The sequence below is a fragment of the Vibrio pacinii DSM 19139 genome (genome assembly GCF_000711795.1).
In the GTDB taxonomy this organism is placed as follows: Bacteria; Pseudomonadota; Gammaproteobacteria; order Enterobacterales; family Vibrionaceae; genus Vibrio; species Vibrio pacinii.
The window spans coordinates 173,014-230,684 of sequence record NZ_JONH01000001.1; the positions used below are offsets into that span (position 1 = coordinate 173,014).

44 protein-coding genes (2 of these 44 only partly in view) are annotated in these 57,671 nt (G+C 45.6%); 19 read left to right on the forward strand and 25 right to left on the reverse strand.

Annotation, left to right across the window (positions count from 1 at the left end; translation table 11 throughout):
• Positions 1 to 1,574, forward strand: partial view of an aspartate:alanine antiporter gene (locus BS19_RS00785; protein ID WP_038172681.1) — the 3' portion only. The gene continues 109 nt to the left of window position 1, outside the view; only the last 1,574 of its 1,683 coding nucleotides appear in the window; its start codon lies beyond the left edge, outside the window; the stop codon is at positions 1,572 to 1,574.
• A gap of 69 nt (positions 1,575 to 1,643) precedes the next feature.
• Here BS19_RS00785 and BS19_RS00790 read toward each other — a convergent pair whose 3' ends face one another.
• The 4 genes from BS19_RS00790 to BS19_RS00805 all read right to left on the reverse strand — a co-directional run bounded on the left by BS19_RS00790 (position 1,644) and on the right by BS19_RS00805 (position 4,760).
• On the reverse strand, positions 1,644 to 2,321 hold the full coding sequence (locus BS19_RS00790; RefSeq protein ID WP_038172683.1) for an ABC transporter permease: 678 nt from the start codon (positions 2,319 to 2,321) through the stop codon (positions 1,644 to 1,646).
• Positions 2,322 to 2,325: 4 nt separating this feature from the next.
• Positions 2,326 to 3,066, reverse strand: a complete 741-nt coding sequence (locus BS19_RS00795) for an ABC transporter permease (protein WP_038172685.1) — start codon at positions 3,064 to 3,066, stop codon at positions 2,326 to 2,328.
• 86 nt (positions 3,067 to 3,152) lie between these two features.
• Positions 3,153 to 3,923 (reverse strand): ABC transporter substrate-binding protein, encoded by a 771-nt coding sequence (locus BS19_RS00800; protein WP_038172687.1) that lies wholly within the window; start codon positions 3,921 to 3,923, stop codon positions 3,153 to 3,155.
• A 66-nt stretch (positions 3,924 to 3,989) separates the two neighbouring features.
• Positions 3,990 to 4,760: an ABC transporter ATP-binding protein gene (locus BS19_RS00805; protein WP_038172688.1), complete on the reverse strand. Its 771-nt coding sequence runs from the start codon at positions 4,758 to 4,760 to the stop codon at positions 3,990 to 3,992.
• A 694-nt stretch (positions 4,761 to 5,454) separates the two neighbouring features.
• Here BS19_RS00805 and BS19_RS00810 point away from each other — a divergent pair.
• The 3 genes from BS19_RS00810 to BS19_RS00820 all read left to right on the forward strand — a co-directional run bounded on the left by BS19_RS00810 (position 5,455) and on the right by BS19_RS00820 (position 10,781).
• Positions 5,455 to 7,002, forward strand: a complete 1,548-nt coding sequence (locus BS19_RS00810) for a DUF3360 family protein (RefSeq protein WP_038172690.1) — start codon at positions 5,455 to 5,457, stop codon at positions 7,000 to 7,002.
• Positions 7,003 to 7,317: 315 nt separating this feature from the next.
• Positions 7,318 to 9,594, forward strand: a complete 2,277-nt coding sequence (gene pflB, locus BS19_RS00815; protein WP_038172692.1) for a formate C-acetyltransferase — start codon at positions 7,318 to 7,320, stop codon at positions 9,592 to 9,594.
• 179 nt (positions 9,595 to 9,773) lie between these two features.
• Entirely contained in the window at positions 9,774 to 10,781 is a 1,008-nt protein-coding gene (locus BS19_RS00820; RefSeq protein ID WP_038172694.1) for a lipid A deacylase LpxR family protein, read from the forward strand.
• A 6-nt stretch (positions 10,782 to 10,787) separates the two neighbouring features.
• On the opposite strand, the gene BS19_RS00825 is transcribed toward BS19_RS00820, so the two are convergent.
• Positions 10,788 to 12,668, reverse strand: coding sequence for a methyl-accepting chemotaxis protein (locus tag BS19_RS00825; protein ID WP_038172696.1), 1,881 nt, complete (start codon positions 12,666 to 12,668; stop codon positions 10,788 to 10,790).
• A gap of 225 nt (positions 12,669 to 12,893) precedes the next feature.
• On the opposite strand from BS19_RS00825, the gene pflA reads away from it, so the two are divergent.
• The 3 genes from pflA (at position 12,894) to BS19_RS00840 (ending at position 14,989) form a co-directional block, all read left to right on the forward strand.
• Positions 12,894 to 13,634, forward strand: coding sequence for a pyruvate formate lyase 1-activating protein (pflA, locus tag BS19_RS00830; RefSeq protein WP_038172698.1), 741 nt, complete (start codon positions 12,894 to 12,896; stop codon positions 13,632 to 13,634).
• A gap of 63 nt (positions 13,635 to 13,697) precedes the next feature.
• Positions 13,698 to 14,366 (forward strand): energy-coupling factor ABC transporter permease, encoded by a 669-nt coding sequence (locus tag BS19_RS00835; RefSeq protein ID WP_038172700.1) that lies wholly within the window; start codon positions 13,698 to 13,700, stop codon positions 14,364 to 14,366.
• Between the two features lie 122 nt (positions 14,367 to 14,488).
• Positions 14,489 to 14,989 carry a YfbU family protein gene (locus tag BS19_RS00840; RefSeq protein WP_038172702.1) on the forward strand — a complete coding sequence of 167 codons (501 nt, stop codon included), beginning with the start codon at positions 14,489 to 14,491 and terminating at the stop codon, positions 14,987 to 14,989.
• A 99-nt stretch (positions 14,990 to 15,088) separates the two neighbouring features.
• On the opposite strand, the gene BS19_RS00845 is transcribed toward BS19_RS00840, so the two are convergent.
• Positions 15,089 to 16,975 carry a methyl-accepting chemotaxis protein gene (locus tag BS19_RS00845; RefSeq protein ID WP_038172704.1) on the reverse strand — a complete coding sequence of 629 codons (1,887 nt, stop codon included), beginning with the start codon at positions 16,973 to 16,975 and terminating at the stop codon, positions 15,089 to 15,091.
• A gap of 514 nt (positions 16,976 to 17,489) precedes the next feature.
• Between BS19_RS00845 and BS19_RS00850 the strand changes: the two genes are divergently transcribed.
• From BS19_RS00850 to BS19_RS00860, 3 genes are all read left to right on the forward strand, one after another.
• Complete coding sequence (locus BS19_RS00850; RefSeq protein WP_038172706.1) at positions 17,490 to 19,424, forward strand: PrkA family serine protein kinase; 1,935 nt, start codon at positions 17,490 to 17,492, stop codon at positions 19,422 to 19,424.
• 108 nt (positions 19,425 to 19,532) lie between these two features.
• Positions 19,533 to 20,804: a YeaH/YhbH family protein gene (locus BS19_RS00855; RefSeq protein WP_038172708.1), complete on the forward strand. Its 1,272-nt coding sequence runs from the start codon at positions 19,533 to 19,535 to the stop codon at positions 20,802 to 20,804.
• Positions 20,805 to 20,813: 9 nt separating this feature from the next.
• Entirely contained in the window at positions 20,814 to 22,355 is a 1,542-nt protein-coding gene (locus BS19_RS00860) for a SpoVR family protein (protein WP_038172710.1), read from the forward strand.
• A gap of 35 nt (positions 22,356 to 22,390) precedes the next feature.
• Here BS19_RS00860 and kdsB read toward each other — a convergent pair whose 3' ends face one another.
• The 5 genes from kdsB to BS19_RS00885 are packed head-to-tail and all read right to left on the reverse strand — an operon-like array spanning position 22,391 to position 28,002.
• Positions 22,391 to 23,143 (reverse strand): 3-deoxy-manno-octulosonate cytidylyltransferase, encoded by a 753-nt coding sequence (kdsB, locus tag BS19_RS00865; RefSeq protein WP_038172712.1) that lies wholly within the window; start codon positions 23,141 to 23,143, stop codon positions 22,391 to 22,393.
• Entirely contained in the window at positions 23,143 to 23,322 is a 180-nt protein-coding gene (locus BS19_RS00870) for a Trm112 family protein (protein WP_038172714.1), read from the reverse strand. Before BS19_RS00870 ends, kdsB begins: the two co-directional genes overlap by 1 nt.
• On the reverse strand, positions 23,303 to 24,313 hold the full coding sequence (gene lpxK, locus BS19_RS00875) for a tetraacyldisaccharide 4'-kinase (RefSeq protein WP_038172716.1): 1,011 nt from the start codon (positions 24,311 to 24,313) through the stop codon (positions 23,303 to 23,305). The genes BS19_RS00870 and lpxK overlap by 20 nt, the downstream gene beginning before the upstream one ends.
• Before the next feature lie 2 nt (positions 24,314 to 24,315).
• Positions 24,316 to 26,064 carry a lipid A ABC transporter ATP-binding protein/permease MsbA gene (gene msbA, locus BS19_RS00880; protein WP_038172717.1) on the reverse strand — a complete coding sequence of 583 codons (1,749 nt, stop codon included), beginning with the start codon at positions 26,062 to 26,064 and terminating at the stop codon, positions 24,316 to 24,318.
• A gap of 33 nt (positions 26,065 to 26,097) precedes the next feature.
• On the reverse strand, positions 26,098 to 28,002 hold the full coding sequence (locus BS19_RS00885; protein ID WP_245609242.1) for a DNA internalization-related competence protein ComEC/Rec2: 1,905 nt from the start codon (positions 28,000 to 28,002) through the stop codon (positions 26,098 to 26,100).
• Positions 28,003 to 28,346: 344 nt separating this feature from the next.
• Between BS19_RS00885 and BS19_RS00890 the strand changes: the two genes are divergently transcribed.
• A complete protein-coding gene (locus tag BS19_RS00890; protein WP_038172721.1) occupies positions 28,347 to 28,877 on the forward strand; it encodes a DUF2062 domain-containing protein in 531 nt (176 codons plus the stop codon).
• A 100-nt stretch (positions 28,878 to 28,977) separates the two neighbouring features.
• On the opposite strand, the gene lolE is transcribed toward BS19_RS00890, so the two are convergent.
• From lolE to lolC, 3 genes are read right to left on the reverse strand one after another with little or no spacing between them, the layout of a single operon-like run.
• Positions 28,978 to 30,222 carry a lipoprotein-releasing ABC transporter permease subunit LolE gene (lolE, locus tag BS19_RS00895; protein WP_038172724.1) on the reverse strand — a complete coding sequence of 415 codons (1,245 nt, stop codon included), beginning with the start codon at positions 30,220 to 30,222 and terminating at the stop codon, positions 28,978 to 28,980.
• Positions 30,223 to 30,909, reverse strand: coding sequence for a lipoprotein-releasing ABC transporter ATP-binding protein LolD (gene lolD, locus BS19_RS00900; protein ID WP_038172727.1), 687 nt, complete (start codon positions 30,907 to 30,909; stop codon positions 30,223 to 30,225).
• Positions 30,902 to 32,110 carry a lipoprotein-releasing ABC transporter permease subunit LolC gene (gene lolC / locus BS19_RS00905; protein ID WP_038172729.1) on the reverse strand — a complete coding sequence of 403 codons (1,209 nt, stop codon included), beginning with the start codon at positions 32,108 to 32,110 and terminating at the stop codon, positions 30,902 to 30,904. The genes lolD and lolC overlap by 8 nt, the downstream gene beginning before the upstream one ends.
• A gap of 179 nt (positions 32,111 to 32,289) precedes the next feature.
• Between lolC and BS19_RS00910 the strand changes: the two genes are divergently transcribed.
• The 4 genes from BS19_RS00910 to BS19_RS00925 are packed head-to-tail and all read left to right on the forward strand — an operon-like array spanning position 32,290 to position 37,749.
• Positions 32,290 to 32,856 (forward strand): PilZ domain-containing protein, encoded by a 567-nt coding sequence (locus BS19_RS00910; RefSeq protein ID WP_038172731.1) that lies wholly within the window; start codon positions 32,290 to 32,292, stop codon positions 32,854 to 32,856.
• An 8-nt stretch (positions 32,857 to 32,864) separates the two neighbouring features.
• Positions 32,865 to 36,326 carry a transcription-repair coupling factor gene (gene mfd, locus BS19_RS00915; protein ID WP_038172733.1) on the forward strand — a complete coding sequence of 1,154 codons (3,462 nt, stop codon included), beginning with the start codon at positions 32,865 to 32,867 and terminating at the stop codon, positions 36,324 to 36,326.
• A 51-nt stretch (positions 36,327 to 36,377) separates the two neighbouring features.
• Complete coding sequence (locus BS19_RS00920; protein WP_038172735.1) at positions 36,378 to 37,178, forward strand: peptidoglycan binding protein CsiV; 801 nt, start codon at positions 36,378 to 36,380, stop codon at positions 37,176 to 37,178.
• A gap of 31 nt (positions 37,179 to 37,209) precedes the next feature.
• Entirely contained in the window at positions 37,210 to 37,749 is a 540-nt protein-coding gene (locus BS19_RS00925; protein ID WP_038172736.1) for a GNAT family N-acetyltransferase, read from the forward strand.
• Positions 37,750 to 37,810: 61 nt separating this feature from the next.
• Here BS19_RS00925 and BS19_RS00930 read toward each other — a convergent pair whose 3' ends face one another.
• The 9 genes from BS19_RS00930 to hinT all read right to left on the reverse strand — a co-directional run bounded on the left by BS19_RS00930 (position 37,811) and on the right by hinT (position 47,550).
• A complete protein-coding gene (locus tag BS19_RS00930) occupies positions 37,811 to 39,958 on the reverse strand; it encodes a TonB-dependent siderophore receptor (protein ID WP_038172738.1) in 2,148 nt (715 codons plus the stop codon).
• A 200-nt stretch (positions 39,959 to 40,158) separates the two neighbouring features.
• Positions 40,159 to 41,067 (reverse strand): AraC family transcriptional regulator, encoded by a 909-nt coding sequence (locus BS19_RS00935; RefSeq protein ID WP_038173058.1) that lies wholly within the window; start codon positions 41,065 to 41,067, stop codon positions 40,159 to 40,161.
• A gap of 424 nt (positions 41,068 to 41,491) precedes the next feature.
• Complete coding sequence (locus BS19_RS00940; RefSeq protein WP_038172740.1) at positions 41,492 to 42,781, reverse strand: NAD(P)/FAD-dependent oxidoreductase; 1,290 nt, start codon at positions 42,779 to 42,781, stop codon at positions 41,492 to 41,494.
• Positions 42,782 to 43,169: 388 nt separating this feature from the next.
• Positions 43,170 to 43,709: an alpha/beta hydrolase YcfP gene (gene ycfP, locus BS19_RS00945; RefSeq protein ID WP_038172742.1), complete on the reverse strand. Its 540-nt coding sequence runs from the start codon at positions 43,707 to 43,709 to the stop codon at positions 43,170 to 43,172.
• Between the two features lie 100 nt (positions 43,710 to 43,809).
• Positions 43,810 to 44,664 (reverse strand): phosphotransferase, encoded by an 855-nt coding sequence (locus BS19_RS00950; RefSeq protein WP_038172744.1) that lies wholly within the window; start codon positions 44,662 to 44,664, stop codon positions 43,810 to 43,812.
• Positions 44,665 to 44,695: 31 nt separating this feature from the next.
• Positions 44,696 to 45,286 carry a penicillin-binding protein activator LpoB gene (lpoB, locus tag BS19_RS00955; protein WP_038172746.1) on the reverse strand — a complete coding sequence of 197 codons (591 nt, stop codon included), beginning with the start codon at positions 45,284 to 45,286 and terminating at the stop codon, positions 44,696 to 44,698.
• A gap of 29 nt (positions 45,287 to 45,315) precedes the next feature.
• Positions 45,316 to 45,705 (reverse strand): YcfL family putative periplasmic lipoprotein, encoded by a 390-nt coding sequence (locus BS19_RS00960; protein ID WP_038172748.1) that lies wholly within the window; start codon positions 45,703 to 45,705, stop codon positions 45,316 to 45,318.
• Positions 45,702 to 47,096, reverse strand: coding sequence for a COG3014 family protein (locus tag BS19_RS00965; protein WP_038172750.1), 1,395 nt, complete (start codon positions 47,094 to 47,096; stop codon positions 45,702 to 45,704). The genes BS19_RS00960 and BS19_RS00965 overlap by 4 nt, the downstream gene beginning before the upstream one ends.
• Before the next feature lie 103 nt (positions 47,097 to 47,199).
• Positions 47,200 to 47,550, reverse strand: a complete 351-nt coding sequence (gene hinT, locus BS19_RS00970; protein WP_038173059.1) for a purine nucleoside phosphoramidase — start codon at positions 47,548 to 47,550, stop codon at positions 47,200 to 47,202.
• Between the two features lie 225 nt (positions 47,551 to 47,775).
• On the opposite strand from hinT, the gene BS19_RS00975 reads away from it, so the two are divergent.
• Positions 47,776 to 49,767, forward strand: a complete 1,992-nt coding sequence (locus BS19_RS00975; RefSeq protein ID WP_038172752.1) for a methyl-accepting chemotaxis protein — start codon at positions 47,776 to 47,778, stop codon at positions 49,765 to 49,767.
• Positions 49,768 to 49,909: 142 nt separating this feature from the next.
• Positions 49,910 to 51,082, forward strand: a complete 1,173-nt coding sequence (locus BS19_RS00980; RefSeq protein ID WP_038172754.1) for a DUF1887 family protein — start codon at positions 49,910 to 49,912, stop codon at positions 51,080 to 51,082.
• 57 nt (positions 51,083 to 51,139) lie between these two features.
• On the opposite strand, the gene fadR is transcribed toward BS19_RS00980, so the two are convergent.
• Entirely contained in the window at positions 51,140 to 51,979 is an 840-nt protein-coding gene (gene fadR, locus BS19_RS00985; RefSeq protein WP_038172756.1) for a fatty acid metabolism transcriptional regulator FadR, read from the reverse strand.
• Positions 51,980 to 52,646: 667 nt separating this feature from the next.
• On the opposite strand from fadR, the gene nhaB reads away from it, so the two are divergent.
• Entirely contained in the window at positions 52,647 to 54,236 is a 1,590-nt protein-coding gene (nhaB, locus tag BS19_RS00990; RefSeq protein ID WP_038172758.1) for a Na(+)/H(+) antiporter NhaB, read from the forward strand.
• 96 nt (positions 54,237 to 54,332) lie between these two features.
• Positions 54,333 to 54,857 carry a disulfide bond formation protein DsbB gene (dsbB, locus tag BS19_RS00995; RefSeq protein ID WP_038172760.1) on the forward strand — a complete coding sequence of 175 codons (525 nt, stop codon included), beginning with the start codon at positions 54,333 to 54,335 and terminating at the stop codon, positions 54,855 to 54,857.
• A 151-nt stretch (positions 54,858 to 55,008) separates the two neighbouring features.
• On the opposite strand, the gene BS19_RS01000 is transcribed toward dsbB, so the two are convergent.
• A protein-coding gene (locus tag BS19_RS01000) for a DNA translocase FtsK (protein WP_038172762.1) crosses the window boundary here: on the reverse strand, positions 55,009 to 57,671 show its 3' portion. 193 nt of this gene lie beyond the right edge of the window; only the last 2,663 of its 2,856 coding nucleotides appear in the window; the start codon falls outside the window, past its right edge; the stop codon is at positions 55,009 to 55,011.

A 57,671-nucleotide genomic window follows, 5' to 3' on the forward strand; every position in this document is an offset into this window, starting at 1 on the left:
TAGGTAACTCAATCGGAGTCCTAATTACCTCATTAATTATGGGCCACCTTGGCTTCACCTTTAATGCGGACGCTCTCACTATTGGTTTCATGCTATTTATCTACTGTGTAGGCATTGAAGCGGGACCAAACTTCTTTGGTATCTTTTTCCGAGATGGAAAACACTACTTTATTTTAAGCCTGGTGGTACTCGTTACGGCCTTGTCAATTACCTACTTTTCGTCCCACTACCTTGGGCTCGATTTTGGTCTTTCGGCTGGAATGATGGCGGGTGCACTCACCTCAACTCCGGTATTAGTGGGAGCCCAAGATGCACTGAACTCAGGTTTAGCTACAATCCCACGCAATATGGCATTTGAGCAGGTAATTGAAAACCTTTCGGTCGGCTATGCTATGGCCTATCTGATTGGCCTTATCAGTATGATCATGTTTGCGAAGCTACTGCCTAAACTACAAAAACAAAATTTGTCAGATTCTGCGCAGCAAATAGCTAAAGAACGGGGGCTTGGCAGCTCTGGGCAGCGTAAAGTTTACCTCCCCATTATTCGTGCTTATCGCGTCGGACAAGAGCTGATTAACTGGACAGATGGCAAGAACCTACGCGAGCTGGGGATCTATCGTCAGACTGGGTGTTACATCGAGCGTATCCGCCGCAACGGTATTTTAGCCCACCCGGACGGTGACGCAATATTACAAGAGGGCGACGAAATTGCCCTCGTTGGCTTTCCTGATAGCCACGCTCGCCTCGACCCAAGCTTTCGTAATGGTAAAGAAGTGTTTGACCGAAACTTACTTGACCTACGTATCGCAGAAGAAGAGATCGTAGTAAAAAGTGACGCGATTGCTGGAAAGCGCCTCTCTGATCTCAACTTATCAGAGTATGGCTGTTTCCTTAACCGTGTTGTTCGTGCACAAATTGAAATGCCGATGGACCTAGATATCGTGTTGGCCAAAGGGGATGTACTGCAAGTTAGTGGCGAAAAGAGTCGAGTTCATGGTCTCGCTGAGAAGATCGGTTTTATCTCGATTCACAGTCAAATGGCGGATTTACTGGCCTTCTGTAGTTTTTTCATCCTCGGTGTGCTGTTTGGTTTAATTACCATGACATTTGGTCAAATGTCCTTCGGTTTAGGTAATGCTGTCGGCCTACTTCTGTCCGGAATCACACTGGGTTTTTTACGCGCCAATCACCCTACATTTGGCTATGTTCCCCAAGGAGCACTGAACATGGTCAAAGATCTTGGCTTGATGTTCTTTATGGTCGGTATCGGCTTAAGTGCGGGTGGAAAAATGTTTGACCACCTGTCACAAGTTGGCCCACAGGTCATTGGTTTGGCGTTTTTAGTCAGTGTGGTGCCAGTCGTCGTCGCTTACCTAGTTGGCGCTTACCTATTAAAAATGAACCGCGCACTGCTGTTTGGCGCCATCATTGGCGCACGGACTTGCGCTCCTGCGATGGATATCGTCAATGACTATGCGAAATCAACCATTCCGGCGCTTGGTTATGCTGGCACCTACGCCATCGCTAATATACTGATGACCTTAGCCGGTACGATACTGATTATCTTAAGCTGATATTGAGTATTCTCAATTTGGAAAAGTAAAAAGGCTTCCCGCGGGAAGCCTTTTTTGTATTTCGATGACTTAACTTAATGGTCTTAAATAGGCTAGGAAACGTTTTTCTGCTGCTTTAAAACACATCAGAATAATAAATGTCAGTCCCATGTAGAACAGGCCTGCCGTTAAGAAGGATTCAAACGGTGCGTAGTAGCGTGAATTCACCAGACGTGCGGCACCCGTTAGATCGGCAATGGTCACAATCCCTGCAACCGCACTACCATGCAGCATGAAAATCACCTCATTACTGTAAGCAGGTAATGCGCGACGTAACGCACTTGGCAAAATAACACGACGGTACGTCATAAACGCACTCATGCCATAAGCTTTGGCAGCTTCCACTTCACCTTTTGGTAAACCGTTGATTGCACCACGAATGATCTCTGCGGTATAAGCGGAAGTATTAAGCACAAAAGCCACTAAGGCACAGAACCAAGCATGCTCCCACAAGGTACCTTTGACCGCAATAAACTGGTCCATACCGTAATAGATCAAATAAAGCTGGACTAAAAGTGGCGTGCCGCGGAAAAAGTATATAAACGCCCAGCTAGGCCCATTAAGCAGATAGTTATCACTGTTACGGGCAACGCCCAAAGGAATCGCAACAAAAAGACCAATCACCAGTGCCAGTGACACGAGCCAAACGGTGGTCCAAAGACCCTCTAAATAGATTGGTAAACTTTCAACAATTAACGAAAAGTCCATCCTTTTACCTCGCGTGAATACTGAATTTGCGTTCGATGATCTTCAAAAAGCCAGTTGAAACACTGGTAAAGAACAGAAAAATAATCGCAACGGCCATGTAGAAGGTAAACGGCATCTTGGTTGAACCTGCAGCAAGGGAGCTCACCCGTACCATATCTTCAAGACCGATGATGGAGACAAGCGCTGTTGTCTTGAGCAAAACAAGCCAGTTGTTACCAAAACCAGGCAATGCGTGGCGAACCATTTGCGGTAACAAAATACGTCTAAACGCCATTACCGAGCTCATGCCGTATGCTTTGGCGGCTTCGAGTTCACCTTTGTCTACTGCCATAATTGCACCACGGAAGGTTTCTGCCATGTAGGCACCAAAGATAAAACCTATGGTGAGAACACCTGCAATAAATGGGCTCACGTCGATGTAATCAGGTAAATATGCCGTCCATTCATGACTAGGATCGCTAGACGCAAACCACTCATTCAGAGTTTCATTAATTGCATATAAACTATTGTTAAGCAGGATTTGTCCGCCGAAGAAAATCAGCATCATAAGAACTAAATCGGGAATACCACGAATCACTGTGGTATAGAGTGTCGCAATGGCTCTGGCCCAGCGATACGGAGCCATCTTGGCTAACGCACCAAGCATGCCTAAAATCATCGCGAGTATTAATGATAATAACGCGACTTCAATGGTGACTACGGCCCCTTTTAAAATCGAGGCTTCATATCCTTGTAGATCCAGCATAGGTAAGTTCCTGATCCCTAAACTTTATAAAATCGGTCGTTGACTACTACTCCTCGGAACAAGAGCCAACGACCGCTTAACAACGCTTACTGGCCGTAAACGTCGTATTTAAAGTATTTCGCTGCGATTTCTTGGTAAACACCTTTCTCACGCAGAGAAACGATAGCTGCATCTAGCTTTTGAGTTAGGTCTTTGTCTTGCTTACGTACAGCAATACCCATACCTTCGCCAAACCACTTCGGATCCATCAGTGCAGGGCCAACAAACTCATAACCTTCACCACCGTCTTTATTCAGTACGCCTTCTTCTAACGCAGAAGCATCACCCAAAACAGCGACAACACGACCGTTTGCAAGATCTAGGTAAGCTTCATCGAAAGAGCCGTAACGAACGATTTCTACTTTATCGCCGTAGTTATCAGTCAGGTATTTGTCGTGCGTAGTGGCACGTTGAACCGCAATTTTTTGACCGTCTAAGTTGTCAAAATCAAGGCCAGCGCCTTTTTTAGCGATGAATTTGTTAGGGATCTGAGCATACTTACCAGTGAAGTCGACTTTTTTCTTGCGCTCTTCAGTGATAGACATTGCTGCGATGATCGCATCGTACTTGCGCGCAAGAAGTGAAGGGATAATGCCATCCCAGTCTTGTGGGACGATCTTACATTCCACTTTCATTTCCTGACACAAAGCGTTCGCCATATCAACATCGAAGCCTTTCAAAGAGCCGTCGGCCTCTGTCCAGCTAAACGGAGGATATGCACCTTCAATACCAAAGCGAACTGTTTTCCATTCTTTCGCTTGAGCGACACCTGATGCAGCTGTTGCCGCCAAAGTTGCTGCTAATAACCACTTTTTCATTTCCATACTCCTGTGATTGGGATTTTTTATTTTAGCTTAGTTGTTGTGTTTGCCGCACTGCGGCGATTAATAAATCGAAGAGATAAACTGTTGCAAGCGCTCTGAATCAGGGTTAGTAAATAGTTTCGCAGGATCACCTTGCTCTTCTACTAATCCTTGATGCAAAAACATTACATGGTTTGAGACGTCACGAGCAAACGCCATTTCATGGGTAACCACAAGCATGGTGCGTCCTTCTTCTGCTAGATCGCGCATAACGCCTAACACCTCACCCACGAGTTCGGGGTCAAGGGCAGAGGTTGGTTCATCAAATAACATCACTTCAGGGTCGACAGCGAGTGCGCGAGCGATAGCAGCACGCTGCTGTTGCCCGCCAGAAAGGTGGCCTGGGTAGTAGTCTTTACGCTCATACAAGCCGACTTTTTTCAGCAATACTTCGGCGTTTTCTATAGCTTGGGCTTTCGGCACACCAAGAACGTGTACTGGTGCTTCGATGACGTTTTCTAGCACCGTCATGTGCGACCAAAGATTAAAACCTTGGAATACCATCGCCAAACGAGAACGGATGCGTTGTACTTGCTTTTCATTGGCAGGAACGGCTTCGCCTTGGCGATTGTTTTTCATTTGAATCAATTCACCATCGACCCAAATTTCTCCAGCGGTTGGCGTTTCGAGTAGATTAATACATCTTAGAAAAGTGCTTTTACCAGAACCGGATGAACCGATAATGGAAATTACGTCCCCTTTGTGGGCTTCTAATGAGATGCCCTTTAAAACTTCATTTTGTCCAAATGTTTTATGCAGTTCTTTTATGTCCAGCGCTGGTACATCTTTCATGCGCTATTACTCCCTGTCTTTATTATGCCCAATCACTCGCATATACCGATTGGTTTCTGTTGGGTTCCACCCACATTGCGATACAAATTAGCACTCCACCGCCCAACATGCAACAAATTATTAACCTATAAATCAGCAATATATAGCCAATTAATATGAGTAATAATGCATTAAACAGTCAAAAAAGCTCCATATCTCGCATAAAACCTTTTTAACAGCAAATTATCCCCCCAACCTCTGTATTAACATTTTTATAAAAACAAGATCTCACTCAATCAAGGTAGTCACTACCTAACAATTGCCGAGGTAACACATTGAATATCGCTAATTAAATAAACAATTTGAAAATTAGTTTCACCGGATATCGCCTTGTTTAACCTGTAAATAGATTGTTGTGTAGTTTTCTTTCACAACCTTTCATAAAGTGATCTAAATCAATCACTCCTTAGGGTTAGCACGTTAAACTCGGCCAAGAGATAAAAGCCTCAATAGCCTCTCTTTTTGTCTTTCAATCCTCTATGCTTTAGCACATGGACATTGCGCTACAAAAGGGTAAGGTAAGGCTAATCAAGGCAGACCAAGAGTCAACTGCTGGAAGCGATACTAGGACCAGGTTTTTACTGAATGACCGACACACAATAACAATCGGGTCGTTCTTTGATGAATTATTAACATTTTTGAATATGAGGAATCTATGTCAGACGCAGTAAAACAACCGCACTCTGATTCGGATATCGAAAACAAGAGCTATCAAGAGCTTCACCGCCCAGCTTCTGAGTTTGCAAACCGTTCAGACTATCTAGACCACGAACTACAAATCATGAAGCCACGTCGCTTCGGATTGAACCTACCAGGTCGTGACTTCCGTTTTGAGCTTGAAGATCTCGTGCCAGCACTGGCGGGTACCATTGGTATTATCGCCATGTACTCGGCGGTCATGATGTCTTGGGCAGATGGGCTCACTGCAGCATGGGACCACGTTAACTTAGGCAAAGAATTCGCTATCGAAGTCGCACGAGTAGAAATGCTAATCCCAGCATTGCTATTCTGTATCCTTGCTTCAGGATTTATTAACCCGCGAGCAAACCTTGCTGGTAACCACGGTCCAATGATTCCGCTTATCGGCTCTATCGCACTTGCAGGCGCCCACCCTTTAGCTCTAGCCATTTTGCTCGGTGTGTTTGGTTTGTTGTTAAGCTACTTCAAAGGTGGTTCCAAACTCGTTAATCTTACGTCTCAAGGTACCGCTGGCGGCTTATTGATCTTCTTAGGTTTTACTGGGACGATGAGCCAGATTGGTTCAATTCAAGATTGGGCAGTAGGCTTGCAGTCAACCGAAGTTGCCGCCGGTAGTATGGGTTATGTTGGCCTCGTGGTATTGGGCATCAACATCGCCGTATATGCTTACTTAGCCAAAGTGAATAAGCGTTGGCTGGCGATTCCGGTCTGTGCGATCACGGGTCTTATTCTTGCGCTTGGCCTAGGTGCTGGTTTTGACCTCACCTTTGAAACCGAAATGGGGCTTCCAAACCTTAACCCTGTTTATTGGTGGGGTAGCACAGAGCAAGGCTGGATGCTTGGTCTTCCAAATCTGCAGCACTTTATTGCCTCTTTACCATTTGCTATTCTGGCAGTTGCAATGTGGTCTCCAGACTTCCTTGGTCACCGTATTTTCCAAGAGCTGAACTACCCACGTAAGACTGAAAAAGTTCTGATGGATGTCGATGACACCATGACCATGTGTTCTATTCGTCAAATGGTCGGTACTGCTGTAGGTGGTGGTAACATCACTTCTTCTTGGGGGACCTACATGATCCCTGCAGCGATCGCGAAACGACCTATTCCTGCGGGCGCGATTTTGCTTGGTTCACTGTGTATCATCGTGGCTATTTTAGGCTTCCCAATGGATGTAGCGGTGTGGCCTCCTGTAATGCGTGTCGCTCTTCTGGTCGGTGTCTTCTTACCGCTGCTTGAAGCTGGTATGCAGATGGTCAAAGAAACAAGAGATTCACAGGCAGCTGGTATTTGTATCTTTGCATCCGTTGTAGCTAACCCTGTACTTGCATGGGCGCTTACTATGTTCCTAGACAACAATGGCCTAATTGGCGACAAAGAACGCGCTTCACGCCTATCTTTCGCAGATAAAATCATTATTCCAGTCGGTGTATTTGTTATCTGTTTAGTAGCAATGCTTGCGGTGGGTATGCTTGAAGGTCAATACGGCATTCCAGCCTTCCTATAAGTGACTCAAGAAAGTTGAGGATCGCTTTGGTCCTCAACTTTTTTTTAGTATCAAGGGATTTATTTCAAAAAATTTTAGCAAAAAGCGCATTTATTGATTTAGTTTAAGGTTTATAAAAATTTTTTAGTTTACTCTGTTATCTAAGCTAATAAACACAGTCACAATATTTATAGTTTGTTCTCACTATCGATAACCGAAATTAAAGACTATACATATTGTTATTCATAAGAGTGTACCGCCTCAATTTTCGAGGGTCTAACTAACTCAACGGTTTGATTAGGTACGTGTTTTTTCTACTAAAAAGGTAGGTATGTCATGGCAGAGCAATTTGCTAAAGCTTGGGAAGGTTTTGCTGAAGGTGATTGGCAAAACGAAGTAAACGTTCGTGATTTCATTCAAAAGAACTATACGCCATATGAAGGCGATGAATCTTTCCTAGTTTCTGAAGGCACTGAAGCAACTAACGTGCTTTGGGCTAAGGTAATGGAAGGTATCAAACAGGAAAACGCGACTAAAGCACCTGTAGATTTTGATACTGATGTTATCTCTACCATCACTGCTCACGATGCAGGCTACATTGAGAAAGATCTAGAAACCATCGTAGGTCTTCAAACTGAGAAACCACTTAAGCGCGCTATCATCCCTAATGGTGGTATCCGTATGGTTGAAGGTTCATGTAAAGCATACAACCGTGAACTCGATCCAAGCATCTCTAAAATCTACACTGAATATCGTAAAACTCATAACGCTGGCGTATTCGATATCTACACGCCTGATATCTTGAAATGTCGTAAATCTGGTGTTCTGACTGGTCTTCCTGATGCGTATGGCCGTGGCCGTATTATCGGTGACTACCGTCGTGTTGCACTGTACGGTATTGATTACCTAATGAAGGACAAGCTGGCTCAGTTCACTTCTCTTCAAGAGCGTTTCGAAAATGGTGAAGACCTAACGGCAACGATGCAACTTCGCGAAGAAATCGCAGAGCAACATCGTGCACTTGGTCAAATCAAACAAATGGCCGCTAAATACGGTTTTGACATCTCTGAGCCTGCTCAAACTGCTCAAGAAGCGATCCAATGGACTTACTTCGGCTACCTTGCTGCTGTTAAGTCACAAAATGGTGCCGCTATGTCTCTAGGTCGTACTTCTACGTTCCTAGATATCTTCATCGAGCGTGATATTGCTGCAGGTAAGATCACCGAAGTTGAAGCGCAAGAAATGATTGACCATTTCGTCATGAAGCTACGTATGGTTCGTTTCCTACGTACTCCTGAATATGACGAGCTTTTCTCTGGCGACCCAATTTGGGCAACAGAGTCAATGGGTGGTATGGGTGTTGACGGTCGTACATTAGTATCACGTACTAACTTCCGTTTCCTAAACAGCCTATACACTATGGGACCGTCTCCAGAGCCAAACATTACCGTGCTTTGGTCTGAACAGCTTCCTGAAGGCTTTAAGAAGTTCTGTGCGAAAGTGTCTATCGATACTTCTTCTATCCAGTACGAAAATGACGACCTAATGCGTCCTGATCTACAATCTGATGACTACGCAATCGCATGTTGTGTATCTCCAATGATTGTCGGTAAGCAAATGCAGTTCTTTGGCGCTCGTGCGAACCTTGCTAAGACAATGCTTTACGCAATCAACGGTGGTGTTGATGAGAAGCTTAAGATGCAAGTTGGCCCAGTTGGCGACAAGGTCACTGACGAGGTTCTAAACTACGAAGACGTAATGTCTCGTCTAGATACATTCATGGATTGGCTAGCTAAGCAATACGTGACTGCATTGAACAGCATCCACTACATGCACGACAAGTACAGCTACGAAGCGTCTCTGATGGCTCTGCACGATCGTGATGTTCGTCGTACAATGGCTTGTGGTATTGCTGGTCTTTCTGTTGCTGCTGACTCACTGTCTGCAATCAAATATGCAACGGTTAAACCTGTTCGTGATGAAGACGGTATTGCAACTGATTTCGTTATCGAAGGCGATTACCCTAAATTTGGTAACAATGACGCTCGTGTTGATGATATCGCATGTGAACTTGTTTCTACGTTCATGGGTAAAATCCGTAAGCTTAAGATGTACCGTGACGCTATCCCTACTCAGTCTATCCTGACTATCACTTCGAACGTGGTATACGGCAAGAAAACGGGTAACACTCCAGATGGTCGTCGTGCTGGTGCTCCTTTCGCTCCTGGTGCAAACCCAATGCACGGTCGTGATGAGAAAGGCGCGGTAGCGTCACTAACTTCAGTGGCTAAACTACCGTTCGCTGATGCACAAGATGGTATTTCTTACACCTTCTCTATCGTACCTAATGCTTTAGGTAAAGATGAAGGCTCACAACGTGCTAACCTTGCAGGTCTAATGGATGGTTACTTCCACCACGAAGCTGGCATCGAAGGTGGTCAACACCTTAACGTTAACGTTCTTAACCGTGACACTCTAGAAGACGCTGTTAAGCACCCTGAGAAATACCCTCAGTTAACAATCCGTGTTTCAGGTTACGCTGTTCGCTTCAACTCTCTAACTGCAGAGCAACAAGCTGACGTAATCGCACGTACATTTACTGAGTCTCTATAATCTCGGTTTAAATGATTGACAAAGCCCCGCTCAAAGCGGGGCTTTATTATTTTTACCTAACAACCGACCTAATTTAGTCGACTTACTGCACAAATCCCCTTCACTGCTAGATAACTCGCTACCATCTAATTCAATTAATCTTGTATTATCAACTATCTAATTGAGTTAAGCGTAGTATTATGAAGTCGAACCACATCTATATTTTGCCGCTATTACTTGCCTCCGCTGCAAGTGTTGCGTCTGACAAATCCACCGTTTCTTTTTCTATCGATAACGATGGCATATTTGGCGTCGATCAAGATTACACCAATGGATTATTTTTAAGCTACGCGACTGGATCTATCACTCCATATCGATTATTTGAACCGCTCAGTCTCTCTTTCTGGGGTGCTGCATCGTTGGATAAATTTGAATTTGTTCTTGGCCACAAGATGTACACACCATCCGATATCGAAGCAACAGCGCCACTGGCTAACGACCGACCATATGCTGGGTTCCTGCATACTGAATTCAACTATATCAGCCTCAATCCACAGCAAGCACAGCGATTTAATCTGACGCTAGGCACGACAGGCGAAAGCTCCTTAGCAGACCAAGCTCAAGACATCGTACACGGAATTACTGGTTCAGATGAACCACAAGGCTGGGCATACCAAATTGACGATAAGTTCGTCGCCAGCATCGGCTACTTAAGCCACTTCAATTTGTGGCGTCAGCGCTCTATTGCCAATACCGATTGGGAAATATCCAATGTTTCTGAGCTTAACGCTGGTAATTTCCGCAGTGATGTTTCAACTGGACTCATGTTCCGTTGGGGGGCTGATTTAGGTGGCAGCATGGGCGCTGCAAATATTGATAATGAAAACCCTTTTAGAGCCAGCATGTTAGCAGGCTCCCAAGGCGGGTGGTTTGTCTTTGCCGGGATTGAGGCACGTTATCGCTTTAATGATATCACCATCGAAGGTGAACGTTCAGGTGTCAATAAGTACGCCATCAGCCAGAGCGAAGACCCAAATATTTACAATGTGAACTTAGACAAGACTCAAGCGAGTGCCGTTGCGGGTTTTGCTTGGTATAACCAAAGCTTTGGCGCCACACTTTCTGCGACAGCCAAAACACCTGATTACAAAGAAGCGCCAGAATCGATATACGGTACTGGCGCCTTAGCTCTTTATGCTTTCTTCTAAACTTGCCTAGATGGTGAACTTCTGACAGTCTTGGTTGAGGCTGTCAGACCGCTGCTCTACCACCCCACTGACATTTCGTAACTGTTCGTTATTTTCTTCAAGTTCTTTCATTGCCGACGAGATCTGTGTCATGTTGTCTGCCATCGATTGACTGGTCGTGGCGAGCTCTTTAATCGAGGTAAAAATAACTTCCGTTTGATGAGACGCTTCATCGGCTTTTTCTGTGATGAGTTTTAGCGCATCCATGGCTTGTTGACCGCGTTCACGTCCTGTCTTCATCGAAGACTCTGATTGACCGATATACTGAATCACTTCGGCGCTCTCTTTTTTCATCGTATCGATGGTCCCAGAGATTTCCGATACCGCATCGACCGTTCTCACCGCCAAACTACGCACTTCATCGGCAACTACGGCAAAACCTCGACCTTGCTCGCCAGCACGCGCCGCTTCTATCGCCGCATTCAACGCAAGTAAGTTAGTTTGTTCTGCAATGCCATTGATGATATCCATCACCGAATCGACTTTAGATGAAGCTTCTTCTAACTGATTGATGTGGCCAGCCGCTGAGGTCATGATAGAGCCAACCTCTTCTAAAGAGCTAATAGCGGAACCAATCACTTTCGCCCCCTCTTCTGCCGCATGAGTCGACGAACGACTGATCTCTGCAACAAATTCAAGCGAATTGGATACCTCTTGCGTAGTCACGCTGACTTCTTCTGTCGCAGAAGCTAACAGTTGAGTTTGCCCCAACACTTCCGATTGGTTATGAGCGAGTCTATCTAGGCCTTGATTGAGCTCTGCCGCATTACTCGACAAAGCTAAACTGCTATTTTGCACACCAGAGACCAACTCGCCGAGATTTTCACATCCTTGATTAATGCTCGTAGCCAACTGGTTGAACTCATCATTGGGATTTTGGCTCTGAACCATACGTTGAGAAAGATCGCCAGTAGACAAACTGTACAAAATCTCTTTGGTGCGATTTAACGAGCGAGATAAAGACGCGCTCTGTAACGCTGAAATAGTAATAGTAAACACGGCCAAAATTACGCAGGCAACCAGAATTGACCACAAGGTTTGCTGAGAGGTATTTTCCGCCACATTTTGATAGCGAGCACTGATCCCGCCAAGATCCGAAGTAATCGAACCAATCAATTGCGTCATATTAACTTTGGTAGAGTTCACTTGTTGTTCGATAGCGTTTAACTGCTTTGATAACTCACTGACACCAACAAAGGTTTGTTTATACTGTTCAATCTCTTGTTCATAAAGATCAAGCATCGCGTAGACGTTTGACATACTTTCAAACGCCCCCATAGCTCGATTAAACAGTTTTAAGTTCTCTTCTGTTGGCTGCAACAAGTAGTTCTGCTGAGCCTTAACCATGGCTTGGAAGTCTGAATTGAGTGTCACCATGCCTGTTTCAGCGATTTTTTGTTCAATCGTCGCGGCCAATTGCTTCATTTGGCCAAGCTTACCTTCGTCAATATTAAAACCGAGCTCTTGCTTCATCGATAGCCAAGGTGATACCGCATCTTTGAAGTCAAGCACACTTTGCGTAAGTTGCTCAGCTTGAGAGACTAACCCTACTTGGCTCAGAAACTGTGAGTCTTTACCAATCGATACGACGATGTCATCAATACGGGCTAGTGTCGCTGGAACCTTAGCTCCAGTCATGCTATCTAGTTCGCCCCCCAAGGCCAAGATATGGCTTTGCGTTTGGTATATAGACAAAGAGCCTGCGGCTATCTCAGCACTACTGTGGTAGTGACTTTTCATTTGAGACAATCGATCAGAGGTAAAAAAGGCGAGTGAAGCAAATCCTATCGTAAGTACAAGCAAAAACAGAGTCACCTTCTGTTTTTGCGAAAGCGCAAGCATATCCATATTAAAAGTCCTTTAGCAACAATCAGATGTTTAACACCTTGCCAGACGGCGAACGTCATTCGCTATAATTATTTATATTGTTTGTACATTTTTATAACATAATTTTAGCAAATAAACTCACTTTTCCCCAATTGCTGTTTTCTTTGTGACGAAACCGAGAAAACCTATTTTATCCCTACCTTTTGTAATAAAATAACGGACAAATAACTAAGACGAGATGAGCACATGTCAACAACTGGTCGAATTCATTCTTTTGAATCATGCGGAACGGTAGACGGACCTGGAATTCGCTTTATTGTGTTTATGCAAGGCTGTCTAATGCGTTGTATGTATTGCCACAATCGAGATACTTGGGATACTCATAGCGGCAAAGAAGTGACCGTTGAAGAGATCATTCGCGAGGCTAAGTCTTATCGCCACTTTATGAAAGCCTCTGGGGGCGGCATCACCTGCTCCGGCGGTGAAGCGATGTTACAACCTGAGTTTGTGCGTGATTTTTTCCGTGCAGCACAAGCCGAAGGTATCCACACTTGTCTTGATACCAATGGCTATATTCGTAAACACACTGACGTTGTTGATGAAGTACTCGCTGCAACCGATCTTGTGATGCTAGATCTCAAACATATGAACGATGAGATACACCATGACTTCATCGGCGTATCGAACAAGCGAACACTGGATTTTGCCCGTTATCTACATAAGATAGGCCAAAAAACCTGGATCCGTTACGTCGTTGTGCCTGGGTATACCGATGATGATCAAGCCGTGCACATGTTGGGTGATTTTATCAAGGATATGGACAACATTGAGAAGGTTGAGCTTTTACCATACCACAAGCTTGGCGCGCATAAATGGGAAGCGCTCGGTGTCGAATATCCACTAGAGGGTGTCAATCCACCATCAAAAGAGTCGATGGACCATATCGTGTCAATACTCGATCAATATCACTCTAATGTAAAATACTGATACCAAAAGGTAACAAAGTCGTAAAAAATACCAACGTCGAGTTGGTATTTTTTTGAGGTCTGTGTGAGTCTTAATGGTTTATTTTGCTTAATCGTGGTGTTGCTTGCGGTTGTACTTTCTTGGCGCGACCTCACTCAAGTTCTACTGACTAAGCTGAAAACAGAACGCACTTTTCAGCACATTACCTTCGCCACCATCTTGATGTTTTCGGTGCTGTGGTCAGCTGAGGCTGGCGTTAAAGAAAACCTCTCGATACATTTTCTCGGCTTAACGGCACTTACCTTGATGTACGGATGGCGCAGTGCGTTTGCTTTGTCCATTGCCATTGTGCTGTTGATGACCCTATTTGGTTCATTAGCATGGACTGCTCTTCCCCAATTTTTGGTTTTTTCAGCGCTGCTCCCCATTGCTATAAGTTACGCCATTTTTCTGCTTAGTTACCACTACTTACCACGAAACATCTTTGTGTTTATTTTTGTCGCGGGTTTTCTTAATGGAGCGCTGACGGGGACCTTACATCTACTGATCAATTCAGGCTATTACCTTCTGGCCACTGATCTTGATTGGCCAACCATTTTTGACAATTATCTACTGTTCACGCCTCTACTTGCGTTTCCCGAGGGGCTGCTCAATGGCATGGCGATAGCAATGCTGACCGTGTTCAAACCCGAACTACTTCGTGTCTTTTCTGATCGCGATTACATCTATAATCACTATCATAAAGACGACTGAAAAAACGTGCTATCTTGGTGTGCTTTTCATATTAAATAGGTGTTGAGATCATGTTTCAATGCGCAAAGAAACGATAACCTAAGCACATTAAAAATGTATTAGATTGTATTAGTGAGGCCACTATGGAAATGACTAACGCTCAACGTCTGATTTTATCTAATCAGTATTACTTAATGTCACAAATGGACCCAGAAAACGCGGCAAAATACCAGCGTTTACAGACCATTGTTGAACGTGGCTATGAACTACAAATGAGCGAATTCAATAAAGACTTTGGCTGTTTAATTGAAGCTGAATGTCGTGAAGTAATCGACATCATGGAAATGTATCATGCGATGCAAGAATCCACCAAAATGCTCGCTGAGCAAGAGCAAAAAGAAGTAGACCAACGTCGTCTGTCTTTCCTCGGTTTTGATATCGCCTCTGAGGCTCAACTTGTCAATTATGTCCGCTTCCTGATCGATTCAGAAGGCCTATATCCACAATTTAGCAAAGGCGATCATCACTTTAACGCACAAATGCCAATGTTAGACAAATACCGACGTATGCTGTCAACATGGCGCAACTGCCCAAGACAGTACCATTTGTGTGCTAATGAGCTAAAGCAAATCTTTAACGCTTAATAATCTAGAGCGATAACAGAACGGGGCCATTTTGGCCCCGTTGTTTATATAGCCTTCAATATTAATATATCACTCTCAATATTAACCGAGGCGTTAGCATCAAGAGAGCTTAAACGTCGCCACTTTGGCGCTTAATGCCTCCGCTTGACTCTTGACTTGGTGAGCCCCTTCAGAACTTTCATTGGCACCGACGACCAATTGGTCGGCAACATCTTTAATCGACGTAATGTTCTGGGTAATTTCGCTCGTCACATGAGTTTGCTCTTCTGCCGCAGTTGCAATTTGCGTTGCCATATCACTAATCAAAGTCACCGCCGAACTAATTTCAGCCAATGCACTGGCTGCGCGATCCGCATCAGTCACCGAATGATTCGCCAGTTCTGCACTATTACTCATAATAGAAACCGCACGAGTCGTAGTATCTTGCAGTACTGCAATGGTTTTGTTGATCTCTTCAGTCGATGAGTGTGTTCGTTGCGATAGCACTCGCACTTCATCCGCCACAACCGCAAAGCCTCGACCTTGCTCACCTGCACGCGCCGCTTCAATGGCAGCGTTAAGCGCCAGTAAATTGGTTTGCTCAGCAATCCCTTGAATCGTTGATAGTACGCTCGAAATCTCTTGGCCATGTCGCTCAAGCTCACCGACAACGTCACTCGCACTTTGAAGCTCACTGGCTAATTTGTTTATCGACCCTTTCGTTTGCTCAACCAATGTGCGGCCGTTATCAGTACTTGACGTTGAGTCATGCGCCGCTTGCGCGGTACGCTCGGCATGAGAAGCGATCTCTTGGGTCGCACTGGCAAGCTCAGTAACGGCCGTTGCGACCATGGTAATTTCTTGTTGCTGATGATTGATTTCATCCACGGCACCTTGTGCGCGACTGGTACTCAACTCAGACTGCTGGTTGAGCTGATAAGATTGCTCACGCACATGGCCTATCAGTTGCTGTAAACTATCAACAAAAGTATTGAAGTTATGGGCAAGTTTTCCCACTTCATCGTTCGACTCAACCTCGATACGTTGGGTTAAGTCACCACTACCATTCGCGATCTGCTCAAGTGCCGAAGAAACGTTATTTAACGGACGGAATAAGATGTTACAAAGCAGATTGAACAACAAAATACAGATGATCACGACGACACCCGTAACCAATAGCTGGCCCCAAACCGCGCTAAATATCGGCGAAACCAACGATTGATAATCAACAACCACAACCGTTATTAAGCCTGTATCACCAATGTTTTCAGCATAAACAACAGATTCATGTCCTAACACATCAACATAGATATCTTCGCCACTTGAAGCCGCTTGCTTAATTGTCGAAACCGTTAAACCCAACTCACTTATAGGCTGATTCAGCAGCTTGGTATTCTGGTGAACATAGATATTGCCTTGTTGGTTGGCGATAAACATGTAGCCATCGCCTGGTAAAATAACTTTTTCGATTCCACCAACAATGTCAGTAATTTCAACATCGGCCCCCAGCACAACTTGCTGTCCGTGTAGGTTGAGCGCTTTGCCTAAAGAAACCACATTGGCGCCTGTCGCAGCCGCAACCGTTGGATTGTCCATAAAGACTTTACTTGGCTGCTTGACGGCATTGGTGTACCAGCCCCACTTTCTTGGGTCATCATTACCTGGCGGTAATACAACACCATTGGCGTTATCTTGACTGCCATCTGGATAGGCAAGAAACACATTGTCAAAGCCTGCAGAATTTTTGACTTGCTGCAAGTGAGTAACAATGGCCTCTTTTTTTGATTCTTGTGAAAGGGAAGTCAAAGAACGTTCTTTAGATACGATCCAGTCTGATACATACTGGTTATAGGATGAAGTGGTACTTTGCAAGCGTTGTTGCACCTCCACATCCAAACGTTCTAGCGCCGCCCGAAAAGACAGCCCTTCAACCAACAGTCCCCCGACGACTATGGCAAGACTCGCAGAAATAGCGAGCTTATTTTTTAGCGATAGTTTTTTTAACATACTCAGTTCACTTGTTTTATTTATGTGATCAATCATTAATCGACGATATTATATTTCGTGGTTAAAAATAAATCATGATCTAGCTCGAAAGTTGGCGATTCAGTGTTTGAATATAGAAGTTAAATGCATTTTTGGGCAACTACTTATTACTCACAAAGTTTCACATTAACCACACTTCTTCTGTCTCCAACTGAATCTAATTGGCGCGTTGTCACGTAGAAAGTCGAATAAGGCAGTAAGTTTGAATGGCCAATTGTCGATAGAAGCAGTGACTAATCCAGAATTAGCATCACCTAATTGACCATGGTTGTAAGCACAACAATTGATCAGCTAAATAGGTGACGACCAAGAAGAAAAATTGTCGTTATCGTACAACTCGCTCTCAATCACAAATTGCAATTAAACACATATTTTTTAAGCAGAATTCTAAAAACCAACTAGGATTAAATGAGAAAGGATTTGCTTTTCTATGCGGGTTTATTGTCAGTTCGACAAGTTCAGAGGGGAATTCATTATGAGTATTTTCGACCATTTCCAAGCGCGCTACGAAGCCTCCAAGGACGAGGAATTATCGCTGCAAGATTTTCTAGCTCTTTGTAAAGACAATAAGAGTGCCTACGCTAACGCAGCAGAACGATTGCTGATGGCGATCGGAGAGCCAGAGCTCATTGATACAGCTCAAGACCCACACTTGAGCCGTATTTTCTCCAACCGAGTCATCTCACGTTACCAAACGTTTAAAGATTTCTATGGTATGGAAGAAGCGATTGAGCAAATCGTGTCTTATCTAAAGCATGCAGCCCAAGGCCTAGAAGAGCGCAAACAAATTCTTTATTTACTCGGCCCTGTCGGCGGTGGTAAATCGTCACTCGCAGAAAAACTCAAAGCGTTAATGCAGCAAGTTCCGATTTACGTCTTGTCAGCCAACGGCGAACGCAGCCCAGTTAATGACCATCCATTTTGCCTATTTGACGTCAGCGAAGACGGTGACTTACTTAAAAAAGAGTACGGCATCGATAAACGCTATTTACGTTCCATTATGTCACCGTGGGCGGCAAAACGATTACACGAGTTTGGTGGCGACATTTCAAAATTTAAAGTGGTCAAAGTAAAACCGTCAATACTTGATCAACTCGCGATAGCCAAAACCGAACCCGGTGATGAAAATAACCAAGATATCTCATCGTTGGTCGGTAAAGTTGACATCCGACAGCTTGAGCATTTTTCACAAAATGATCCTGATGCCTACAGCTATTCAGGCGCTTTATGTCGAGCCAACCAAGGCTTGATGGAATTTGTCGAGATGTTCAAAGCGCCAATTAAAGTTCTACACCCACTATTAACAGCGACTCAAGAAGGCAACTATAACGGTACTGAAGGTCTGTCAGCGCTGCCATTTGACGGCATGATTCTCGCCCACTCGAATGAATCGGAATGGCAAACGTTCCGCAATAACAAAAACAATGAAGCCTTCCTCGATCGGGTGTATATCGTCAAAGTTCCTTACTGTCTTCGCGTCTCCGAAGAAGTTAAAATTTATCAAAAACTGCTCGACCATTCCGAGCTGTCAAAAGCACCATGTTCACCAAGTACACTTGAGCTACTATCGCAGTTCAGTATTCTGTCGCGCCTAAAAGATCCTGAAAACTCGTCCATTTTCTCGAAAATGCGCGTTTATGATGGTGAAACATTGAAAGACACCGACCCGAAAGCAAAAAGCTACCAAGAGTACCGTGACTTTGCGGGTGTAGACGAAGGGATGTCTGGGCTTTCAACCCGCTTCGCCTTTAAGATTCTGTCGCGCGTATTCAACTTCGACCAAACCGAAGTTGCCGCAAACCCTGTACACCTATTCTATGTCATTGAACAACAGATCGAACGCGAGCAGTTCCCACAGGAAACCGCAGAACGATACCTTGAGTTCTTAAAAGGTTACCTAGTACCTCGCTATGTCGAGTTTATTGGTAAAGAGATTCAGACCGCTTACTTAGAGTCTTACTCAGAATATGGCCAAAACATCTTTGACCGATATGTGACATACGCTGATTTCTGGATTCAGGACCAAGAGTACCGCGACCCTGAAACAGGTCAACTATTCGACCGGTCAGCATTGAACAATGAGTTAGAAAAAATCGAGAAAACCGCCGGCATCAGTAACCCGAAAGACTTCCGTAACGAAATTGTTAACTTCGTTCTCCGCGCACGAGCGAATAACAATGGTACCAATCCACTTTGGACCAGTTACGAGAAACTGCGCACTGTGATTGAGAAGAAAATGTTCTCCAATACAGAAGAGTTACTTCCTGTCATCTCGTTTAACGCTAAAACATCTTCTGAAGATCAGAAAAAACACGATGACTTTGTCGCACGTATGATGGAAAAAGGCTACACAGAGAAGCAAGTTCGCCTGCTGTCTGAGTGGTATCTTCGCGTACGTAAATCGTCGTAATAGCAATGTTTTAGCCCATGCCCATCCACCTAACAAAACATAGGTGGATGGGAAGAAGTAATTATGGCTGCCTTTAGATTAAGGCGTGTGCGAGATAAGGGGTGACTCATGGCGCAATTTATTGACCGACGACTGAACGGCAAAAATAAGAGTGCTGTAAACCGCCAGCGCTTTTTACGCCGCCACAAAGAGAAGATCAAAGAATCTGTGGCAGATGCAGTAAATCGACGTTCAATCACAAATACAGAGACAGGGGAAGATGTCTCAATTCCTCACAAAGACATTAATGAGCCCGTCTTTCATCAAGGTAAAGGCGGCCTGAAAGAACGTGTCCACCCAGGTAATGACCAATTTAGCACTGGCGACAAAATCGAACGTCCCAAGGGCGGTGGTCAAGGTGGAGGCTCAGGTGAAGGTGAAGCGAGCCAAGATGGTGAAGGCCAAGATGAATTTGTGTTCCAAATATCTAAAGATGAGTACCTCGATATTTTGTTCGAAGACCTAGAGCTACCCAATTTAGAAAAGAATCAAGTCAACAAAATTACTGAATGGAAAACTCATCGCGCTGGTTATCAAACTGCGGGGGTTCCCGCCAATATTGCGATCGTGAAATCACTGCAGCAATCACTGGCCCGACGTACCGCCATGACAGCGGGCAAAAAACGTATGTTACACGAGCTAGAGCAAGAGTTGGATCGCATTAAGATGTCTGAGCCGGCTCAGCTTCTTGAAGAGCAACGGATACAAGAAGAGATAAAGGTTCTGCGGCATAAAATTCAGACTGTACCTTTCATCGATACCTTCGATCTGCGCTTTAAGAATTATCAGCGCCGCCCTATCCCATCCAGCCAAGCCGTGATGTTCTGCCTGATGGATGTGTCTGGGTCAATGGATCAAGCCACCAAAGACATTGCCAAACGTTTTTACGTGTTGTTGTATTTGTTCCTGACTCGAACTTATGAAAACGTTGATGTGGTGTTTATCCGCCACCATACCCAAGCCAAAGAGGTCGATGAACACGAGTTCTTCTATTCGCAAGAAACTGGTGGCACCATCGTATCCAGTGCACTGAAATTAATGAACGAAATCATTGCCAAGCGTTACCCAACCGGTGAATGGAACATATACGCTGCGCAAGCTTCCGATGGAGACAACTGGGCCGATGATTCGCCTCGGTGTCGCGAGCTTCTGACCAAACATCTACTGCCAAACTGCCAATACTACTCATACATAGAAATCACTCGCCGTTCGCATCAAACCTTATGGCACGAGTACGAGAAACTCGAAGGGGATTTCCCAAACTTCGCGATGAAAAACATCCGCGCGGTTGAGGATATTTTCCCTGTCTTTAGAGAGCTTTTCAAAAAAGAGCACGCTTAGGGAGGCGGTATGACAACAACCAAAACGAAAAAGCCGACGAAGAGCAAAGCATTGCCAGATGGTCCAGATTGGACATTTGATCTACTCGAGCGTTACCACGTTGAAATAAAACGAGTCGCGGAGCACTACCGTTTAGATAGCTACCCCAATCAAATTGAGGTGATCACTTCTGAACAAATGATGGATGCTTATTCAAGTATCGGTATGCCCATCAACTATAACCATTGGTCATTTGGTAAAAAGTTCATTCAGACCGAACAAGGCTACAAACATGGTCAAATGGGTTTAGCTTATGAGATTGTGATTAACTCCGATCCTTGTATTGCCTACTTGATGGAAGAAAATACTGTCACCATGCAGGCCTTAGTGATGGCCCATGCTTGCTACGGCCACAACTCTTTCTTTAAGGGCAACTATCTGTTCCAAACTTGGACCGATGCAAGTTCTATCATTGATTATCTGCTGTTCGCCAAGAAGTACATTGCAGAATGTGAACAAAAATACGGTGTTAAGGAAGTCGAAGAACTGTTGGACTCCTGTCATGCATTAATGAATTTTGGCGTGGACCGTTACAAACGACCTGAAAAAATATCTATCGCTGAAGAAAAGTTACGCCAAGAAGAACGCGAGAGCTATTTGCAATCACAGGTAAACGATTTGTGGCGCACAGTTCCTAAATCGAAAGTCGAAGCCGAGAATGAAAAAGCTCGTTTTCCTTCAGAGCCGCAAGAGAACATTCTCTACTTTATTGAAAAGCATGCGCCTTTGCTTGAATCGTGGCAGCGTGAGATAGTCCGTATTGTACGAAAAGTGAGTCAGTATTTTTATCCGCAGAAACAAACCCAAGTGATGAACGAAGGTTGGGCAACATTCTGGCACTACACCATACTGAATCATCTTTATGACGATGGGCTTGTGACAGACAGATTTATTCTGGAGTTTTTACACAGCCATACCAGCGTCGTCGCGCAACCTCCATACAACAGTCAGTACTTCAGTGGTATAAACCCTTATGCGCTAGGTTTTGCTATGTTCCAAGATATTCGTCGTATTTGTGAAAATCCGACCGATGAGGACAGAGAGTGGTTCCCCGATCTTGCAGGAACCGATTGGCTAGATGCGGTGCACTTTGCCATGCAGAACTTTAAGGATGAAAGTTTTATTAGCCAATATTTGTCACCAAAAATCATCCGTGACTTTAAGCTGTTTGCCATCGTAGACGATGACCGCAAGAACTTTATCGAGGTCAGTGCCATTCACAATGATGTCGGCTACAAAGCAATACGCGAAAAATTAGCCGCGCAGTATAACTTGAGTAACTTAGAGCCAAACATTCAGGTTTACAATGTCGATGTGCGCGGCGATCGTTCGCTAACCTTGCAGTATGTGCCACATGATAGGATCCCTCTTGACGACAGTTACGAGCAAGTGCTTAAACACCTTTATCGTTTATGGGGTTTTGATGTCGTACTTGAAGAAGTCAAAGAGACCGGGCGTCGTGAAATTCTTGGGGCGTGCCCAAAACGTGGCGACTATGACGCTAAAATCTAATATGACGAGAAAGGCCCTAATGTAGGGCCTTTGGTTTATTGGTTGGCGATAATGTTTCTAACTACTTCTAGGTCTTCAGGCGTATCTACGCCGGCGGCTGGTGCTTGTTTGGCCACCGCCACATGAATTTTTTCACCGTACCAAAGTACACGTAGCTGCTCTAAGCACTCAATTTTCTCAAGGGCGGTTGGCTGCCAGTTGATGTACGTATTAATAAAACCTGCGCGATAAGCATAAATGCCGATATGACGCATCAGAGGCTGCGCAATGACTTTATCGTTACTCGCAAAATTATCACGATCCCAAGGAATGGTTGCGCGGCTAAAGTACATCGCATAACCGTCTTTATCCGTTAACACTTTCACCGCATTGGGGTTGAACACTTCGGCTTGATCGGTAATTTCCACCGCAAGTGTTGCCATCGGCGCTTGGCTGTTGGCCAAGTTTTCCGCCACTTGACTAATAATGCTTGGTGGAATCAACGGCTCATCTCCTTGAACATTGACGATAATATGTTCGTCAGGTATGGCCATCTTTTTTACCACTTCGGCCAAACGTTCAGTACCAGATTCATGATTAGGTGAAGTCATACAAACTTGGCCACCAAACCCTTTCACTGCTTGCTCTACTCGATGATCATCCGTCGCGATGATGACGTTTTGTGCTCCCGCTTGAATGGCTTGGGCGTAGACCCACTCAATCATAGGCTTACCACCAATGTCAGCAAGAGGCTTACCAGGTAACCGCGTTGATTGGTAACGCGCCGGAATAACAACAGTAAATGACATTACCTGCCCTCGTCCATGCTCACTTTGCGCGCTTCAGGCTCTAAAAGTACGGGAATGCCTTCTTTAATCGGGTAAGCGAGGCGATCAAATTTACACACAAGCTCTTGCTTATCTTTATCAAATGTGAGTTTGCCTTTACATATAGGGCAGGCAACAATCTCAAGCAGACGGTGATCCATACTTTTCCTTAACCTCTTTTATCTTATTGAGAATCCGCGATTGGTCGAGCTGGCTAAACTGCGCAGTGACAGGCAGGTACCACCAATTATCTTTCGCGTAATTCGTACATTTTACGGCATCTTTCTCTGTCATGATGAGATGCTTACCTTTCGCCGCCAAAGCATCTAACTGTAACGGTTCAAAATCTTTATGATCGGCAAAGCCTTGAGTGTATTTCAGATCCGCACCAAGTTGTTCGAGCGTATTAAAAAAGCGCGGCGGATGACCAATTCCTGCCATGGCAACCAGGCCTTCATCTAACTCAGTCACATCAACTTGCTGACCTGTCACCATGTTAACCGCTTGGGTCGGCGCAAGTGTCATCGCAAGCTCGCCATCTTCGGCTTGACCACCGTTAGTAATGACCAAGTCGACTTCTAGTAATCGTTGCACCGGTTCACGCAAAGGTCCAAGTGGAAGCAGTGATTGGTTGCCAAAGCGACGTGCACCATCAACCACAACAATTTCAACATCTCGCTCTAACGCATAGTGCTGTAATCCATCATCAGTAATAATGATATCAACACCCAAAGGCAGTAACGCTTTGACTGCATCACTTCTTTGAGGCGAAACAGCCACTGGCGCTGAGGTACGTTTGTGTATCAGCTTAGGTTCGTCACCACAATGTTTGGTTGATGTATCGTGGCTTACCGTTAATGGATAACTCGGTGCCTTGGCGCCATAGCCGCGTGAAACTACTCCTGGTCGGTAACCTAGCTGTTGTAATTGCTCCACAAGCCAAATTACTACCGGGGTTTTACCATTGCCACCAGCGGTAATATTGCCTACCACCACCACAGGAACAGGCGCCCGATAGGTCGGTTTTGCTCCGCCTTGATACTGACGTCGACGTGCTTGACTGATCACAGCAAACAACTGGCTTAGCGGCCACAGAAGTGGCCATAACAGGTATTTTAACGGCGAATTCTCAAACCAGATCTTCTCAATCAAGGTTAAGCACCAAACTGAATACGATGAAGCTGGGCGTATGCGCCATCTTTGTTAATTAACTCACTATGACTGCCGCGTTCAACAATTTCGCCTTCATCTACGACTAATATTTCATCCGCACTTTCGATGGTCGACAGACGGTGAGCAATCACCAATACTGTTTTGTTTTTCTGTAACTCATCGAGTGCTGATTGAATCGCTTTTTCTGATTCGGTATCGAGCGCAGACGTTGCCTCATCTAAAATTAACACTGGCGCATCACGCAGCAAAGCACGAGCTATCGCAATCCGTTGACGTTGCCCACCAGACAAACTGGCACCATTTTCACCGATCACGGTATCTAAACCCTTATCCATCGATTCGATAAAGTCCATGGCGTGAGCCAAACGCGCGGCATGTTCGATTTGTTCACGACTGTACTTTTCTGTCGCTGCGTAAGCGATGTTATTAGCAATGGTATCGTTAAACAGATGAACGTTTTGCGAAACCAACGCAAAATGGGAACGTAAATTACTTAAGGTGTAATCACGAATATCGTGCTCATCAAGGTAAATTGCCCCTGTGTCGACGTCGTAAAAACGGGTAAATAAATTCGCAATGGTACTTTTACCCGAGCCCGAGCGGCCAACCAAAGCGACGGTTTTACCTTGAGGAATTTTGAAACTGACATTATTGAGCGCTGGCTTCTCTTTACCTGCATAAGTAAAGGTCACATCTTTAACTTCAATATCGCCGCGTACTTTGTCAGTTTGGTACTTGCCATTGTCTCTCTCTGTATCCAAATCCATCAGAGCAAACAAAGTTTGGCTAGCTGCCATACCACGCTGAAAATCTGAAGTGACGTTAGTTAGTGCTTTAAGCGGGCGCATAAGGCCAAACATCGCCGAGAAAACAACCGTAAAAGTACCAGGAGTTAGTTCGCTACGTATTGAGTCAACGCTGGCTAAAAACAGCACCACGACAAGAGCAATCGAAGCAATCAACTGGATCACTGGGTTTGCGATAGCTTGCGCTGCAACTAGCTTCATCGACTGTTGACGCATTTGGTTACTTACGTTGTCAAAGCGCTCTGTTTCAACGTGCTGACCGCCATAGCTCAAGACCACTTTGTGACCCTTTAACATCTGCTCAGCGGAAGAGGTGACAAACCCCATCGTTTCTTGCATGTTTCTAGAAATCTTACGAAAACGCTTAGAAACAACACCAATACCCCATGCCACAAGAGGGGCGACAACGAACAAGACCAAGGATAGCTCCCAGCTATTCCAGAACATCAGCACTAATAAGCCAACGATACTTGCCCCTTCACGTACAATACTGACCAAGGCACGGCTGGTCGCACCTGCCACTTGCTCAGAGTCATAAGTAATGCGTGATAGTAATCCGCCTGCCGACTCTTTATCAAAGTAGGACACTGGCATATGCATAAATTGGTTAAAGATGGCTCGACGCATCTTCATGACAACGTTGCCCGATACCCAGCTAAGGCAGTAGGTCGAGACAAAGCCACTTAGCCCGCGTACCACCATCATACCGAAAATAATAAAAGGTAAGATGCGTAAAAAGTTCGATTCTGCATCGCCAAAGCCTTCATCGAGAAGTGGCTTAAGCAAAGAAACCATGTAGGTATCAGCCACCGCATTGATAATCAATGCAACAACCGCGACCGCAAGACCTGCTTTGTATAAGCGGATGTAGGTCCACAAGCGTTTAAAGGTTTGCCAAGTAGTTTCGTCTTGATTCAGAGACATAGAAGTGCTTATTTTTCTTTTACAATATAGTCTCTATTCTACTCGGTTACGCAGCATCTGCCTATACCAAGTATTCCCTTTCACCGCTCTCATCGTAGTCAATGTGTAATGATCCGAATAGAATTTAACCGTTATCTGACCATGGCTTCCCGTATCAAGCAATCTAGAACCTTGCTGTTGATAGCGCTCGACGACTTGCTTATTCGGTAGATCCCAGCGGCCATCTTTTGCGGTCGAGACTAACGCTATCTGCGGATTAACCGCTTTGATAAAATCGGGCAACGAGGAAGTTCGACTGCCATGATGAGGCACGGTCATGATCTCGGCATCCAGTGAGGCTTCCCCTCGGATCAACAACCATTCAGCAATGGCTTCGACATCACCAGTCAAAAGAAGGCTAAATCCACTTTGACTCTCTGCGATTTTTAATACACATGAGTGAGGGTTAAAGGCTCGCGCTACCCTTGCCGGCGGCCATAGAGCGTTAATTGATAGCCTGCCCCATTGCCAACTTTTTCCTTGCACGCAAGTGATGTTGCCCGTGTTGACTTGGCTGGTCATAATATCATTCGGTGACCAACGCTGTGAAAGGTGACCAAAACCACCTGCATGGTCATTATCAAAGTGACTAATCGCCAACCAATCCACCTCTTTTACGCCATATTTAACCAGATAAGGTGTTAACACTTGCTCGGCAATACTCGAGTCATTCCAGGCCGCGCCTGTGTCGTACAGTAAAACACGTTGCTCTTGCCGAATCACCACCGCTAAACCGTGTCCGATATCCATCATCTCAAGCACCCATAACGGTTTCGCCCGCCAAGGTTGACTCAAGATCAGTAAGATACACAGTACAATCGCGACAGCTTTGATTGCGAGAAAAGGCATTAGCGCGACTAGCAGCACTGCCCCACTAAGCCAGTACAACTCGTGATGCGAAAGCTCCCACCAGCCCCAATTCGAATGCTCTAATGCCCAGTCTAGCGGCACAAAAAGCCAATCTAAGCCAATCCAAAGCCAAGACAGTGAGTCACTCAACAGCGATGCAGTGGTTGCAACGAATAGCCAAGGGATGACCACCCAACTAAACCAAGGTACGAAGACTAAGTTATAAACTACCGCCGCAACGCTTACCCCCTGATACAACCAACTGACCAAGGGTGCCATAGCTATCACAATCACCATTTGCGCAAGGAGCAACTTAGCTAACCAGTGCCACCCCTTAGGGCAAAGCGCAATAAACACAAACACGCAAGCGACGGCATACATTGACATCCATAAACTGGCACTGACCACAGAAAAAGGCGCGATAAACAGTAACGCAGCCAAAACCAGCAACCACTTAAACGGATAAGATAAATTCCCGCCACGCAGTTGCACGCAACATAATACGATGCACATCAAAAGCGCTCGCTGGGTAGGGATGGAAAACCCCGCCAGCCAAGCATATGTCGTCGCCAAAGCCAAACCTGTTGCCATTGGTAACCAAACCCAGCGTGGAAAAAGAGCAAACAGCACTAGACCCATCAGCCAACCCAAAGAGAAAGCAATTCCAATATGCAAGCCTGAAATTGCCACAAGGTGACTTAAACCGCTCTGTTTTAATTGCTGCCAAGTTTGAGAAGAGATATCGCTACGAAGACCAAACAATAAGGCTTGGACAAATGCTTGATGCTCGGTGTCTGCCGAAGCACGCTTGACGCTGTCAATCAACTGAGCTCGTCGATTTGTCCCACTCACCACATAGAAACTTCGCTTTGTATTAATGGATGCTTGACCAACAAGGCCAGTTGCAAGCGCATACTGTTCACTATCAAAACCGACTTCATTAACAACCCCGACAATTGGACGCAGTGTCACATCAGCAGAAATTATCTGTTGTGGAACCAGTGCTATCGGCGCTGATAGCTTAATTTTTGCGCGCGCACCAGTGGTCAACGTTTGTCCGTTAATTGATCTAACTATAACTATGCCGCGAAAGCCGAATTTTATTGGTGTAAAAAAGCTGTCAACCTCAGCAGTTATGCTAATATCGTCCCCTGCTTGGAAAAGTGTTTCAGTTTGAAAACGTATAAAATTACCATGCGCTAATACGACAACACACGCTAAAGCTAACCCAACAAAACCTCTCAATCTCCTATACTTGAAGGTCATCACTAAGATAACCCCGGCATAAAATAGGTAGCGCCAGTCTGGCAGTATCGGCCAGAAGGGACTGGTGGCAACCAGTGCAGAGAATGAGATTAGCGTCCAATAATGTAAGTAGAGAGTCATATTTACCGATGCCAAGAAAATTCATAAAACGCTTTATGCCTGACCACGAAAGAATTAAGCGTCAAAAGGCACTAAAGATTTTTGGCAATGTGCTATACAACCCTAACCTGTGGTGTTTGAACCGTCGTTCTGCCGCTGGGGCTTTTGCCGTGGGTCTTTTTATGGCTTTCGTTCCTCTGCCAAGTCAAATGATTATGTCAGCCGGGCTTGCGATCGCGTGTGGGGTTAACCTGCCCCTATCCGTGGCGTTAGTTTGGGTCAGTAACCCTGTCACTATGCCGGTGCTGTTTTATTTCGCGTACAAAGTTGGCGCTTGGGCGATGCATACCCCGCCACAGCATTTCCACTTTGAGTTATCGTGGGAGTTTTTACTTCATCAAATGAGCACGATTGGTCCGCCGTTTTTACTCGGTTGTCTGATCTGTGGCATTGTGGCAGCGATGTTGGGTTACTTTGGCATCACAGCATTGTGGCGCTATTCGGTGGTCAGAAGTTGGCAAAAACGTAAGATCAGAATAAGAAATCTGCTCAAAAAATAAAAATTACGTTGCTCAGTTTCCGAGCCAATGATGGGCATGATGTAAGACAGATGTCAGGTAGAAATGAAAAAGGACCGAATGGTCCTTTTTTAGTCTTGGATTATTTTGCGCTCAGCACTGCGGCTGGATTAAGCCGACTTGCCCGAGAGGCAGGATACCAAGTCGCCATAAGGCTAAGACCGATAGCCGTCGATGAGACGAGCACCACATCCACCCAAGCGACCTGCGAAGGTAAGAAGTCGACAAAATAGATATCACCGGATAAAAACTGGTGACCTATAAGCTGCTCAAGCGCTGAGATCATTGGCGTGAGATTAAGCGCAACAACCACACCGATAACGCTACCAGCAATACTGCCTAAAACACCGGAAAAGACGCCCTGCCAAACGAAGATCCGCTTCACTAAACCATCGCTTGCTCCCATGGTGCGCAAAATAGCAATTTCGCCCGCCCGATCTTTTACCGCCATCATCAAGGTCGATACGATATTAAAGCTTGCGACGCCAATCACTAACACCATGACGAGATACATAATAGTGCGTACCAGTTGAATATCACGATAAAGGAAACCGAACTTCTGCTGCCAACTACGCAAATAAACATAGTCATTGAGCGTGTTACCAGCCTCGCGAACAATTTGCGTCGCTTGCAGCACATCCGTCACCTTAACCGCCACTCCAGTCACTCCTTGCCCGAGTTTGGCGTAGGACTGAGCGTCTGCTAATGGAATCAATGCCAAGTTATGGTCGATTTGCCCGTTGAGAGTTAATAAGCCCGCCACTTTTACTCGCACTCGTTTCGGTGCTTGCACCTTAGTCGTTGGCCCGTTAGTTGGGATCATCAGCGTCAGGTAATCGCCCTTATCCACATTAAGCAGGTCAGCCACACCTTGACCTAAGATGACTTGCTGATTTCCGGCCTGAAACGTCGACCACACCTGCGGATCAATAAATTCACTCAGGCTGGAAACGCGACTTTCAGCACTAGGGTCGATGCCTCTGACTTCAAGCGCTTTAAGTTGAGTGCCTTTTTCAGCCAATGCGGTGAGCTTTACAAACGGCGCCGCTGCATCGATCTTTGGATGCTTTTCTAGCTGTGAAATCACCGATTGCCAATCAGTTAACGGCCCTCGAACCCCTTCAAATTCACCATGAGAAATAACCGAAAGTACGCGATTATTGAGCTCACGTTCAAATCCATTCATGGCAGACAAACCAATGATGATCACCGCGACCCCAACGGCAATACCCAGTGTCGATGAAAGCGCAATAAATGACACCATTTTGTTACGCTGTTTCGCACGACTGAAACGTCCACCAATAAGCAGTGACAAAGACGACAACATTTAGCGACCCTCGACATTAATCAACAAACCGTCTTGCATATGCAGTTGACGATCCATCTTCGCGGCCAGCTCTCCATCATGAGTCACGACTAAAAACGCCGTTTGTGACTCTTGGTTTAACTCGCGCATCAAATCATAAATCGACAATGCCGTTTTATGATCAAGGTTGCCAGTTGGCTCATCGGCTAACACCAGATCGGGGCTATTCACCAGCGCTCGAGCAATCGCCACACGCTGACGTTCTCCGCCAGACAATTCAGACGGACGATGTTCTAAACGATGACTTAGCCCTACCTTGTCGAGCAGTTTTTTGGCCGCCTGTTTAGCCACATTGACTTTAGCACCGCCAATCAGCAGTGGCATCGCCACATTTTCTATGGCGCTAAAATCAGCAAGGAGGTGGTGAAACTGATAGACAAAACCAAGATGCTGATTGCGCAGTTTTGCCTGATGATTGGAGCTTAATGTCGATAGGTCATGACCTAAAAAGGTCACGTGTCCATCGGTTGCATCATCAAGCGCACCCAAGATATGCAGTAAAGTACTTTTCCCTGATCCCGACGTACCAATGATCGACACCAAATCGCCACGCTCTAGACCAAAGCTAACTCCTTTGAGAACCTGTGTATCGAAGGCACCTTCACGATAGGTTTTACATATATTGTGACACTGGAGAAGGTTACTCATATCTTAAAGCCTCAGCTGGTTTAACGGTGGATGCACGGTAAGAAGGAAACAAAGTCGCGGCAAGGCTTAGCGCAATCGCCAACGCGATAACAATAGCGATCTGAATGGGGTTTATCATAATAGGCAGCTCCCCCCCAACAGAAAATAACACCACGCCCATGCTCTCAAGCAGCTGATTAAGGTTATTCGCCAGCGCAATTCCCAAGCCGCCGCCAATTAGAGCGCCAATCACACCGCTACTCGCCCCTTGAACCATAAAGATTGCCAGTACTTGCCTGTCTGTCATCCCTTGCGTTTTTAAAATTGCCACTTCAGATTGCTTCTCCATCACCACCATAATAAGCGCAGAGATGATATTGAATGCGGCAACACCGATAATCAGACCAAGCATGAGCCCCATCATGTTTTTTTCCATCCGCACGGCCTGAAATAGTTCACCACGCTGATCGCGCCAATCTTGCCATGTCCAGCCATCGGGCAAAGGCTCATTACTTAAGTCCGACACAACGAATGGGTCATTAAAAAACAGCCGCCAGCCTGTCACTTGATCGTTTTTCATCCGCATCAATTTAGCCGCATCTTGTAAATGGGTCAGCATCAGTTGCCCATCAACATCAGAGCCGGTGTTATAGATACCCGCCACCGTGAATAAGCGCTGACTTGGGATTCGACCCAGCGGGGTAAATTGACTGGCGCTGGTTACCATCAAACGAACCTTATCGCCAAGCGATACGTTCATTGAACGTGCCAAGGTATGTCCTAAAAACAGTTGATATTCACCCGCTTTTAGATTGGAGAGTTGCCCGGCAATCAAATGTGTTTCGAGCGGATCATGTTGTGACGGCTGAATACCCAATAGTAAACCGGCACTAAGTTGGCTCGGGCTTTGGATAATCGCTTCACTTTGTACCACAGGTTCAGGCATACCTGCGTTCGACATTTGAGTGATAAAGTCAGGGGGTGTCGCTTGCAATGCGGTGTTTCCGGAGTCTTGTGAAATAATCGCTTGCGGCAATACACCAAGGATACGCCCTTTGAGTTGGGCCTCAAAACCGTTCATCACCGACAACACCGTGACCAAAGACATCACGCCTATGGTGATGCCCGCCGTTGACATGTAGGAAACAAAGCGACTAAATCTATCACCGGAGCGCCCACGCAGGTAACGCAAGCCAATGAAGGTGGAGACAGGATGAAACATAGTAGCAACCAAATATGCAGCCAAAAGACCTAATAATGGCGTTTACTCTACCGATTAATTCCGGGCACGTGTAGTGTTTAATTGCCAATTGATGGTTAAAATATGGAATAAACAAAGGGATAGCTTGATTACTTGACTGGTATAACGATAATCAATGCTATAAGCACAAGGAATCACACATGTCTGACCAAGAATTCTTTACCGTTAATCACACCATGACCGTCAATATAGAAGCCTTGGCTAACGATGTGTCCTTACCCAGTTTCGAAAAGTTTGAAAGTGAGATTCCGGCGCCCTTTATCGTCGCCAGTGAATTTAGTCACCTTGATCTTCTCAATGACAGCGCTCGTAATGAATTGAAAAACAGCGAATTTAAACATGTTATTCAACTTCTCGATACGCAAAACTCGAAACTCAACCTGCTACTTACTTTCATGTTGTCCCAACAAGATGATGAGAAACAGCGCTGCCAAACACACTCTTTTGGTGCTAGTCAGTTCACCTATGTGTCGGATCATAATCTCCACCCTGCGACTAAGGTGCGCGTCAAAATGTTTCTAGATCACCCTGCAGCCGCTATTTACTGCTATGGTCATGTGGTAAAAGTCGACCAACACGATGACGGACACTTAATTACCATCAAATACGATCTTCTGCGTGATGTTGACCAAGATTTATTGATCAAAGCGGCCCTGTTCCAACAACAAAAACTGTTACGTCAACGCTCACTCGATCGCAACAAATAAAATAGATTATGCCCAATACATCATTACTCACTCTGGCAGCCGCTCATGGCGCTGGAGACAAAAAACAAATTGGTAACCTTCATGGCGCGGCTCTTGCGTTGGCGATCGCTGAAATTGCTGATGCGCATGCAGGGCATACCTTGCTGGCGGTTCCTGATCCACAAACAGCACTAAAACTGCAGCAAGAAATAGAGCAATTTACCGCGCAAGACGTCGCGCTGTTTCCTGATTGGGAAACGCTGCCCTACGATAACTTCTCGCCACACCAAGAAATTATCTCGGATCGTATTTCGCGTCTCTATCAACTTCCGACCCAAGCCAACGGCATCACAATTGTACCTATTAGTACATTGCTGCAACGCCAGTCGCCACGCGAGTTTTTGCTACAGCACACACTAATGGTCAAAGTCGGCGACCTGTTTTCGCTCGAGAAACTGCGCCTCCAACTGGAGAAATCCGGCTACCGTCACGTCGACCAAGTTTTTGGCCCTGGCGAGTATGCCAGTCGTGGTTCTATTCTCGATCTATTTCCTATGGGTTCAGATGCACCCTATCGCATCGATTTTTTTGATGATGAAATAGATACGATTCGTACCTTTGATCCCGAGAATCAACGCTCGATTGAAGACACTCAACAAATACGCCTACTGCCGGCCCATGAGTTCCCGACCACTGAAAGTGCCATTGAAGATTTTCGTATTCGTTGGCGCCAACGCTTTGAAGCGCGTCGTGAGCCTGAGTCGGTCTATATGCAAGTATCCAAAGGCACCTGGCCTGCTGGTATCGAGTATTGGCAGCCGCTGTTTTTTGAGCAAACCGAAACTCTGTTTGACTACATTCCCGATAACAGTCAGTTGGTGACCGTAGGGGACATTGAAACGGCCATTGATACCTTTTTGACCGATGTTGACTACCGCTACGACCAGCGCAAAATTGACCCACTTAGACCACTTTTGCCCCCACACGAACTGTGGTTAAAGAAGGACGAGCTGTTTAGTCACTTTAAACCTTTGCCGCAAAGTCAGCTGTTTATCGACCCGATTAGTGAAAAACAAGGCCGTAGCAACCTTGAACTCTCGCCGCTACCTGACCTTGGCGTTCAACATCAAAACAAAGAGCCGATGGCAGCCCTACGTCAGTTCAGCGAAACCTTTAGCGGAAAAATCGTTTTTTCTGTCGAGTCAGAAGGTCGCCGTGAAGCTTTGCTAGAGCTGTTGCAACGAATCAAACTCAGACCCGAATCCGTCGAGAACTTTGCTCAGGCGTTAAGCGCTAAAGAGAAGTTCAGTTTAATACTCGGCGCCGCAGAACACGGTTTTGTCTACGGCAATGATCACATCGCTCTTATCTGTGAAAGTGATTTGCTCGGCGATCGCGTCATTCAAAAACGGCGCAAAGACCGCAAGAGCACCAACAGTGACGCGGTGATCCGTAACCTCGCGGAGCTAAAACCAGGCCAACCTGTTGTCCACATTGATCACGGTATTGGTCGCTATATTGGTCTACAAACCCTTGAAGCCGGTGGCATGACCACGGAATACGTGACGCTCGAATACCAAAATGACGCCAAACTGTATGTTCCGGTCGCCTCGTTAAACTTAATCAGTCGCTACTCAGGGGGCGCGGAAGATGGCGCACCATTGCACAAACTCGGTGGTGAAGCTTGGACAAAAGCGCGTCGTAGAGCGGCAGAGAAGGTGCGTGATGTGGCCGCTGAATTACTCGATGTTTACGCCAAGCGAGAGATAAAACCTGGCTTCAAATTCATGCTCGACCGTGGTCAATATGCCACCTTCAAAACGAGCTTCCCATTTGAAGAAACAGACGATCAGGCGATGGCCATTAATGCCGTGCTGTCTGATATGTGCCAAGCCAAAGCGATGGACCGTTTAGTCTGTGGTGATGTTGGTTTCGGTAAAACGGAAGTGGCGATGCGCGCCGCATTCGTAGCCACCGATAACGACAAACAAGTTGCGGTCCTCGTTCCAACCACCCTGCTTGCTCAGCAACACTTCGAAAATTTTCGCGACCGTTTCGCTAACCTGCCAATTCGAGTCGAGGTTCTGTCTCGTTTCAAATCAGCCAAAGAGCAGAAACAAGTCATGCAAGATATTGAAGATGGCAAAGTTGATCTTGTCGTCGGCACGCACAAGTTGCTGTCAAACGATATCAAGTTTAAAGATTTGGGCCTGCTCATTGTGGATGAAGAACACCGTTTTGGTGTGCGTCAAAAAGAGAAAATGAAAGCAATGCGTGCCGATGTGGACATTCTCACCCTAACGGCAACCCCAATACCACGAACCCTCAATATGGCGATGAGTGGCATGCGCGATCTGTCGATCATTGCGACGCCACCAGCGCGCCGTCTGGCGATAAAAACCTTCGTTCGCCAACGTGATGACGCCGTGGTGCGCGAAGCGGTTCTGCGAGAAGTTATGCGTGGTGGCCAAGTTTACTTCTTGCACAATCAAGTCGAAACCATTGATAAAATAGCGGCAGATTTAGAAAAACTCATTCCGGAAGCGCGCATCACAGTGGCTCATGGACAAATGCGCGAGCGTGAACTTGAGCGCGTGATGAATGACTTCTATCACCAGCGCTTTAACCTATTGGTGTGTACCACGATTATTGAAACTGGTATCGATGTTCCGACTGCCAATACCATTATCATGGACAGAGCAGATAACCTTGGCTTGGCTCAACTGCACCAATTACGCGGCCGTGTAGGTCGTTCACACCACCAAGCTTACGCCTATTTGCTGACACCACACCCTAAGGCGATGACCAAAGACGCGATTAAACGCCTCGATGCTATTGCCTCACTCGAAGACTTGGGCGCCGGTTTCACTCTCGCGACTCACGACCTTGAAATCCGTGGCGCAGGTGAACTGCTCGGCGATGAACAAAGTGGTCAGATTCAATCGGTCGGGTTCACTCTCTATATGGAAATGCTCGAACAAGCCGTTGAAGCTCTTAAGCAAGGAAAAGAACCATCATTGGATGAGTTGTTACGTGACCAGACGGAAGTCGAGATGCGGGTTCCCGCGTTATTGCCCGACGACTATATCCCTGATATTAATACCCGTTTATCTATGTACAAACAGATCGCCAGTGTCAGCAGCGAACAAGAACTGGCTGAACTTAAGATTGAGCTGATTGATCGCTTTGGTTTACTTCCCGATGCAGCCAAGAATTTACTGTCTGTTGCACAACTAAAACTTACGGCAGCAACACTGAAAGTGAGAAAGGTTGAAGCGCACGATAAAGGTGGCTTTATCGAATTCTATCCAGATGCTGACATTAACCCGATGTACTTAGTTAAACTATTGCAATCTCAGCCACAAAAATTCGCGATGGATGGCCCAACTAAGTTCAAGTTTACGATACCATTAGTTGATAGACGTGAGCGCATTCAGTTTGTGAATGACATGTTGGCAGAATTCCAGCAAAATCTATTACCTAAGGCTTAGAAAGTCCACCAATTAACTTAAAGGTGCAATGCACCTTTTCTTGGAGTTGTAATGAAGACATTGATCCCGCTGTTACTGATGCTGGTTGCAATGCCGTCGATGGCACAGCGTCAGTTTGATATCGAAGTGATCATTTTTAAACGTGCGGTTGAAGCTGAACAAACCTCAGAGTCATGGCCAAACAAACTGCCTGAGATTGATCTTACTCGCGCAGGCTCTTTTGCCGATGCCAGCTTTCGTGCCAATAAAGGCGTCATGATGCTGCCTTACTCAGACTATCAACTAACCGGTGAAGTGCAAAAGCTTAAGCAGCACGCAGGTTTCGAGGTGCTGATGCACAAAGCGTGGCGTCAAGGTGACCAAGGGCGTTTTGGCGCACCTATTTTTCACGTTCAAGCCGGAAAAGACTACTCGAATCAATTTAAACCCGACGGCTCAATGCTTGGCGACAATAGTGGCGATCAAGTCTTGGAAGGGGTAACAGAAGAGACGATCCCACAGCCGCTCTACGAACTTGACGGTAAGTTGCAAGTGTATGTCGAACATTACTTGTATGCCGATGTAGAAATGGATCTGAAACAACCAAGTGTACGTGACATTATCTTGCAAGAACGCCAACCGCAATTAGCAGCCGCTGGTGCTGATGCTGGTGCTGATGCGGCAACACTAAACGCTCAAGACCAAACCACCCAAGTCGGTATGATGGAAGAAATTTCACCTACCGTTGTGAAGCAAGAGTTTCTTAAAAGCTATCGTTTGGATCAAAAACGCCGCATGCGCAGTACTGAGACTCACTACCTTGACCACCCTCTGATGGGGGTTATCATCCAAGTCCGTCGAGTCAACCAATAATGATTAGCCCTCATTGCGAGGGCTTTGTTTTATGAGCCCAGATTACCAAATCATCACCCAACAGCTGACATTGCGATTAATTGATGCTCCAGAAAGCGACAAGCTGCAAGACTGCATCCTCGCCTCTCCTAGTCTGCATCATTGGATAGACTGGTGTCATTGTGACTTTTCATCCCAAGAAGCAGAACGATTTTTATTAGCGACGCGTCTCAATTGGGTTAAGGGGGATGCGTATGGCTTTGGTGTGTTCTGCCGTACAACTGACGAGCTCATTGGTATGGTGGCGATCAACGAGCTGTATCACACCTTTAATATGGCGAGTATCGGCTACTGGATAGCGGACAAATATCAAGGCAAAGGCTTGGCTAAGAAAGCGGTAAACGCACTGATTGAGTTCTGCTTTTCGCAGCTAAAACTGACACGTATTGAAGTGGTTTGCGATCCGAATAACCTCGCGAGCCAAAAGTTGATCGAAGCGTGTGGTGGCGAATTTGAATGTCAGGCGAAGAATCGCTTTATCTTTGCAGGTAAACCTCAAGTGGGTTTGGTTTATTCAGTCATCCCAGACTAGAAGCTCACAAAACGACAAAAGCAGCCCACATAGGCTGCTTACATTGATGGCTTCAAGTTAATTAGAACTCGTAATTGACGTTGAGCTCTACTGATTGCTCTGTACCGAACCAACAGTTAGATTGGTCATAACAGGTGTAATACTCTTCGTTAAATAAGTTGTTAACCAATAGATTAGCGGTGGCACCCGCTAGAGCATCGCTCGCGGCCCCCAAATCGTAGCCTACTGATAAATCAACCACGGTGTAAGCCGGGACTTTACCTTGAGTATTTGTTGCATCCCTCTCCATCTCACCCATATAACGAGCACCAACACTCCAACGCGTTGCCGCTAAAGGGCCACCATAGACATAATAATTACTCCATAGATTAGCAGCGTGGGTTGGTACGTAAATAGGCGTCGTACCTTCAAGGTCTGGATTGGCATCTTCCGTTACTTCCATATCAACATAAGTGTAGCTGGCGTTAACATCCCAATCTTCCGTCACAAACCATCGACCCTCGACTTCCATACCTTGAGAGCGAACTTCACCCAATTGAATCTTTGCCCGATAGGTTGGATCCGCCGGGTCTGCCGCAATCGAGTCTTTCTTGGTGATGTAAAAGTATGACGCCGTAAGTTGTTGTGACCTATCAGCAGAAAGGTATTTCACCCCAAACTCTACCTGCTCACCCGACTGAGGCTTCAATGAGTGACCGTTAATGTCGGTACCTGCGGCTGGCTCAAAGCTCGTAGCATAGCTTACAAAGGGAGAGACGCCATTTTCTAGCTCATACAAAGCACCGATGCGGTAAGAAAATTGGTTGTGATCGGCGGTTTGTGTGCCATCGCTGGTCGGGCTCAAGCCAGTTTTATCGTCACTTGCCTTAAATAAGTCGTAACGTCCACCCGCAAGCAGAACTAATCCATCGTAACGAACTTGATCTTGGAAGTATAAACCCAGTTGTTCGGTCGTTATGTCATGCGATTCACGGTAATTCTCTTGAAGCTGACTGTTATCAAGCAACTCATTATTTGGATGATATGCATCAAACCCGTAGAATCCTGTATTCGCTGTAAACTCTTGATATAAAGAGTCACCTGCGAGTTCTAGGTAATCGATACCAAACAGTAGATTTTGCTCTAGGCCACCGATTTCAATAAGACCTGAAATTTGGTTATCGATAGCAAAGCTTTGAGACTTCTCATCCGTGCTATACACGTTGCGCATTAAACGACCAGTCGCAGGATTAAAGTTGGTACTGCGATGGTAGGTATTTTTTTGAGATAGCGACGCATCGGAATAACGCGCATTCTGCAGAAAAGTCCAGTTAGCGTTGATCTGGTGGTTGACCTTATAACCAAGCATAAAAACTTCGCGCTTAAAAGTGCTCCAGTTTTTATCGCCCATGGACACAGAAGGCTCACTGGCTTTCAATGCTTCAAGCGGCATTGCAGAGTTTATGCCCATTGAAGGATCGTTCTGATAATAAAGATTGAAGTTAATTAATGTTCTATCAGATACCTGCCAATCTAACGATGGAGCAACCACATAACGCTCTTCTTCACCATTATCGACTTGGCTGTCCTGCTTACGAGCAAGTGCAACCAAACGGTATGAAAATTCACTATCAGCCAAATGCCCCGCAGTATCAATTGATGCTTGTGTTAAGTTTCTTGAGCCTGCGGATAGGCCCACTTTTGTAGAACGATATTCTTGAGGCGTCTTCGCAATCATATTGACCATGCCACCCGGTGGCATCGCACCGTAAAGCACCGATGTGGGCCCCTTAAACACTTCTACTTGCTGAATTGCGATTGGGTCAATCTGAGGTTGTAGGTTCCAACCTGTGAGGAAGGGTAAAATCAATCCATCATAATAGCTTTGCTTGTTAGTAAAACCACGAATAGAAAACGTGTCATACATAGTCACCGAAGCACCCTTTTGCTCCGTCACAACACCTGGCGCATAGCGAAGGGCTTGATTCAAAGACTTGACACCTCTTTGCTCTAACTGCTCTTGATCAATAATCGTAATACCCTGAGGGGTTTCTTCTGGCTCCAGCGCCGACTTGGTGGCGGTATTCCGATAGGCTTTGCCTAAAACAGTGACAGTTTCTACACTTGAGTCTGCCACAGCAACGTTTTCCAGTGCCGATGCTTGCACAGAGAACGCCGTCAGTAACGCGACTGCCAGTGATGAATAGTTAAAACGAGCGTGAGTTGTCATGATTCCCTCGGTACCAATAATTAACACAAATAATAATAAATCTCATTTGCATTGTATGTATTTGGCGAAGGGATAATTAACAATTTGGTGCAAATTAGCAAGAACTTGGTCTATTTTGCTAGCATTGGACCCGCGGGCGATGAAAAGCGCGATCTGCCTATTGAACAAAAATCTCAATAGAGAGCAAGACATCGGGATGATTACGACTTAATTATAGGAATCCAGTACTCCATTTCAGCATCGCAGGCATCGGGTTGATAACCCAATGGATACACTTCGAGTTCATAACCATCTACGCCACGATAACCAGAACTTGGTAGCCAGTTAAGCACAAACCAACTCAAAGTATGTCGCAAAGCCTCAATAGGCCCACAATGTTTTACCACGGCGTAAGTTTGCTTAGGAATGGTCAGTACCTCTAATCGCTCAGAGATAATGCTCGGTAACTGGGGGATTGCAGCACCTTCATCAAGCTCGACACTAGCCCAATAGTGAATATTAGTGCCATCAAAGCAAGACTGAGTAAGGTCGACAACACCAACAAACTGCAGCACGTTATCGTTTGGAAGCGTCATTTCATGTGCCAAACGCCGCCAAATTTCAGGGACTTTCTGTACAAAGTCTTGAGTAAGTGAAAACAAGCCCGTGATTTCTGATGTAATGCCTTTGACAAGGAAAGACTCTCTTTCATCAATCCGAACCTCAACAAAACTGAGCCCTCCCTTCTCGGCGGCACTCACGGCTTTAGACACTTGTATCGGTTTTCTCAACCCGACTCTTTTACCCGCTTTTCTATACTGGCTTGGACTAGTCCCAAAATACTGCTTAAACGAACGACTAAAGCTAATTTCAGAATTGAACCCAAGCCCAAGCGCAATATCTATCACACGCTCTGTGCCATCAAGCAACTCTTCCGCCGCTTGGCTTAACTTCAGCTCTCTCACATAGTTTGCCACCGTAAGCCCAGTTTCGGCTTGAAACACTCTTTGCAGTTGCCAACGAGACCAACAACTTTGTTTCGCAATATCTTCTAGCGATAACGCACAACTGAGGTTGGCGTGGATATACACCAGAACACGATTAATACGATCAAATGCAGGTGTGTTTATAGTCAAGTTTTCATATTCTCTATCGTTGGCAACGGGATATTACCTTCAGCAGTGCTTTGACACTTAACAAGGTTCGTATTACTTACAAACCGTCCACACAAAATTTATGCATAGCCCAAAAGACAGATGATCCATTGGTAGGTTGTCTTTAATTGCGCTCAATGATAATGCAACTAGTTCTCATTTAAAATAATAAGTTAACAATCATCACGATCTGCAAGCTATAGATCGCCTGGATGAGTCTCCTATCCAACTGATAGGTCATCCAGATCCGGCCAGACCAATGCTAATGAAAAGTTGCGCTAGTATTAGATAGGTGTCAGGTAAATGGTGTTAACCACGCGGTGGTGTCCTACCTAAGTTGCCGATTGAGATATAAAAAAACCGGAGCAATTTTGCTCCGGTTCCAATGCCGTACTCTTAATCAGTGCAATTTCAAATTAGGGCGAAGTACACGGTTGATGCGTCCCATCAAAATGATCAGCGCGGTCTTAAACAAGCCATGGAGCGCCATTTGATGCAAGCGATACAGCGAGATGTACACCACACGTGCAATACGACCTTCAACCATCATTGAACCTTTGGTGAGGTTCCCCATCAAGCTACCTACGGTTGAGAAGCGACTGAGTGAAACCAATGACCCCTTGTCTTGATAAACATAAGGCTTAAGTTCACGGTTATTAAGTTTCGCGACAATATTAGAAAACGCACGACTGGCCATCTGGTGTGCCGCTTGAGCGCGAGGCGGTACAAACGTTCCATCAGCTTGAGTACATTGAGCCAAGTCACCGATCACGAAAATATCATCATCACGTGTGGTTTGAAGCGTCTCTTTGACCACCAGTTGATTAATACGGTTAGTTTCAAGCCCAGCGAGATCTTTAATAAAGTCTGGCGCTTTAATACCGGCAGCCCAGACCATAATCTGAGCCGAGATCTTATCGCCCTCTTTTGTCACTAAGCCGTCAGCTTCGGCTTTCGTTACCATGGTGGCAGTACGAACATTAACGCCAAGTTTGGTCAACTCGTGGTGCGCCGCAGAAGAAATACGTGGTGGCAACGCTGGTAGAATACGCTCGCCCGCTTCAACCAAATTGACGTTCAACTTGCTTGAATCTAGATCGCCAAAACCATAGGTACGCAATTCTTTTACAGCATTATGGAGCTCGGCAGAGAGTTCGACACCCGTTGCACCAGCACCGACAATCGCAATATCAACCGTGCCGTTACCATTTTTGGCATGCAGTTTTAGGAATTGATTGTTCATCTCGCTGCGAAAACGATGCGCCTGCTCTGGGCTATCAAGGAAGATGCAGTGTTCACGAACGCCTGGCGTGTTGAAGTCGTTCGAGGTTGAACCAATCGCCATAACCAGAATGTCGTACTCTATTTCACGACTTGGCATCAGCAGTTCACCATGATCATCTTTGAGCTCATGCAATTTAATGACTTTGCGCTCGCGATCGATGTCTTGCAAACTGCCCATTTGAAAATCAAAGTGGTGGTTTTTTGCGTGGGCGCGATAGCTCAGAGCATCGACACCTTCATCCAAAGAGCCGGTCGCCACCTCATGCAATAACGGTTTCCATAAGTGACTCGCCTTGCGATCGACTAAGGTTACTTTTGCACGCCCTTTACGGCCTAATGTACGTCCTAGTTTGGTAACAAGCTCTAAACCGCCCGCACCGCCGCCTACTACGATAATTCGTGTCACAGCAACTTTCCTCAAAACTAATTTTAAATTGACTCGAGCCGATATTCGTCCCGATGGAATTCTATATTTTGGGGTCACCTGCGGAGTTCGCTCCGCCTCAGGTGTCAACCATGAGGGTCAGATAAACGACACGCTTATTGGATAAATGAGTTAATAACTCAAGGCTAACCTCTGGGGTCAGCGCAAAATATGGGCAAGTTTTTCACTCGCTCTCAATTTTTTTTGATATTTATCAAAAAATTTGTAGTAGATTCATTATATAGCTCAAACTAAGGTACGCAACCAAAGAATGCACTTATCTTAGATATATTTACTTGCTCAAAAATAGCGGGCAACAAAAAAGCGACATTGTTACTTAATGTCGCTTTTTCTGTATTATTGACGTCAATTAACTGTGTTTAAACGCTTTCATGGTTTGAAGATGTTGCGAGATCTTTTTAAATTTATGCGTTTGAGTTTCGTCCCAAATGATATCGTAATACGCTTCTAATTCCGCGGCAGTTTTACTATTGTCATGAATTTCATCCTCTTTAGATAAAATCACCAGACAACGCCCTTTATTCTTACCTCTAAACTCAGAAACACATTTCGTCGCGATATCTTCGTACTCTTCCGGACGATCAATTCGCCCCTGCATAGTGCGCTCAGGATGCAGGTTGGGGTTAAACATCACTTGTTTAATACCACATAGAAAACCGATCCGTTCGGACCAATAAGCCCCTAGCCCAACACCACATATCATCGCCTGCTTGTCACCTGATTGTTCAATCACCTTGTGCACTTCTTTTAACAAGTGCTGCATATCATGCTTGGGATGCAGGGTGCTGTAGTTGATGAAACGAATATCATCATCAATGAATTGCAACTGGAGCACTTTTTCGTGGTTGCCTGGGCTAGTTGAATCAAAACCGTGTAAATAAATAATCATTGTAAATCCCCCGATCCTTGTGCTTTAAATCTACCACGAAAACTAAGGTTTAAAAGTTAACGGTTTGAGATATCTGGCCCCGAGACACAAAACAGTGATCTTAACTGCAAAATGTTTTCTGCAGTTGCTGCGCCTGGGTTAAATATTGCTCATCTCCCCACAACTGATAAGCGAGTAGATACCACAGCATTGCCATCATTGTGGCGCGCGGTTTCCATGCCATCACACCTTCAACCCAATCATCGACCCCTTCTATGTTACGCAATTGACAGTAACGATATATCGCCTCGAGCGGTTTTTCATCCATCACATCAATACTCAAAGTCAAATCCAAACGTGGATCCGCTATCACGGCATACTCCCAATCGATAACTTTATTACCACTGGTGGTTTTGACCATGTTGTAGCCCGCTAAATCAAAATGACACAAAGTGTGGCCAACATCAGCTAAAGCAGGAGCAACTCGCCAGCGCTGGTAGATAGATTGGTAGGGTTCACACTTGTTGTGCTCATTAAGCAACATCCAGTAATGATCAACACGCGCAGTAAAATTGAAAGGTGCAACGGGAATACGTTGCGTATCAAGCCCATGGATTTTAATCATAGTTTTAAGCAATGCATCAAACGACAGCTCATTGGTTAAGGCGTCGCCTTCGACCCAATCAACCAATAATCCTTGATCATTGATATACACCGCTTTCGGTCCAATATGACTATCTTCTATCGCCACTAGAATCTGGTATTCCTGAAAGCGAGATATAGAAAAGGCTTTGGTAATCGGTGTCGCTGACCGCCAAACATACGCGTTGCTATCGTTGGTGACCACTTTCCAACAGCGGTTAGTCAGGCCGCCAGTCAAGGTTTGCGCATAGGCGGGTGGAGCAGAAAAGAAGTGCTCGAGTGACAGTAAAGATCGGTCAAGTTGACTTGCCTCATCCCATGACATTCTCGCCATCGCACACCTCTTCTCTGATTGGCAGTGTTGGTTACATACCTAAAAAGCTTTTTGACTCTTGCTTACGAATTTCGGTTTCATCAGCCCATTCAATCAGGCCAGTTTCAAGATCCATTAAACGCATGGTCATCTTGTAGTAAACATCTTTATCACTGCCCGCATTTTTGGCAATGCTAGACAGGTTGCCGTACATCATGTACTGAGCGCCGACCATTTTACCAAATTGAATCGCCGTGCTCTGATTAACTAACTCATCATTGTTTTGGAAGTTAAGTTGATCACGAACGGACTCGACTCTGTCCATATCAACAAAACGGAACTTACCGGAATTCAGCATCTTAGTACTAATTGTATCAGTAATAGACTCTGTATCGATGTGTTCACTGGTTTTATTTTTGATACGCTCAACAAAAACAATCGGACGCGAATCACGCGTAATCGCGGCAACCGATCCCGACATCATCATGCTATCGACCATTTCGCCAGCAATTTTTTGCAAGTCTGTTGAGCCAAAGTCGATGGTGGTGGTTTCAACGGCTTGCGCATCACCGTAACTCACTTGATTCGAACAGCCGCCTAAAACCACCGCTAAACCAAGCAGTGCAACTACACTTTTATTCATTATTAGTTCCTCTAAATATTTTGGATTAATTATTGATCTAATTGACGAATCTGGATTCGGAACTGACGTCCGTTCGGATTAATCGAGACTTCCGACAGTGACACCTCTTCAGTTCCACGGATCACTGCTTGTCGCCAAGGACTCAGCTTAGAGTTCACTTCTAGACCTTGGTCGTCATACCAGTAAAAACGGTACTGAACATGTTGATCGCCCGAATAGTGACTGACTAGACGAACCGCACCACGCGCTCGACCATCCACCTCGGTTGTTGAGATGTCATCAATGACTAAACGCCCAGCTAAAACGTTATCACCAAAAATTACGGTTTGAGATGCGCCGTCAATGCGCAATCCTGCCGTGTTATCCGCACAACCTAGCAGGGTTAATGCCACAAATGCGAAACTAAGCCATTTTTTCATCGTATGTTTCCTAACTGTTTATGCCAAATGATCGAGTTATTACTTTGTCGAGATAACCAAACTAACGCAGTTTGTCCCGGCTCAACGTTAAAAGTATAGGGCTGCCCGTTAACCATTAAGCTCTGCTCTCCCGGCTCGGTCTCAAGACTCGCACTATAAACGTTAGCTGGTAGGGATAACCAACTGCGTGTGTCTGGCTGCTCTGTTAGTGTATTCCACACATTGAACAATAAGTTGCCGACATCATCATCTTGTGCCGCCTGACGACGTAACTGATCTTTTGCCCACACCCGCAATGCTTGCCGTATCACCAATGACGGCATACGTTCAGACAAATCGTGTTGAGCCATCAAGTTAATGTCCGTCAGTTGACTTGCACTCAAAGCTTGGCCATTCAACTCTAAAGGTAAATAGTGGTCAGCTTGCTGATCTGGATAGTAAGGCAATGCGACAGAATACCAAGCGCCATTACCACGACTGTCATATAAGGGTAAAGCTTGCTTCCAGCCTTGCAGGGCCTCAACCACCCCACGCTCATCAATAACGATAATACGACTGCGTTGACGATCAAGATAATTGGCTTGACCATAACGTTGCTCGAGCTTGCTCAGATCTTCATTCATCGTTAAGCGTTTAGCTACGCGCTTTGTGCCATCAATCACTTGGTCGTTTTGCGGCATAACGGCTAATGCACGTCGATAATCGACATAGGCACTATTTAGGTCACCTTCGGCTTCATAAAGCAGCGCTGATAAATAGAGTAAATAGCCATTTTGCACCGCTTGCAACGTCGTGCCCGCATCAGGGTAACGGGACAAAACACTGCCTAAATTTGGCGTTAAGCCTTGCTGTTGCATTTGTGATTGAGCCGATAATAGCTCTTTCTCGCGCGCTTTACGTGCCTGCTCCTGAACCTGATTGGCTCTGCGCATTTCGACCAAAGCGCCCTCTAAGTCGTTTTGTTTAACGTAGTTCAAACCAAGGTAGAGGTGAAGGAAACCTAGCTCATAGTCAGCAGGCTGATACGACGAAAGGTTGTCATTGACAGCCAATGCAGACAAGCTTTGTGCGCTTTGAGAAACAGAAATAGTCGCAAGGTCTTGTTGCTCACGTAGCGCCTGATCACTGAGTTCAAAAGCTTGCTGACTCGCAGGATAATCTTGATTGAGTAGATAAACTCGCCCCTTTTCGAAATTATCGAGAATCTCACCGGCAACAGAATCAGGCAGTGCCTGCTCTGCGCTCGGATAATCACCACGTTGTAAAGAGCGGTGCAGTTCGCTGTTTTGAGCACTGTAGTGACTAAAGAGATTTCCTGCGGATAAGTTTGCGCAGGCAGAGAGAACCAACGTACTCCCAAGTACTAATGCGAGTCGCCTGTATTTTTGCACTTCGCACTCCCTGTTGATGACGAAAAAGCATGGATTGATGTCCATGCTTTGCAAGAGGTTGTTTTATGACAACACATTTAATATTTGGTTCGCTAGCGCTTAGTTAGCTCATCAACATTGGTCCTAGAGGACGACCACCAACCAAATGCATATGGATGTGGTACACCTCCTGACCACCGTGCGGATTGCAGTTCACAATCAGTCGATAGCCATCTTCAGCGATGCCTTCTTGCTTTGCTAACTTGCGCGCGACAACGAACATCCGCCCCATCACAACTTCATCTTCGTCTTCAATATCGTTGACCGTAGGAATCAATTTGTTAGGAATAATCAAAATATGGCTGGGTGCACGTGGATTGATGTCGCGAAATGCAGTGACTAGGTCATCTTGGTAGATAACATCCGCTGGGATTTCCTTACGAATGATTTTACTGAAAATGGTTTCTTCGGCCATGAAGTGCTCCATAGAGATTTGTGCTGGTGGAATCTTTCGCATCGAGTATGCGTCAAGCTTCGCAAGATCACAATAAAAAACAGTGTTCATGTCAATTAATCATTAAACGCTAATCTATCAATAATAAAATATGTATTGTGCGTCAAAAAATGTGTGTCTCGCTATCAATACAATAGCTTTCTTTTTGTTACTTTTTTAAGACATTATTTATTTAGGGAGAGATCCATGAAAGGTTCAGTGATTAGACGCATGTACGCTGGCTTTGCATTGATCATCATTATGTTCATTGTCACAACATTGATGATGATGCGAGGAATGCAGCAAATCCACAATAACCTTGAGGACGTTTCCAGCACCTCTTTACCATTGGTGAATCAATCCAACCAAACCAGCGTTGCGCTATTATCCGCAGATAAACTGTTTAAAGATTTTTTAACCACACAAAGCTTCGAACGCATGGACCAATTGGCGTCGCAGTTTTCCACCATGAAGCAGGCCTACACGGAGCAACTACAAGCACTTGAGCAAGTGAGTATTGGCCACGAACAATTAGAGCAGTCGATTACCGAACTAAAAGAAATGGAGGCGGGTTATTTCGCTGAAGCTGAACAAGCCATGGCGAATTACCGCGCCATGTTTGAAGCACAGGCGAAAGTACAGAAGTCAACGCGTCAATTCCAACGTCTTCACTCTGAATTGAGTGTGGGCATGAAAGAGTATGTTGACGACCAAAGCAGTATTTCAGTCAAAGTGATGGCAAAAAGTTATTTCATTAAACTTAAAGACGCTGAGGTTACTACATCCGATGCACTTGCCAGCAATGACACCGAATTTGTTTCGCAAGCCGTCGCGAAAAACAAAAAAGCCGTTACCCACCTTAACTACGCTTATCGTGGCCTGACGACACAAATGCCAGAAATAAAAAAAGCATTTGATGATTCAGTCCAACAGTTTACTCGTGACGTTGGTCAAAAAGGCGGGGTACTTGATCAGCATAATACCTACCTAATGGCCAAAGATGCACTTTACGGCAACATCGCAAGCCTTACCCAACAAGTCGATGCCACCATGACGCTGCTTAAGTCATTCAGTGGGTACGCAGAACAAGGACTGACTGACTCGCTACAAGAGGCGGGGAATGTTTATGAGCAAGGTGTTTTACGCTCAATCGCCATTGGTGCGCTGGTTATCTTGATGGCTCTTGCTATCGGTTACCACATTGCTCAAAGCGTTCGTCAACCGCTTACTCGTATTTTGGGGACGCTCGAATCTCTAACCCAAGGCGATATGACCAAGCGTATCGACATCCGCTATAACAACGAGTTTAGTCGCGTCAGCAATCACATCAATTCACTGGCCGACAACCTTCATGGCATTTTGGTCAAGCTTAATGATGCATCGGATAATTTGACCCAAACGGCGACCACCAACCAAACCACCTCTTCGAAAGCGCAGAGTCAACTTAGCCAACAGCGTGAGCAAACCGCTAATGTCGCGACCGCGATGACGCAAATGGCACACTCGGTACATGAAGTCGCGCAAAGTGCACAAAGCTCTCAGCAGATGGTCGAGCGCGTTGAGCAAGCCTCAGAGTCTGGTCGTAAAATCATGGGAACGAATATTACCACCATCAACCAACTAGAGACGCGCCTCAACCAATCCGTCGATGCCGTCAAAGACCTTCAAACAATGAGCAGCCAGATTGGTACGATTCTCGATGTCATTCGCAATATCGCCGAACAAACCAACCTACTCGCTCTTAACGCTGCGATTGAAGCGGCTCGCGCCGGCGAACAGGGACGTGGTTTTGCCGTCGTAGCCGATGAAGTTCGCGTGCTGGCTCAACGGACCACACAGTCGACCAGTGAGATTGAAAGTATGATTAGCAACTTGCAATCTAGCTCAACGTCGGCAAATAAAGTGATTCAAAGCTGTATGGATGATATGGATCTGTCAGTCGAGCAAGCATCGAATGCTAATAGCGCCATGGAAGAGATCCAAGGATTGATTGTCGAGATCAGCCAAATGAGTGGGCATATTTCCCAAGCCGCTGCCGAGCAAAGCGAAACCACTAGCGATATTGCGCGCAATATTGAAGAGATTAACCTCATTGCCGACAGCAGTTATCAAGCGATGGCTGAAATCGCGCAAACCAGCAGTAATCTCTCTTCACTCGCCAATCAGCAAGGTGAGCTGGTGCATCGATTTAAGCTTTAGAAAGTCAGTACAGTGTCATTTATTGACAAAGGGCGACTATTTTTCTTAGTCGCCCTTGTTTTTTATATCCCATGTCATTATATGGTTAATAGGCTTGCCCATTCTTCGTTACCTTTTCGCAAGCCAATCATGAGGATTTTATATGGCAGTTCATGTTGGCATTATCGACCAAGACCCAATTCGCCTGGTCACGCCACTGCTTGACAACCGTTCCATCAGTAAACACATCGTATTTATTGGCGTTTCAACACAAAAGGACATGTTCCTGCGTTTGCATAGCGTGCTCGCGAAGAGAAATATTACCTCTGAGTTTTTTCAAATCCCTAACGTCGCCACCACTTCAACCATCAAACAAGCGGTTTACACACTCGCTGAAGATTTAAAAACACGTGGTGAAGAAGTTAAACTCAACGCCAGTTGTGGCCTACGTCATCGTTTGTTGTCTGTTTACGAGATTTTTCGCACCTATCACTGGCCTATTTTCGTGGTCGAGCCGAGTAGTGACCGTTTATGCTGGCTCTATCCCGACGGCCAAGAAGACACCCAAGTTCAAGACCGCATCACTATTTCTGATTACTTGACGATATTTGGCGCTCGCGGCGAGTTCAGTGACCATCAACTACCAGCGTTATTGGACCAGAAACTGTATCAATTGGGTGAACGTTGGGCCAGCAATGCTCTGGAGCTTGGTCCCGGTCTTGCGACCCTGAACTACTTAGCTACCACTTGCCGCAAAGAGCAACGTCTTGATGTCGCTCTGTCTGAAAAGCAGCAGGGGTATCGCGAGCTGAACATGTTGCTCAACGACTTGGTCGAAACGAACATTGCCAGTTATCAAGATGGCGTTTTAACCTTTATCAACGAAGACGCACGCCGCTTTTCCAATGGCGAATGGCTAGAAACCTTAGTGCATAGTACCGTTCGTCAGATCCAACAAGACATGCCGACCATACAAGACCGTTCGCTTAATGTTCAGGTTTATCGTCAACGTGGTGAGAAAGAGGTACGCAATGAACTTGATGTCGCGTCAGTGGTCAATAACAAACTTCACATCATCGAGTGTAAGACCAAAGGCATGCGCGACGATGGCGACGATACCCTGTATAAACTTGAATCTTTACGCGATCTTCTTGGTGGTCTTCAAGCGCGTGCGATGTTGGTCAGTTTCCGCCCTTTACGTCATAACGACATCACTCGCGCCGAAGATTTAGGCTTAGCGCTGATTGGTCCTGATGAACTCAAAAATTTAAAACATTACTTAACTGAATGGTTTAAAGAAGCCGGAGGCGGCGACGAAGAGTATCCAGATTGTTAATCTCTGATATAAAAAAACCGCCAGTAGGCGGTTTTTTTATATCAATAAGACAATCTTTTAGCTGTCGTCTTCGGTGAAGTTGGTTGGTAAGGTGGTTTTCATCTGATTCCAGATCTGCGCACTCTCGATACCATAATGACGTACCACAACCAAAATTTGCTCTCGATTGCCAGTTTGGCATACTTCAAGAAGATCGCGATAGAACGTCAGCGCTAACTCGCGTGCTTCTGGGTTGGAGAAGTAATAACTGCCGACGCGATCATAAAGCTTTTTAATACCATTAAATATCAAACCATAGATCTGGTTGCCAGAATGGAATGCTAAGCGTTGGAACAACATATAGTCATAAAAGTTAAACGTTTTAGCGATTAAAGCAGACTGACGCTTGGTGTGATCTTTTTCGCTTTCACCTTTGACGTGCTGACGAATTTTGTCGGCATAAGGTGATGTTTCCATAAACACATCCCAAGACTCCGCGGCAATCAAGGCTTCGCACGACGAGATAACATTTGTGATGGTTTTCTCAGACGCCTCTTTGTTGGCTTTAAACGCATAACTCATAAAAATAGGGCTGATATTGGTACGTGCTGCAAGCAAATCTTCAACGATAGAGGTAGCATTCTCAGCATCGAGCGTCATCAACGTGTCGAGGATATGCAAACCAGAGGTTTCCATAAACTGATTAACACGAGTTGGTTTACCATGCTGAATCGTAAGCCAGCCGTCACGAGCAAGTCGTTGCAGTACTTCACGAAGCGTGGTGCGTGTTACGCCAATTAGTTCAGAGAGCTCACGTTCTGCTGGTAAAATTGAACCAGGTGGAAAACGCCCTTTCCAAATACTCTCAATAATGTATTTTTCTGCGAATCCTGCTGGGCTCTTTGCCTTAATGACCATTTATATCTTATCCAAACTTGTTTTTATGGGTCTAATGCAACTCATCATACCACTACTTATAAAATATCGGAAACCGAGAGTCAGTCAACATAATGTTAAAACACAATAGAGCCAAAACTCTAATTACAGCTAGGTTTGATAGTTGTGGTTTACAAGACAAAATGCAGTTATTTATCAATTTAACAAAGTTAAAACACGCTCTAGAGCCCGTCAATTATCAAGTCATGTATGAAATGTTAGTTTTAAAAAATGCAAAATAAACCACTATTTCTATTCAATAATATTACATATAGATCCATATTCGCTGCTTTCAACACTTTGCTTCAACTAACGCTCATTTTTAACCACTCTCAATCGCGAGTAACGCCACTTTGATCGCGTTTTTAAACAAAAGTTTATCGTCTCAATCACGAATCTTATTTTCTAATTGACTAAATTTCGCTGAAGAGTAGAGTGACGACCGAAAAAGGAGTGCTTGTCTTTCTCAGGGAGTGACTTGGCAAGACCACATGGTTGTGGACAGAATGTTGTTTTTCTAAGTCACTGTTGCATCGGGCTCGTTTTCGACGCAGAAACGCCTTTCGTTTCGTATTTGTCTCACATTGCCCGACAATGGATGCAAGCATAAGCAGTGTCTAGTTATAACAACATTAAGAGTATCTAAATCATGCCGATGTCACTCGGGAATGCATTTATTAAGAACTTTCTTGGTAAAGCCCCAGATTGGTACAAAATTGCCATCATTTCATTTCTTATTATCAACCCAATTGTTTTCTTCCTTGTTGATCCCTTCGTAGCTGGTTGGCTGCTGGTTGCCGAATTTATTTTTACTCTGGCAATGGCACTCAAATGTTACCCATTACAACCTGGTGGTTTACTGGCGATAGAAGCAATTGCAATTGGCATGACCAGTCCTGAGCAAGTCAAACATGAATTGGTAGCTAACATTGAAGTGCTGTTGTTACTTGTCTTTATGGTGGCTGGCATCTACTTTATGAAACAGTTGTTGCTGTTTATCTTCACAAAGATTTTGCTCGGCATTCGCTCGAAAAGCATGCTTTCACTAGCGTTCTGTTTCGCGGCGGCATTTCTTTCCGCGTTCCTTGATGCACTAACCGTCATCGCTGTCGTGATCAGTGTCGCGGTGGGCTTTTATGCGATTTACCACAAAGTCGCTTCAGGCCAGACTCCACAGTCTTCTCATGACCACACACAAGATGATCACCTTTCAGAACTGACCCGTGACGATTTAGAGAATTATCGCGCCTTCTTACGCTCTTTGTTGATGCATGCTGGTGTCGGTACTGCTCTTGGCGGCGTTATGACTATGGTTGGTGAGCCGCAAAACTTGATCATTGCCGATCAAGCAGGTTGGCTGTTCGGTGAATTTATTATTCGTATGTTACCAGTGACTGCCCCAGTGTTTATTTGTGGCTTGGCAACCTGTGTACTGGTCGAAAAAATGAAAGTCTTTGGTTACGGTGCTGAACTGCCTGATAATGTGCGCCAGATCCTAGTGGACTTCGATACTGAAGAGCGTAAAAACCGCACCAACCAAGACGTTGCCAAGTTGTGGATTCAAGGTATCATCGCAGTGTGGTTAATCGTTGCACTCGCTCTTCACCTTGCTGCTGTTGGTTTAATCGGCTTGTCAGTCATCATTCTCGCCACCTCTTTCACGGGTGTTATCGAAGAGCACGCAATGGGTAAAGCCTTTGAAGAAGCACTGCCCTTCACTGCCCTACTGGCCGTGTTCTTTTCTATTGTTGCAGTGATCATTGACCAACAACTGTTTAAACCCGTCATTGATATGGTACTGCACGTTGAAGACAAAGGTACTCAGTTAGCCCTGTTCTATGTCGCGAATGGACTGCTGTCCATGGTGTCGGATAACGTCTTTGTCGGCACGGTTTACATCAATGAAGTGAAAACTGCCCTCGTTGAAGGCCTTATTACTCGTGACCAGTTTGACCTACTCGCTGTGGCCATCAATACCGGAACTAACCTTCCATCAGTTGCAACGCCAAATGGCCAAGCTGCGTTTTTATTCTTGCTAACTTCCGCACTCGCGCCATTAATTCGTCTTTCTTACGGACGAATGGTGATTATGGCTCTGCCTTACACCGTAGTACTGGCTGTCGTTGGCTTTGCCGGTATTGTGTTCTTAGTCGACCCGATGACCGCATGGTTTTATGATGCAGGTTGGATTGTGCACCACACAAGTGATGTGACTCACGAGGTCTCTAACAGCCATTAATCGTTAAACGCTGCAAAGTTTTTGTTGCGAACGAAACTTTTCCACGCTAAAAAGCTCTGATAAGTCAGAGCTTTTTTATTACTACAGGAAACCAGTGTGACTATCTTTTCCACTTTAAACACTTTTTCAAAACAACGTCTGTCGTGGGCACTGCTGCTTTTATTCGTTGTCTTCTTTGAAGCATGCGCCCTGTTTTTTCAGCACGTTATGATGTTGTCACCTTGCGTGATGTGTATCTATGAGCGCGTGGCTATGCTCGGCATCGGTGGCGCGGCCCTGATTGGCTTAATAGCACCAGAGCAGCCTATTCTGCGTTGGCTTGGCCTTGGTTTATGGGGCGCAAGTGCTTACAAAGGCTTAGCGTTATCAATGCAGCACGTCGACTACCAGTTCAATCCATCTCCGTTTGCAACCTGTGACTTGTTTGTCGTCTTCCCTGACTGGGCGCCCCTTAATCAGTGGGTTCCATGGATGTTTGAAGCTTACGGTGATTGCAGCAAAGTGGTGTGGCAGTTCCTGACGCTTTCGATGCCACAATGGTTAGTGGTCATCTTTGCCGCCAATCTGGTTGCGCTCGCCTTTATTATGATCGCTCAGTTTGTTAAAGGTAAAAACGAGTAGCAAGTAAATGTTTAAGGGTTGACATCGTGTCAACCCTTTGTTTTTTCAACCGTTACCGCCAGCAAGTCTGCCAATCACTTTCTACTCCTCATGCGCGAGTCACTCTCGAAGGGTCACGTCATCTCTCGAAGCGCAACTTTCCGCTATCCCTCTAGTTCATCTCGCGACCCGGTGCTGGCGCCAATACCTCGCGGTTACCATTGTGACCCGGAGCACTGACAATACCTTGTACTTCAAGTTGCTCAACAATGCGTGCAGCACGGTTATAGCCAATCTTAAAGCGACGTTGAACACCTGAAACAGAGCCGCGACGCGACTGAACCACGTGTTCCACCACTTGGTCAAACAACGGATCCATTTCTTCATCGCCTTCTGGCTTTTCACCCGGTAGCAAGCCTTCTGGTCCTTGGTCACCATTGGTGATCTCATCAATATAGTTTGGCTTACCGCGTGCTTTCCAGTTATTGACCACAGCATGAACATCATCATCTGAAGCGAAGGCACCATGAACTCGAGTCGTATGACTAGAGCCTGGCGGCAAGTACAACATATCACCCATGCCCAATAGCGACTCTGCACCGCCTTGGTCAAGAATGGTACGAGAATCTGTTTTGGTTGATACCGTAAACGCGACACGGGTTGGAATGTTGGCTTTAATCAAGCCAGTAATAACGTCAACGGATGGGCGCTGGGTTGCCAAGATCAAGTGAATACCTGCTGCACGCGCTTTTTGCGCTAAGCGAGCAATCAGCTCTTCTACTTTCTTACCCACGACCATCATAAGATCGGCAAACTCATCCACCACCACCACAATATAAGGTAGCTTTTCAAGCAATGGCGCTTGCTCATCCATACTGTCGCCCGGCTGCCATAACGGGTCGTGGATTGGGTGACCTGCTTCTGCCGCCATCTTAAGTTTGTCATTAAAGCCTTTAATGTTTCGCACACCAAGTGCTGACATCAATTTGTAACGACGCTCCATTTCCCCTACACACCAACGCAGAGCATTAGATGCATCCTTCATGTCGGTAACCACTTCAGACAGCAAGTGAGGAATGCCTTCATAAATAGACAGTTCCAACATTTTAGGGTCAATCATGATAAAGCGAACATCTTCTGGCGTTGATTTGTACAACATACTCAGAATCATAACGTTAACACCAACTGATTTACCCGAACCTGTGGTACCCGCCACCAACACGTGCGGCATCTTCGACAGATCAGCCACGACCGCTTCACCGGCGATATCTTGGCCAAGAACCACCGTCGTTGGCGATTTAGCCTCAATGAATTGCTGACTGCCGATCACATCTGAGAAGTAAACGGTCTGACGACTCATATTCGGCAACTCTAAACCGACATAAGGTTTGCCGGGAATCACTTCAACCACTCGCACCGCCATAGCCGACAATGAGCGTGCCAAGTCCATTGAAAGACTCGATATACGGCTGACTTTCACCCCTGGCGCTAAATCAAGCTCAAAACGGGTAATCACTGGCCCTGGGAAAATATCAACCACCGTCGCCTGAATCTTATAATCGGCCAATTTAGCTTCGACCAAGCGTGCGATATGTTCGAGCGCGTCGCGATCGATGAAGTTCTCACGCTTCTCTGGATGATAAAGCAGTTCCAGCGTTGGCATTGGTTCGTCGGGCTTAGGCAAGTTTGGCTCTTGCTGAACCAGAAATGGGTTTTGCTGTGCGGCGACTTTGGCTTGCGCCTCTTCGACTAAGCTATGTAATGCTAACGCATCGTGGTCATCCGCTTGCGTGCTATTTAAATCATTCTCTGCTGCTTGATCTTCAACGACATCGAAAGAGGAAATCGTTGGCTGCTTAAACTCTGGTTCTGGCTCTATCTCAGTGGTAATTTGGTCCAGTTCGGTATCACTGATGCTCGGTTGGTAGACGCTTTCATCACCCTCCTCTTGCTGCCAAGGCAACTCCTCATCCACTAAGGTTTCGTCACTTTTCGGTGCAATAGACTCAGTATCCGTTTGAGGTACTTCAAATACCGCTTGCGGTGCATCTTGAGACGCCTGTTGCTCAGCCGCGAAGTCGCCTTGACTAAACGCCGCCTGCTCTAGCTCTTCAATTGTGGCGTTTAACTGGGTGTTACGATCAGGTTCAACGGTATGCTCGGGGGTCGGTGTTGTTATCTCACGCGATTCAACGGGTTTTGGTGGCGATACCGTTGCCGCGGCTTCTGGCATATGAATATTGAAACGGCGCGGCAGATCATCGCCTTGCGTATTGGTTAAAGGTAATGCTGATGGTTCCTCTTGGAGCGCTGACGCGGCTGGGGTTTCAGCTTGCACTTCTGGGTGATGATTTAATTCGGCCTCGATCACTTCATCATCATGACCACGCACTTTGTTAACTAATGCAGTGAGTAGCGCAATGGTCTTCTCTCCTAACCACTCAACAATGCTCAACCAAGAGATACCAGTTAAAAGTGTAAATCCAGCGCCCCATAGAAATAGCAGAACCAAAGTGGTGCCTAAAAGATTAAGCGTCGGTAGCGCTAGGCTAGTCAGCACATCACCAATCACGCCACCAGAGGAAAAATACCAGATATCATCAAAATTAATGTCTGCTAATCCGCAACTGGTCAATATTAATACCGTCAGTCCAAGTAGACGCGTGCCCCACAGCATCAGGTCAAGCGGCTCATCTTCGTCACGCTTACGCAACATCACCCATGCGGTCGCACTGATAATCAAAGGCAATACATAAGCCAAAGAGCCAAAAGTGAAAAACAAGGTGTCCGCAAGCCAAGCACCCACTAAGCCTCCGGCGTTGTCGATCTCTCCTC

Bases quoted from the DNA above. Each gene is read 5' to 3' on its own strand.
- BS19_RS00790 (WP_038172683.1), bottom strand. From the start codon at position 2,321: ATGGACTTTTCGTTAATTGTTGAAAGTTTACCAATCTATTTAGAGGGT.
- BS19_RS00795 (WP_038172685.1), bottom strand. From the start codon at position 3,066: ATGCTGGATCTACAAGGATATGAAGCCTCGATTTTAAAAGGGGCCGTA.
- BS19_RS00800 (WP_038172687.1), bottom strand. From the start codon at position 3,923: ATGAAAAAGTGGTTATTAGCAGCAACTTTGGCGGCAACAGCTGCATCA.
- BS19_RS00805 (WP_038172688.1), bottom strand. From the start codon at position 4,760: ATGAAAGATGTACCAGCGCTGGACATAAAAGAACTGCATAAAACATTT.
- BS19_RS00810 (WP_038172690.1), top strand. From the start codon at position 5,455: ATGTCAGACGCAGTAAAACAACCGCACTCTGATTCGGATATCGAAAAC.
- pflB (WP_038172692.1), top strand. From the start codon at position 7,318: ATGGCAGAGCAATTTGCTAAAGCTTGGGAAGGTTTTGCTGAAGGTGAT.
- BS19_RS00820 (WP_038172694.1), top strand. From the start codon at position 9,774: ATGAAGTCGAACCACATCTATATTTTGCCGCTATTACTTGCCTCCGCT.
- BS19_RS00825 (WP_038172696.1), bottom strand. From the start codon at position 12,668: ATGGATATGCTTGCGCTTTCGCAAAAACAGAAGGTGACTCTGTTTTTG.
- pflA (WP_038172698.1), top strand. From the start codon at position 12,894: ATGTCAACAACTGGTCGAATTCATTCTTTTGAATCATGCGGAACGGTA.
- BS19_RS00840 (WP_038172702.1), top strand. From the start codon at position 14,489: ATGGAAATGACTAACGCTCAACGTCTGATTTTATCTAATCAGTATTAC.
- BS19_RS00845 (WP_038172704.1), bottom strand. From the start codon at position 16,975: ATGTTAAAAAAACTATCGCTAAAAAATAAGCTCGCTATTTCTGCGAGT.
- BS19_RS00850 (WP_038172706.1), top strand. From the start codon at position 17,490: ATGAGTATTTTCGACCATTTCCAAGCGCGCTACGAAGCCTCCAAGGAC.
- BS19_RS00855 (WP_038172708.1), top strand. From the start codon at position 19,533: ATGGCGCAATTTATTGACCGACGACTGAACGGCAAAAATAAGAGTGCT.
- BS19_RS00860 (WP_038172710.1), top strand. From the start codon at position 20,814: ATGACAACAACCAAAACGAAAAAGCCGACGAAGAGCAAAGCATTGCCA.
- kdsB (WP_038172712.1), bottom strand. From the start codon at position 23,143: ATGTCATTTACTGTTGTTATTCCGGCGCGTTACCAATCAACGCGGTTA.
- BS19_RS00870 (WP_038172714.1), bottom strand. From the start codon at position 23,322: ATGGATCACCGTCTGCTTGAGATTGTTGCCTGCCCTATATGTAAAGGC.
- msbA (WP_038172717.1), bottom strand. From the start codon at position 26,064: ATGTCTCTGAATCAAGACGAAACTACTTGGCAAACCTTTAAACGCTTG.
- BS19_RS00890 (WP_038172721.1), top strand. From the start codon at position 28,347: ATGCCAAGAAAATTCATAAAACGCTTTATGCCTGACCACGAAAGAATT.
- lolE (WP_038172724.1), bottom strand. From the start codon at position 30,222: ATGTTGTCGTCTTTGTCACTGCTTATTGGTGGACGTTTCAGTCGTGCG.
- lolD (WP_038172727.1), bottom strand. From the start codon at position 30,909: ATGAGTAACCTTCTCCAGTGTCACAATATATGTAAAACCTATCGTGAA.
- lolC (WP_038172729.1), bottom strand. From the start codon at position 32,110: ATGTTTCATCCTGTCTCCACCTTCATTGGCTTGCGTTACCTGCGTGGG.
- BS19_RS00910 (WP_038172731.1), top strand. From the start codon at position 32,290: ATGTCTGACCAAGAATTCTTTACCGTTAATCACACCATGACCGTCAAT.
- mfd (WP_038172733.1), top strand. From the start codon at position 32,865: ATGCCCAATACATCATTACTCACTCTGGCAGCCGCTCATGGCGCTGGA.
- BS19_RS00920 (WP_038172735.1), top strand. From the start codon at position 36,378: ATGAAGACATTGATCCCGCTGTTACTGATGCTGGTTGCAATGCCGTCG.
- BS19_RS00925 (WP_038172736.1), top strand. From the start codon at position 37,210: ATGAGCCCAGATTACCAAATCATCACCCAACAGCTGACATTGCGATTA.
- BS19_RS00930 (WP_038172738.1), bottom strand. From the start codon at position 39,958: ATGACAACTCACGCTCGTTTTAACTATTCATCACTGGCAGTCGCGTTA.
- ycfP (WP_038172742.1), bottom strand. From the start codon at position 43,709: ATGATTATTTATTTACACGGTTTTGATTCAACTAGCCCAGGCAACCAC.
- BS19_RS00950 (WP_038172744.1), bottom strand. From the start codon at position 44,664: ATGGCGAGAATGTCATGGGATGAGGCAAGTCAACTTGACCGATCTTTA.
- lpoB (WP_038172746.1), bottom strand. From the start codon at position 45,286: ATGAATAAAAGTGTAGTTGCACTGCTTGGTTTAGCGGTGGTTTTAGGC.
- BS19_RS00960 (WP_038172748.1), bottom strand. From the start codon at position 45,705: ATGAAAAAATGGCTTAGTTTCGCATTTGTGGCATTAACCCTGCTAGGT.
- hinT (WP_038173059.1), bottom strand. From the start codon at position 47,550: ATGGCCGAAGAAACCATTTTCAGTAAAATCATTCGTAAGGAAATCCCA.
- BS19_RS00975 (WP_038172752.1), top strand. From the start codon at position 47,776: ATGAAAGGTTCAGTGATTAGACGCATGTACGCTGGCTTTGCATTGATC.
- BS19_RS00980 (WP_038172754.1), top strand. From the start codon at position 49,910: ATGGCAGTTCATGTTGGCATTATCGACCAAGACCCAATTCGCCTGGTC.
- fadR (WP_038172756.1), bottom strand. From the start codon at position 51,979: ATGGTCATTAAGGCAAAGAGCCCAGCAGGATTCGCAGAAAAATACATT.
- nhaB (WP_038172758.1), top strand. From the start codon at position 52,647: ATGCCGATGTCACTCGGGAATGCATTTATTAAGAACTTTCTTGGTAAA.